The sequence below is a fragment of the Enterobacter sp. HMSC16D10 genome (assembly GCF_001807145.1).
In the GTDB taxonomy this organism is placed as follows: domain Bacteria; phylum Pseudomonadota; class Gammaproteobacteria; order Enterobacterales; family Enterobacteriaceae; genus Enterobacter; species Enterobacter roggenkampii.
Window position 1 is genome coordinate 127,341 of the sequence record NZ_KV787878.1, and the last position, 57,671, is coordinate 185,011.

The window sequence follows — 57,671 nt, forward strand, 5'->3', positions numbered from 1 at the left end:
TAGGCCGGGTAAGGCGCAGCCGCCACCCGGCGACAGAAACCTACATCGGAGGCAAGCGACGCCTGACCGGCGAACTCTTCACAATCGACGTATTACACTGGGCATGTTCCGCCAGGCCGTCCAGCAGCGCATCAAGCTGTTCGATTGACCGCACCACCAGCCTGATGACGAAGCAGTCCTCCCCGGTGACTTTGTCGCTCTCAATACACTCCGGCATCGCCTGAATATACTTATCCACCTTATGCAACAGCCCTGGCAACGGCCGTACGCGCACCAGCGCCTGCAGCGTATACCCCAGCGCCGCCAGATTCACCCGTGCACCATAACCCTGAATCACACCGCGCTCTTCCAGCCGCTTCAGGCGCTCTGCCGTACTGGGGGACGTCAGACCGATGCGGCCGCTGAGCACCTTCAACGACATGCGCGCATCCTCAACCAGGCAGGCTAAAATTTGTCGGTCGATATCATCGATAAGGCATTCCATTCTTTTCACCTAATTTTAAAAAGTCATTTACCTTTTCAACCTTATCTCACCCCTGTAAAACCCGACAGCGATTTTCGACAATAGCGTCATTAATCAGGAGGTGGATGATGCGTGATTTCCATAAAGGCGTCTGGCAAATGAGTCTGGCGATGTTAATTTCCGGCTCTATCGGCGCGTTTGTTTTGCTCTCCGGTCTGCCGGTGACGGAAGTGGTGTTCTGGCGCTGTCTTATCGGGGCTATGGCGCTTTTTATTTTTATCCGGGTCAGTCAAAAGCCCTTCAGCCCCCTCACCCGCAACACGCTGCTGCTGGCTATTCTTGGCGGCGTGGCGCTCGTGGTGAACTGGCTGCTGCTCTTCGCGGCCTATGAGCGCATCTCAATTGGTCTTTCAACCGTGGTCTATAACACCCAGCCTTTTATGCTGGTCTTGATGGGGATGTTTCTGGGCGAACGCGTCAGCCTGGTGAAATGGGGCTGGCTATTCCTCGCCTTTGGCGGCGTGGTGATCCTGCTCTCCAGCGAGCTGACCGGCGCGCATGGCAGCGAATGGCTCACCGGAATAGGTTTGGCCATGGCCGCGGCCTTCTTCTACGCGCTGACGGCAATCATTGCGCGCAAACTGAAAACAATCGCACCGCAGCATATTGCCTTTATCCAGGTGCTGACCGGCGTCGTGATGCTTTTGCCGTTTGCCAGCCTGCCGTCATTTTCCGGTGATTTCCCCTGGCCGATGCTGCTGACGCTCGGCATTGTCCATACCGGCATTATGTACCAGCTGCTCTACAGCGCAATTCAGAAGCTGCCTACGCCCATCACCGGCTCCCTGTCGTTTATCTATCCGGTGGTGGCAATTGTTGTCGATAATCTGGTGTTCGGACACGCGCTTAACCTGACGCAGCTGGCGGGCGGCGCGCTGATCCTGTTTGCTGCCGCAGGCAACAACCTGGGCTGGGGCGAAAAAAAACCCCGCGAGTGCGGGGTTAGTATCAAAACGGCGAATTAGCGACGGGCGCGTACAATCTGGTATTTGCGCGTCAGGTACTCCACCGGCGCGCTCCAGATGTGGACCAGGCGGGAGAACGGGAACAGCACAAACAGCGTCATCCCCAGCACCAGGTGAACGCGGAAGATAAACGCCACGCCGTCCAGGTGCTCAGATGCTCCGCCGTGGAAGGTCACCACGGACTGCGCCCAGCCGACCAGCTTCATCATTTCGCTTCCGTCCATATGCTGCGCCGAGAACGGAATGGTCAGCAGACCCAGCGCGCACTGTACCATCAGCAGGGAGAGGATCAGGATATCCGCTGCGGTTGTGGTGGCACGCACGCGCGGGCTGAACAGACGACGCTTGAGCAGCAGCAGGCCGCCAACAAGGGTCATCACGCCGCAGGCACCGCCCGCGATCATCGCCATCTTCTGCTTCACCTCAATCGGCAGCCACGCTTCATACATCCAGTGCGGCGTCAGCATCCCGAGGAAGTGACCGGCAAAAATGCCCAGAATCCCGATGTGGAACAGGTTAGACGCGACGTGCATCCCCTTGCGGTCCAGCATCTGGCTGGAGGCGGCACGCCAGGTATACTGGCCATAATCGTAACGCAGCCAGCTTCCCACCAGGAACACGGTGCCCGCGATGTACGGGTAAATGTCAAAGAAGAACATATTCAGGAAGTGCATTAGTGCCGTCCTCCGTTAGAGATATTCAAATATTGCGGGGCAACCGCGCCGGCAAAACGGCGCTGGTGAGCAGCGATTTCAGACTCGCCGCAGTTCTGGTCAGCAAAGAATTTGACCTGCTCTTCTTCCCAGACTGCATCCAGCGCCTGTGGCGTATCGTCACGGGCCTCATCGGCGATTTTCTCCGCCACTTTTTCACTGTCGACAGAGGCGTTGGCGAGCTTCACCAGCAGATCGAACAGCACCGCGTAGCGGCTCTCACGCTGCTGAAGACGCGCGCCGAGCAGCGCCAGGATCGGCGCGATGTCCTGCAGACCGCCCAGCGCCTCTTCTTTTGGCAGCTGCGCCAGATATTCCAGATAGAGCGGCAGGTGATCCGGCAGCTCGCGGCTGTCGAGCTGCAGGCCGTGCTGCTCGTACTGTGCCATCAGGTCAACCATCGCCTGACCGCGGTCGCGGGATTCACCGTGAACGTGTTCGAACAGCAGCAGCGAGGTCGCACGCCCCCGATCAAACAGCTGACTGTAGTCCGCCTGCGCATCAAGAAGATCGCGCGCCAGCAGGTCACGGAGGAAAACGCCCAGCTTCTGGGCATCTTCTTTATCCAGGTTTTCAGATGCCGCAAGCGCATCAAAAAGTTCCTGCTGGTGCTGCGCCAGCGCAGCATCCGGGTACTCGAGCAGACGCGAAATAATGACGAGTTCAATCATGAGTGCGGCTCCGTTTTACTGGTCACATCCATGGCGTCGATGCGGCGGCTGTTGAACAGGTTGAATTTGCTGTCTGACCCGTGGCAGCCGTCGCCAAAGGTAAAGCCACAGCCGTTTTTCTCCGGGAAGGCCTCGCGGGCCAGCTCACGGTGGCTGCTCGGCACCACGAAACGGTCTTCGTAGTTGGCAATCGCCAGATAGCGGTACATTTCCTGCGCCTGCGCTTCGGTCAGACCGACCTCTTCCAGCGCGCGGGTGTCGGTTACGCCGTCCACGGTTTCGGCACGCTTGAAGTGGCGCATCGCCAGCATACGCTTCAGCGCCAGCAGTACGGGCTGGGTATCCCCTGCGGTCAGCAGGTTGGCCAGGTACTGTACCGGGATACGCAGACTCTCCACGTCCGGCAGAATGCCGTTGCTGCCCAGCTCACCCGCGTCAGCGGCAGACTGAATCGGCGACAGCGGCGGCACGTACCAGACCATCGGCAGCGTGCGGTATTCCGGATGCAGCGGCAGGGCCAGCTTCCAGTCCATCGCCATTTTGTACACCGGAGACTGCTGCGCGGCGTCAATCACGCTCTGCGGAATGCCGTCCTTCAGCGCCTGCTCAATCACCTTCGGATCGTTCGGGTCGAGGAAGACATCCAGCTGACGCTGATACAGATCCTTCTCGTTCTCGGTGCTCGCGGCGTTTTCAATCGCGTCCGCGTCGTACAGCAGCACGCCGAGGTAGCGAATACGGCCTACGCAGCTTTCGGAACAGACGGTCGGCATACCGGCTTCGATACGCGGGTAGCAGAAGATGCACTTCTCGGACTTGCCGCTCTTCCAGTTGAAGTAGATCTTTTTGTACGGGCAGCCGGTGATGCACATGCGCCAGCCGCGGCACTTGTCCTGGTCGATCAGCACGATGCCGTCTTCTTCACGCTTGTAGATGGCGCCGCTCGGGCAGGTCGCCACGCACGCCGGGTTAAGGCAGTGCTCGCACAGGCGCGGCAGATACATCATGAAGGTGTTTTCGAACTGGCCGTACATCGCCTTCTGCATGTTCTCAAAGTTCTGGTCTTTGGCGCGTTTTTCGAACTCGCCGCCCAGAATCTCCTCCCAGTTTGGACCGCTGGTAATTTTGTCCATGCGCTGACCGGTGATCAGCGAGCGGGGACGGGCGATCGGCTGGTGTTTACCTTCCGGCGCGTTGTGCAGATTCTGGTAGTCGTAGTCAAACGGCTCGTAGTAATCCTCGATGCCCGGCAGGTGCGGGTTAGCAAAGATTTTTCCCAGAAGCCAAGCGCGGTTACCCATGCGCGGCTGCAGCTTGCCGTTGATTTTGCGGATCCAGCCGCCCTTCCACTTCTCCTGGTTTTCCCAGTCGGTCGGGAAGCCGGTGCCCGGCTTGCTTTCCACGTTGTTGAACCAGGCGTATTCCATACCTTCGCGGCTGGTCCAGACGTTTTTACAGGTGACCGAGCAGGTATGGCAGCCGATGCATTTATCCAGATTCAGCACCATGCCGACTTGTGAACGAATTTTCATTTTACGCTCTCCTGTACCTGGTCATTACCTTCGCCGTCTAACCAGTTAATATTCTTCATCTTACGTACCACCACGAACTCATCGCGGTTCGATCCTACGGTGCCGTAGTAGTTAAAGCCATAGGCCAGCTGCGCATAGCCACCGATCATGTGGGTCGGCTTCGGCGTAATGCGGGTCACGGAGTTGTGGATCCCGCCGCGCTGCTCGGTGATCTCTGAACCGGGCAGGTTAACGATACGTTCCTGCGCGTGGTACATCATGGTCATCCCGGCCGGTACGCGCTGGCTCACCACCGCACGCGCCGTCAGGGCGCCGTTGCTGTTGAACACTTCAATCCAGTCGTTATCTTCTATACCCAGATCTTTGGCATCCGTTTCGCTCATCCAGACAATCGGACCGCCGCGCGACAGGGTCAGCATCAGCAGGTTGTCGCTGTAGGTGGAGTGGATCCCCCACTTCTGGTGCGGCGTCAGGAAGTTCAGCGCCTTCTCCGGGTTACCGTTCGATTTCGCGCCCATCACCGCTTTCACGGAGCGGGTGTCGATAGGCGGACGGTACACCAGCAGGCTTTCACCGAAGTCGCGCATCCACTGGTGATCCTGATACAGCGACTGGCGGCCGGACAGGGTGCGCCATGGGATCAGCTCGTGAACGTTGGTGTAGCCCGCGTTATAGGACACATGCTCGTCTTCCAGACCTGACCAGGTCGGGCTGGAGATAATCTTGCGCGGCTGGGCCTGAATATCGCGGAAGCGGATTTTCTCTTCCTCTTTATTCGTCGCCAGATGCGTATGGTCGCGACCGGTGAACGCGCTCAGCGCCGCCCAGGCCTTCACCGCGACGTGGCCGTTGGTTTCCGGGGCCAGGGTCAGGATCATCTCTGCCGCATCAATCGCCGTGTTCAGCATGGGCTGGCCTTTCGCCGGGCCGTCCGCTTTGGTGTAGTTGAGCTTGCGCAGCAGATCCATTTCGCTCTGGGTGTTCCAGGCGATCCCTTTCCCGCCGTTGCCGATTTTCTCCATCAGCGGGCCGATAGAGGTAAAGCGCTCGTAGGTTGCCGGGTAGTCACGTTCAACCGGAATGATGTGCGGTGCGGTCACGCCCGGGATCAGGTCACATTCACCTTTTTTCCAGTCCTTCACGTCCAGCGGCTGCGCCAGTTCGGCAGCGGAGTCGTGCTGGATGGGCAGCGTTACCACGTCGGTCTCTTTGCCGAGGTGCCCCACGCAGACTTCGGAGAAGGTCTTCGCGATGTCTTTGTAGATTTCCCAGTCGCTTTTCGATTCCCACGCCGGGTCAACGGCCGCAGACAGCGGATGAATAAACGGATGCATATCCGAGGTATTCATGTCGTCTTTTTCGTACCAGGTGGCGGTAGGCAGCACGATGTCGGAGTACAGGCAGGTGCTGGACAGACGGAAGTCGAGGGTCACCACCAGATCCAGCTTGCCGTCGAGACCGTTGTCTTTCCACTCCACCTCTTCCGGCTTCACGCCGCCCTGCTTGCCGAGATCTTTCCCCTGGATACCGTTTTCGGTACCGAGCAGGTACTTCAGCATGTACTCGTGGCCTTTACCGGACGAGCCCAGCAGGTTGGAGCGCCAGATGAACAGGTTGCGCGGGTGGTTTTTACCGTTTTCCGGCTGTTCTGCCGCGAAGCGGATTGAGCCATCCTTCAGGGATTGCACGGTGTAATCCACCGGTGACATGCCCGCTTTCTTCGCCTCTTGTGCAATGCGCAGCGGGTTCGTGCCCAGCTGCGGCGCAGACGGCAGCCAGCCCATACGCTCGGCGCGCACGTTGAAGTCAATCAGATGGCCGCTGTAGCGGGATTTATCCGCCATCGGCGACAGCAGCTCCTGCGCGGTGACCGTCTCGTAGCGCCACTGGCTGGAGTGGTTATAGAAGTAGGAGGTGCTGTTCATGTGGCGTGCCGGACGCTGCCAGTCAAGGGCAAACGCCAGCGGCTGCCAGCCGGTCTGCGGACGCAGTTTTTCCTGACCCACGTAGTGCGCCCAGCCGCCGCCGCTCTGGCCGACGCAGCCGCAGAAGATCAGCATGTTGATCAGACCACGGTAGTTCATATCGAGGTGATACCAGTGGTTAAGACCCGCACCGACGATGATCATGGAACGACCGTGGGTCTTATCGGCGTTTTCCGCAAACTCTCGGGCGATACGCACGATCTGCGCGCGTGGAACGCCGGTGATCTGCTCCGCCCATGCCGGGGTATAAGCCTTCACGTCGTCATAGCCGGTTGCGCAGTTTTCATCACCCAGACCGCGTTCCAGGCCGTAGTTCGCCATGGTCAGGTCATAGACGGTGGTGACCAGCGCGGTAGTCCCGTCGGCCAGCTGCAGGCGTTTCACCGGCAGCTTGTGCATCAGCACGTTTTTCAGCTCAACCTTGTTGAAGTGCTCGGAACCTTCGCCGCCAAAGTACGGGAAGCCCACATCAGCAATCTCGTCCTGGCTACCCAGCATGCTCAGACGCAGTTCCGTCTCTTCGCCGGTCGTGCCGTTACGCTGCTCAAGGTTCCACTTGCCCTTCTCGCCCCAGCGGAAGCCGATAGAGCCGTTTGGCGCCACCAGCTCGCCGTTGCTGTTATACGCGACGGTTTTCCACTCAGGATTATTTTCCTGACCCAAGGCATCTACCAGATCGGCAGCGCGCAGCGTGCGGCCAGCGGCATAGTAACCGTCACGTTCTTCGAGCATAACCAGCATCGGCATGTCGGTGTAGCGACGGACGTAGTCGGTGAAGTACTGGCTTGGTTTATCCAGGTGGAACTCGCGCAGCATGACGTGGCCCATCGCCATCGCCATCGCGGCATCGGTCCCCTGTTTCGGTGCCAGCCACAGGTCACACAGCTTGGCGATTTCGGCGTAGTCCGGGGTCACCGCCACGGTTTTGGTGCCTTTGTAACGGACTTCGGTAAAGAAGTGCGCGTCCGGCGTACGGGTCTGCGGCACGTTTGAGCCCCAGGCGATAATGTAGCTGGAGTTGTACCAGTCGGCGGACTCCGGCACGTCGGTCTGTTCGCCCCAGGTCTGTGGAGACGCCGGCGGCAGGTCGCAGTACCAGTCGTAGAAGCTCAGGCAGGTACCGCCGATTAAGGAGAGATAGCGCGCGCCGGAAGCGTAAGAGACCATCGACATCGCCGGGATTGGCGAGAAGCCTGCCACGCGGTCAGGACCGTAGGTTTTCACGGTGTAGACGTTGGAGGCCGCAATCAGCTCGTTCACCTCTTTCCAGGAAGAGCGAACGAAACCACCGCGACCGCGCGCCTGCTTGAAGCTTTTCGCTTTGTCGGCGTCCTCGATGATGGATGCCCACGCATCAACCGGATCGCTGTGCTGCACTTTCGCTTCACGCCACATTTTCATCAGGCGTTTACGCATCAGCGGGTATTTGAGACGGTTGGCGCTGTAGAGATACCAGGAGTAGCTGGCGCCGCGCGGGCAGCCGCGCGGTTCATGGTTCGGCATATCCGGACGGGTGCGCGGATAGTCGGTCTGCTGCATTTCCCAGGTCACCAGACCGTTTTTAACGAAAATCTTCCAGCTACATGAGCCAGTGCAGTTTACGCCGTGGGTAGAACGGACGACTTTGTCATGCTGCCAGCGCTGGCGGTAACCGTCTTCCCAGTCCCGGTTGGTATCCAGAACCTGGCCGTGCCCATCGGCAAACGTTTCGCCCTTCTGCTTGAAGTAGCGAAACCGGTCCAAAAACTTGCTCATCGGGTATCTCCTGTATGGAGCCTGTGGCTCTCTAAATCGACATTGCTGATTTGCAGCGAAGGTAACGCCCTGAAAGAGAGGGAGAATTGATAACGATCAAGACGACGAGGGACTTTCAGGCGAGGGATTACACCGAATACCACCAAAGCGGTATCTTTATAAATTTCATATCTATATGAAATATAAAGTCATTTCAATTTCATCCTACAAAAGACCAGGCAAAATTTAACATCTCAGGTATTAAGGGGTAGGGCGTCCTGGAAAGCGATGGCAATCACAGTGTTGCCTGCGGATTTCCTCAGCAGGGTTTTCAGTATGTTGTAACTATTTTGGCCAAAAAAAACGCGGCCCGAAGGCCGCGTAAACGGATAATCACACTTACTTATTTTTTTTGGTATTACGGCCATATACCAGCCACGTAATCACAACGCAGGCGATATAGAAGATGAGGAAGACCTTCATTGCACCCGCCGGAGAGCCGGTCAGATCCAGTGAGATGCCGAACGCTTTCGGAATAAAGAAGCCGCCAATTGCGCCAATCGCAGAGATAAAGCCCAGTGCTGCAGCTGTATCCGTTGCCGCTTCACGCATCGCCTGCTCTTCGCTTCCGCCCTGCGCCTTCACGCGGTCCATCGTCAGCTTACGGAAGATCACGGAGATCATCTGGAAGGTAGACGCACTCCCCAGCCCGGCCGTCAGGAACAGCACCATAAACACGCCGAAGAAGGCGATGAAGCTCCCGCCCTGTCCGTCAGCAGGCAGCGTCAGGAACAGCAGCGCACAGAAGACTGCCATCACGACGAAGTTAACCAGCGTCACGCGGGTCCCGCCCAGACGGTCGGAGATCATGCCGCCCAGCGAACGCGCCAGGGCGCCAATAAACGGGCCGAAGAAGGCGAATTGCAGGATCTGCACGTCCGGGAACTGCGTTTTCGACAGCATCGCGAAGCCCGCCGAGAAGCCGATAAACGAACCGAAGGTCGCCAGATACAGCAGCGCCATCACCCAGAGGTGTCCACGCTTCAGCACCGGCAGCTGTTCGCTCAGCGACGCCTTCGACGCGGACAGGTCATTCATAAAGAACCAGGCTGCAAGGGTAAAGACCACGAGGAACGGCACCCAGATCCAGGCTGCGTTTTGCAGATAGAGGGAAGAACCATCCGCCTGCTCAACGCCACCGCCGCCAAAGGCTGCAAAAATGGAGACCGAGATCGCCAGGGGAGCGATCAGCTGCATCACGCTCACGCCCATATTGCCCAGACCGCCGTTAATCCCCAGCGCGCCGCCCTGCTTTGCTTTCGGGAAGAAGAAGCTGATGTTCGCCATGCTGGAGGCGAAGTTCGCCCCGGCAAAGCCGCACAGCAGGGAGATAATCACGAACACGCTGAACGGCGTGGAGGTATCCTGCACCGCAAAGCCGAGCCACACGCAAGGGACGATCATGATGCCCGTACTGAACGCCGTCCAGCGACGGCCGCCGAAGACCGGCACCATAAACGCGTAAGGGACGCGCAGCAGCGCGCCTGACAGCGACGGCAGCGCGGTCAGCATAAACAGCTGATCGGTTGTGAACGTAAACCCGACTTTGGGCAGGTTTACCGCCACCGCGCTAAACAACATCCACACGCAAAACGCTAACAACAAGCACGGCACGGAAATCCACAGATTCCGGCTTGCTACACGATGGCCGCGCTGTTGCCAGAACGCCGGATCCTCTGGACGCCAGTCAGTAATAACGGCACCATTTTCCCTTTCGGGAGCGGATGAGTGACTCATAGACACCTCTGATTCTCGAATGATGCTGCAAACATTAGGGTTTTAGGGCGGCGGTAAGTTGATATAAATCAAAGGAAAAGTGGGAGGATTTGCGGTGTAAAATAAGGCCTCATCCTTAGTGAGTAGGCTAATTCGGTAAAAAAGACGTGGTTTTTCACGGCACTGACGGTTCCCTGCAGCGCCCACCTCTTTCCCCCTACTCCGTTGGCAATTTAGGGGTAATCCTTTATTGGTATGGGTATACTCCAGGGTATGCACCAGAATAGCGCCATTCCTGCAAGCAGGCCACGTCAGGAGCACGCCCACTCTATGTTAAAAAGATGCTTATCTCCGCTAACGCTCGTGAATCAGCTCGCCCTGATTGTTTTGCTGTCCACCGCCATCGGCGTGACCGGCATGGCGATCTCCGGCTGGCTGGTACAAGGGGTACAGGGTAATGCGCATGCCATCAACGAGGCAGGCTCGCTACGCATGCAGAGTTACCGTCTGCTGGCGGCGGTTCCGCTGACGCAGGACGATCGGCCTTTAATCGATGAAATGGAGCGCACGGCGTTCAGCCCCGAGCTGGAAAATGCCGCCATCCGTGCCGGTCAGCAATCCCAGTTGAACGCCCTTCAGGGGTACTGGCACACCCAGCTGCAGCCGGGCCTGAAACAGGCGCGCAGTACAGAAGCCGTTGCCCAGGACGTGGCGGGGTTTGTCTCCCGCATTGACGCGCTGGTCTCCGCGTTCGACCAGACGACCGAATTACGCATCGACCGGGTGGTGATGGTGCACCGGGCCATGGCGCTGTTTATGGGGCTGCTGCTGATCTTCACCATCGTCTGGCTCCGCGCGCGTCTGCTGAATCCCTGGAAACAGCTGCTGGCGATGGCCCGCGCGGTCACCGCACGCGATTTTACCCAGCGCACGCACATTAGCGGGCGCAACGAGATGGCCATGCTCGGCCAGGCACTCAATACCATGTCGGCAGAGCTCTCCGAGAGCTACGCGGTACTGGAACAGCGCGTACAGGAAAAAACGGCCGGGCTGGAGCAGAAAAACGAGATCCTCTCTTTCCTCTGGCAGGCCAACCGTCGCTTGCACATGCAGGTGCCGCTATGTGAACGTCTCTCACCGGTGCTGAACGGCCTGCAAAAGCTGACCCTGCTGCGCGATCTGGAGCTGCGGGTCTACGATGTGGAAGACGAAGAGAACCACCAGGAATTTACCTGTCAGTCCGATATGTCCTGCGATGACAAAGGCTGCCATCTTTGCCCTCGCGGCCTGCCGCCGCTGACCTCCGGCGGCACGACCCTGAAGTGGCGCCTGACGGACAGCCACACTCAGTACGGCATTCTGCTGGCCACCCTGCCAACCGGACGCCACCTGAGCCACGACCAGCAGCAGCTGGTGGATACGCTGGTTGAACAGCTGACGGCCACGCTGGCGCTCGACAGGCATCAGGAAAAACAGCAGCAGCTGATCGTCATGGAAGAGCGCGCGACCATCGCCCGCGAGCTGCACGACTCCATCGCCCAGTCGCTTTCCTGTATGAAAATGCAGGTGAGCTGCCTGCAGATGCAGGATGCGGAGATGCCCGACAGCAACAAGCAGCTGCTCAGCCAGATCCGCAACGAGCTGAACACCTCCTGGGTGCAGCTGCGCGAGCTGCTGACCACCTTCCGTCTGCAGCTAACCGAGCCGGGCCTGCGCCCGGCGCTGGAATCCAGCTGTCACGAATTTAGCGCCCGGCTGGGGTTCCCGGTGAAGCTGGATTACCAGCTGCCGCCGCGCTTTGTCCCCTCCCATCAGGCCATACATTTACTGCAGATCGCCCGCGAAGCGCTGAGCAACGTGCTTAAACACGCTGAAGCAACGGCGGTCACGGTCACCGTCAGCCAGCACGACAATCAGGTGAAACTGACGGTTCACGATAACGGCCGCGGCGTGCCGGAAAATGCCGAACGCACTAACCACTATGGTTTAATCATTATGCGAGACCGCGCCCAAAGCCTGCGCGGTGATTGCCAGGTTCGCCGGAGAGAGACGGGCGGCACGGAAGTTGTCGTCACCTTTATTCCCGAGAAACCGCTTACAACTGCTCAAGGAGATACCCATGACTAATCAGGAACCGGCATCCATCCTGTTGATCGACGACCATCCGATGCTGCGTACTGGCGTGAAACAGCTGGTCAGCATGGCGCCCGATATCACCGTGGTGGGCGAAGCCAGCAACGGCGAACAGGGCATTGAGCTTGCCGAATCCCTCGATCCCGATCTGATCCTGCTCGATCTGAATATGCCGGGCATGAACGGACTGGAGACCCTCGACAAGCTGCGGGAAAAATCGCTTTCCGGACGCATCGTCGTCTTTAGCGTGTCGAACCATGAAGAGGATGTGGTCACGGCGCTGAAGCGCGGGGCGGATGGCTATCTGCTGAAAGACATGGAGCCGGAAGATCTGCTTAAGGCGCTGCAGCAGGCGGCGGCGGGCGAGATGGTATTGAGCGAAGCCTTAACGCCGGTGCTGGCCGCCAGCCTGCGCGCCAACCGCGCCACCTCTGACCGTGACGTCAGCCAGCTCACGCCGCGCGAGCGCGACATTCTCAAGCTCATTGCCCAGGGCCTGCCGAACAAAATGATCGCTCGCCGCCTGGACATCACCGAAAGCACGGTCAAAGTGCACGTGAAGCATATGCTGAAGAAAATGAAGTTAAAATCTCGCGTTGAAGCCGCCGTGTGGGTGCATCAGGAACGCATTTTCTAAGGATTACTCCTCCGGCAGCAGCTTCCAGCGCGGGTCGTCATCAGGCAATGCGACCAGCGGCTGCACCACAGCAAGCGTGATCTCATTGGACGAGACGCGCTGGCCTTTCTCATCTTCTACCACCGCCGAGAGGTGCCAGCGGTTTGTCGCACCTTCCTGTTCATTCCAGGCAGGTATAATCACGCTCCAGCCGTCTGCGCTGTTACTTTTGGCCGGCGACGTCAGGCTCAATGCCTGCGTATCCCCCTGCCAGTGGATCTGACGGATGCCGTGCGTGCTGCGAACCTGCAGCTTCAGCATAACGGTCTCGCCCCCTTTCAGATCCCACGGCGGCGTGGCCAGCCAGACGGACAGCGTTTTACGCTGGCGGAATTCCATCACCGGCAGGCTAGTGCGCTCCGGTGAATCGTAGCGGCTGCCGCGCAGGGATCGCGTCGCGGCGACCTCATCGGCGGAAAGCTGCTTAGCCAGCGGCACGCCAAAGCGGTAGTTGAGCTTCAGCCCAAGGTTATTCTGGCTCTCGCCGCTTTCGCCCTGCTTGTGCCCGGCGGTCAACGTGACCAGCGGAACGGGGGTATAGTTAAGCCCCAGATTGACCGCAACCGGATTGTGGTACCCGGTTCCACTGTTGAAAAGGTCAACGTTATCGCCAAAGTACTGCTCAACGCTGACGCTGGTGTTCAGGTGATGAAACCACGGCAACCAGGCTTTAGCGGTCACGTCATATCCGCGCGCCATGCGCTGCTCCTGAACGTCAGATCGCGCGCGCCATCCGGCAAAGGGCTGATAGTAGTTCGCTGAGAGGCGCAGATTTTCCCCCCACGCTTCCGCGCCCAGCCCGGCACGCTGCAGGTTTTCATCGAGAAGATTATCGTAAAAGGTGTTGTAGCCCAGCAGCCATTTCCCCGCGACCCAGCGCTGACCGATTCCGGCGTTACTGACCAGGCCATCCGTCTGCTGCGTCAGGCCAAGCTGGCTCCAGCTGAGGTAACGGTTAGTATCATTCCACGGGATAAACCAGCTCCCGCTGCTGCCGTTAAATTTGCCGTCGTTATCCACCAGCACGTTCACGCTGGCGTTTCCCCAGGGCGACAGCCAGGACTCAATCTGCTGGTTCACTTCCCCGCTTACCGCGTCGCGCACCTGACCAAAGGCAAACTGACGCGCCTGCTCGCCGGTCGTCAGCCCGTTGTCGGTCATGCTGGCTTCACCGAAGGCTTTCGCCATTTCGGCGAGGTGTTTCTCCCCTTCGCCCGTTGGCGCCGCCAGGCCGAGATCGGGCAGACTATCCCCATTATTATCAAAGGGGTGCTGCGCCTGATGCATAAAGGAATTCGGCGCACCGTGAACGGCTCCGGCCGTAAGAAGGGGGAGTAAAAACAGCAAACGAATGCGGGACGATACAGCCATCAACGTCGTCAATAAGAACCTGTGTTTATGAATAAACTCTTATTATGTTAACGCGATAAGCCCTGAAATGCAGGTATGGCGGACATTTCAGGATTATCCTGAAACAGCCCTTTCAGCTCCGGCACGCAGGAACCACAGTTCGTACCACAGCGCAGCTTCGCCCCCAGCGCGGTGACGGAATCACACCCTCCGGCAATCGCCTCCCGTATCGCCTCTTCCCCGACGCTGAAACAGCTGCAGATAATGCGTCCCGGATCCATCGCCTTCCCGACGCTCTGCCCGTTCAACAGGGCGTGGCGTTCTGCGGGCAGCACGGGGGGTGAATGAAAAGCGGCTTCAATCACCGTATGCGCCAGCGCCGGTAACGCGGTACCTTCCCAGAAACCCAGCATAAGCTGGCCTTCATGCCAGGCCAGCACGCTGCTGCGTTCACCGGTCTGCGCAACCTGCAGCTGCCAGCCCCGGCCGCTGGCGTGTTCCATTACCCACGACAGCAGCGGTTTATCGCACGCCACCGTCAGGCGTGAAGCTTTACGCCACCAGTAAACCGAAGAGGGCATTTCCAGCCCTTCGCGGGCATAGAGTTCTCCCTGCCAGACGGGCTGCCAGGGCTGGATTCTGACGGCGGTTTGTTTACTCTCCGGCTGGCCCGAAACCGGATCGCAGCGCCCTTCCACCAGCGCATTCACCTTTCCCTGGCGGGCAAACGCAGCGTTCCAGTGCATCGGGGCAAAAGCGTTCCCTTCACGCTGGGCGTCGCTGATGCGCACTCTTGCTACCATGACGCCGCGCGGCGAACTGATGCGCGCCAGCTGGCCGTCGCACAGGGAAAACCGAACGGCGTCTGCGGGGCAAACCTCAACAAAGGGTTCGGCGATATGCTGCATCAGTCTGGCCACATATCCTGTTCGCGTCATGGTATGCCACTGATCGCGGATGCGCCCCGAGTTGAGAATCAGCGGGTATAACGCGCTGACCGTCGCACCGTGCGACAGAGGGTTAACGGGAACAATGTTGCGGCACGGGAAATCCCCCCCAGGCCACTGCCAGGGCTCAAGCCGCTCCCACTCCTCACGGGTAAGCGTAGCCAGGTCATGAAGGTTTAACGCCCGCGCGCCGTCATTTTCAAAGGCCGTCAGCGCCGCATGCTCGCAAAAAATCTCGTGCGGATGTTGCCAGGCAAAGGCCTCGCCGTAGCCCAGCTGCTTTGCCACCTGCGCGACGATCCACCAGTCCGGCTTTGCCTCACCGGGCGCGGGCAGAAACGCGCGCTGGCGCGAAATGCGTCGCTCGGAATTGGTTACCGTGCCGTCCTTCTCTCCCCAGGCCAGCGCCGGAAAGCGAATATGGGCAAACCGGCTGGTGTCGGTATCATTCATCACCTCAGAGACAATGACCAGCGGGCAGCGCCCCAGCGCCTGACACACCGCGTGGCTGTCCGGCAGCGACACGGCAGGATTGGTGCCCATGATCCACACCGCCTTCACCTCGCCGCGGGCAATGGCGTCAAACAGCTCCACCGCCATCAAGCCCGGCGTCTGCGCCAGCCGTTCCGTTCCCCAGAAACGCGCCACCCGCGAGATATCGTCCGGCTCAAAGTTCATGTGCGCCGCCAGCTGATTTGCCAGCCCACCCACCTCTCTTCCGCCCATCGCGTTTGGCTGTCCGGTCAGCGAAAACGGGCCGCAGCCCGGACGGTTAAATTTCCCGCTGGCAAGGTGCACGTTAATGATGGCGCTGCACTTGTCGCTGCCGCTGGAGGACTGGTTGATTCCCATGGTGTAGAGCGTGATGGCCCGGGGCACCGTCATAAACCAGTCGTAAAACGTACCAATATCCTGCGGCGAGAGGCCGCAAAACGCCGCCACGCGGGATATCGGCCACGCGTCCGTTCCCTGAATGACATTAAGCAGACCGACGAACAGCCCGGCGTCGCTGCCGGGAGTGAGCGCCAGATGCAGGTCAGCAATATCACAGGAGGCGGTTCTGCGCGGGTCGATGACCACCACTTTCATCTCCGGATTGTTGTGCTTTGCCTGTACCAGGCGCTGATACAGCACCGGATGCGTCCAGGCCGCGTTTGAGCCCACCAGCACCACCAGATCGCTGTTTTCCACATCCTCGTAGCTGCACGGCACGACATCTTCACCAAAGGCGCGCTTGTAGCCAACGACCGCCGATGACATGCAGAGCCGGGAGTTGGTATCAATGTTCGCCGCGCCGATAAACCCTTTCATCAGCTTATTGGCGGCGTAATAATCCTCGGTAAGCAATTGCCCAGACGCGTAAAACGCCACCGCCTGCGGCCCCCATTTGTCGATAATGTCCTGGAGGCGCTCGCTTGCCGCTCCCAGCGCCTGCGCCCAGGCCACCTCAGCACCGTCAACAACGGGGCGCAGCAATCGCCCCTGTAACCCCATTGTTTCCCCCAGGGCCGATCCTTTCACGCACAAGCGGCCAAAGTTCGCAGGATGGGTTTCATCCCCACGAACGCTGACCGTTTCACCGTCCACGCGGGCGACCACGCCGCAGCCGACCCCGCAGTAGGGACACGTTGTCCGGATTTCCGTCATGAGGCCTCCGCGCGCATTACCAGGGCATCATTACCGACCCACACCTTGCCGTTCTCAATTTTGACCGGCCAGGCGCGCACCGCGGGTTCGCCGTTCTCCACCTGACAGCCGTCGCGCAGGCGGATACGCTGCTTGTAGAGCGGGGAGATCACCACCGGCTCCCCCGCCGCATCGCCAAGAATGCCGCGGGAAAGCACGTTCGCGCTGCTGCCAGGCTCCCGATCGTCGAGGGCGTAAACGGTTTTGCCAAAGCGGAACAGCGCGATCGGCTTACGCCCAAGCCGCGCGCCAATGCCCGCCTGCTCGGGGATATCGTCGATGCCGCAGATTTCCTGCCAGCGTTTACCTTGATCCGCTGCGGTGTCGTTCACCGCCGTGCGGAACAGCGCCAGACGGTTCGGATCGTTAAGCGTGGTTTGCCATTCGCACTGATACGTCTCTACCACCCGCGCCATCTCCAGCTCCAGCTCGTGGGCGATGCCCAGGCTGTCGTTGAGGATGACCTCCCGCAGGTAGTCGAGACCGCCTTCCAGGTTGTCCATCCAGGTGCTGGTGCGCTGCAGGCGATCCGCCGTGCGGATGTAGAACATCAGGAAACGGTCTACGGTGCGGATCAGCGTGTCATCATCAAGATCGCTGGCGAAGAGATCCGCATGGCGCGGCTTCATGCCGCCGTTGCCGCACAGGTAGAGGTTCCACCCCTTATCGGTGGCAATCACCCCCACGTCTTTACTCTGCGCCTCGGCGCATTCGCGGGTACACCCAGAGACCGCCATTTTGATTTTGTGCGGTGCGCGCAGGCCTTTGTAGCGGTGCTCAAGCCTGACCGCGAGGCCGGTGGAGTCCTGCACGCCGTAGCGACACCAGGTCGACCCGACGCAGGATTTCACCGTTCGCAGGGATTTGCCGTAGGCGTGCCCGGTTTCAAATCCGGCTTCCACCAGCGCCTGCCAGATCTCCGGCAGCTGTTCCAGCGTGGCGCCAAACAGGTCGATACGCTGGCCGCCGGTGATTTTGCTGTACAGGCTGTAGCGTTTCGCAATCTGGCCGATGGCGATCAGCCCGTCTGCGGTCACTTCCCCCGCAGGCATGCGCGGCACGATGGAGTAAGTACCGTCCTTCTGGATATTGGCGAAGTAGCGGTCGTTGGTGTCCTGCAGCGGCAGGTGTGACGGTTTCAGCAGATACTCGTTCCAGCAGGAGGCGAGCACTGACCCCACCAGTGGCTTACAAATTTCGCACCCGTGTCCCTGACCGTAGCGGCTAATGAGCTGGTCAAAGGTGCGGATATGGTTGACGCGCACGAGGTGGTAAATCTCCTGACGCGAGTACGGGAAGTGTTCGCAGATGTCCTTTTTCACCTCCACGCCCTGCGCCGCCAGCTGGAACTCCATCACCTGCTTCACCAGTGCGCTACATCCTCCGCAGCCGGTCGCCGCTTTGGTGCACTGCTTAATCGCGCCGATATCCGTTGCGCCCGCCCTTACTGCCTGACAGATATCGCCTTTGCTGACGTTATGACACGAACAGATTTGTGCGCTTTCCGGCAGCGCTGCCACGCCGAGCGCTTTTGGCGCACTGCCTGACGACGCGGGTAATATCAGCGTTTCCGGCTCTTTTGGCAGGGCTATCCCGTTGAGCATCATCTGTACCAGCGCGGCGTATTCGCTGGCATCACCCACCAGCACGCCGCCGAGCAGCGTTTTGCCGTCGTGGCTGACCACGATTTTCTTGTAGATTTGCTGCGGGCCGTGCGTCCACTGGTAGCTCAGCGCCCCCGGCGTGCGGCCGTGAGCGTCGCCGAACGAGGCCACGTCCACGCCCAGCAGCTTGAGTTTGGTGCTCATATCCGCGCCGGCGAAGGTTTTCTCCTCTCCCGCCAGCGCGGCGGCGGCCACCCGCGCCATCTGGTAGCCGGGCGCGACCAGCCCGAAGATTTTCCCTTCCCACAGGGCGCATTCACCAATGGCCAGCACGTCCGGATCGGAGGTCTGACAGCGGTCGTCAATGCCGATCCCGCCGCGTTCGCCGATAGCCAGCCCGCTGCTGCGCGCCAGCGCGTCCTGCGGACGAATGCCGGCAGAAAAGACCACCATGTCTGTTTCAAGCTGTTCTCCATCCGCAAAGCGCAGCACCAGCCCGCCGTCCGCGGCGGCGATCTCCGTCGTTGCTTTACTGGTATGCACACCGACGCCAAGCGCCTCGATTTTCTTGCGCAGCATCGCCGCGCCGTCGCTGTCGAGCTGGACCGCCATCAGATTGGGCGCAAACTCCACCACGTGAGTTTCCAGCCCGAGCTGCTTCAGGGCATTCGCCGCCTCCAGCCCCAGCAGCCCGCCGCCAATCACGACACCGCGGCGTGAGCCCGCCGCGTGCGCCGCAATCTTGTCCAGGTCGTCAAGGGTGCGGTAGACAAAACAGCCCGGCAGATCGTTTCCCGGCACGGGCGGCACGAACGGGTATGAGCCGGTCGCCAGCACCAGCTTGTCCCAGTGGGTTTCATGCCCGCTGGCGCTACGCACCACGCGCGCGTCGCGATCGATAGCGACAATCTGCTGCGACAGGCGCAGCTCAATGCCGTTGTCGGCAAAGAAATCCCCCTCCACCAGCGAAAGCGACGCCGCGCTGCGGCCGCCAAAATATTCCGACAGATGCACGCGGTCATAGGCGGCATAGCGCTCCTCGCCAAAGACAACGATCTGATACTGCTGATGCAGATTGCGGTTAACGCAGTCTTCGAGGAAATGATGGCCGACCATACCGTGCCCAACCACCACCAGAGTAGGTTTTGTCATAGCGTTCTGTCCTGCAACCTGCGGTTGCGTAGTGAAACGATCGAACAGCCAGTCCGCGTGCGCGGGCGCAGCCGTTGCCAGTAAATCGGTAAATGTTGCCGCGCTGCGGCAGTCCCCCATCAGCAGCACGCCAGCCAGCGCCCCCTGATGGATCAGTAAGCGACGATAGTGACGGGTCAGCGGATCCCATGCGCTCCAGACCACATCGGCCTCCTGCTCTGCCGCGCGACCGAGGCTGAACAGCTCCACGCCGGTCACCTTGAGGCGCATGCCGTTGTCGGTCAGAACAAACGGCGCGGTGACGTCTCCGGCCAGCCGGGCGGCGAGGATATCCGCCTGCGCCAGACAGGGGGCGACCAGGCCAAACGTCTGGCCGTCAATTTCACAGCACTCGCCAATGGCGTAGACGTCCGGCACGGAGGTTTGCATCTGGTGATCCACCACGATGCCGCGCGCGCAGCGAATGCCGCTGGCCTGCGCCAGCACGACGTTGGGCTGCACGCCCGTCGCCAGCACCACGCGCGCGGCGGTGACGCTGCGTCCGTTCAGCAGCGTCACGCTATTCCCGTCAATCGCCGCGATGCCAGAGGCGAGCTCACAGCGCACGCCCCGCGCCGCCAGCGCCTCTTCCAGCAGCACGCCCGCCTTCTCATCCAGCTGCTGCTCCATCAGCCACGGACCGCGATGAACAAGGGTGACGTTGTCCCCTGAGCGCGCCAGCGCTGCCGCCGTCTCAACCCCGAGCACGCCGCCGCCCAGCACTACCGTCGGACCGGCGATCGCCCGAATGGCCCGGATATCCTCCAGGGTACGGAACGTGAAGACATGCGGCGCATCGCAGCCGGGGATCGGCGGAACAAAGGGCGTTGATCCGGTGGCAAACACCAGCGCATCCCAGCCCAGCGGGCGGGCGGTGGTTTGCACTTCCCGCGTGTCCACATTCACGGCGAGCGCCTTTTCGCCCCGCAGCACCGTCACGCCCCGTTCCTGGTACCAGTCGTCATTCTGAAGACAGATCCCCGCCGCCGTTTTTTCACCGCCCAGCACCGGCGAAAGCTGGATGCGGTTATAGGCATGCTCCGGCTCGTCACCGATGACGGTAATAGTGAAACGATCGGCAGCACGCCCGGTGAGCGAGGCAATCAGCCGCGTGGCCGCCATGCCATTTCCGATAATGACCAGTCGCATCAAAGCCCCCTCGCTACGCCGCTTTCGGCTGCTTTTCATAGAGGAAATGCAGGATCTGCTGGCGCATGTGGTGATAGCGGCTGTCGTCGGCCAGCTGCACCCGGTTACGCGGGCGCGGCAGGTCAACGTGCAGGATCTCCCCGACGGTCGCCGCCGGGCCGTTGGTCATCATCAGCACGCGATCGGAGAGCAGCACCGCTTCGTCCACGTCGTGGGTAATCAGCACGATGGTGGTATTCAGCGCCTGCTGGATCTGCATCACCGAGTCCTGCAGATGGGCGCGCGTCAGCGCATCCAGCGCACCGAAGGGTTCATCCATCAGCAGGACTTTCGGCTTCATCGCCAGCGCGCGGGCAATCCCGACGCGCTGCTTCATGCCGCCGGAGATCTCCCCCGGGCGCTTGTGCAGGGCGTGCCCCATCTGCACGCGGTCGAGGTTGTGCTCAATCCACTCCCGGCGCTCCGCCTTGCTCATGCTGTGGCGAAACACGTGATCTACCGCCAGGGCCACGTTGTCGAAGCAGGTGAGCCACGGCAGCAGCGAATGGTTCTGGAATACCACCGCGCGCTCCGGACCCGGCCCGGCAATTTCGCGGTTGTCGCAAATCAGCCCGCCTTCCGTCGGCAGCGTGATCCCAGCGATAAGGTTAAGCAGCGTCGATTTACCGCAGCCGGAGTGCCCAATCAGGCTGACGGTTTCGCCCTCATGGATATCAAAGGAGACGTTCTGCAGCGCCAGAAATTCGCCGCTGGCGGTGGAAAAACGCTGGCTCACGGCCTGGACCTGGATTAATGGTTTCATGTTCGCTCCTTATTTTTCCTGCCAGCTAAAGCGACGGGCGATCAGCATCAGCCCCTGCTCCAGCAGCAGCCCGACCACGCCAATGATGACGATGGCGATGAGAATGTTTTCGACGTTGAGGTTGTTCCACTCGTTCCAGATCCAGAAACCGATCCCTAAACCGCCGGTCAGCATCTCGGCGGCGACAATCACCAGCCAGGCGATGCCGATGGAGAGGCGCACCCCGGTCAGCACCGCGGGCAGCACCGCCGGGAAGAGAATGCGGCGCATGATGGTCCACTCGGAAAGCTGCAGCACCCGGGCCACGTTGAGGTAGTCCTGCGGAATGCGGCGCACGCCTTCGGCGGTGTTGATCACCATCGGCCAGATGGAGCAGATAAAAATGGTCCAGCTCGACGCGGGCTCCGCTTTCTGGAACAGCAGCAGGCCGATGGGCAGCCAGGCCAGCGGGCTAACCGGGCGTAACAGCGCGATCAGTGGGCCGAACATGCGCGAAAAAAAGGTGAAGCGGCCAATCAGGAAACCGAGCGGGATCCCGGCGAACGCGGCCAGGCCAAAGCCCACCGCCACGCGCTGTAATGAGGCGAGCACGTTCCAGCCGATGCCCATGTCGTTTGGCCCGTCGCGATAAAACGGATCGGCAAACAGGGTAATAGCGGAATCGAGCGTGCTGAGCGGCGTCGGGAAACCTTTGCTGTTAATCGCCGCCAGCTGCCAGAGCACCACCAGCAGTCCCAGCCCCAGAAAAGCCGGAATGATGCACTGAAGGATCGCGTTAATCCGACGCGCAAACGTCGGCGTACGGCGGCGAACCTGCACCGGAGGCAGGACAATCACCTCTCCACTCTCCGGCGTCTCGTGTGATTTTGTCTTTTGCAGATGCTGCATAATCAGGCCCCTTTACGGTGAATGGCGAAACGGCTGGCGTATCCTTCCGGGTCGGTACCGTTCCAGACGGTGCCGTCCATCAATGTGCTGCTGCGTAGTGGTGAAGTCGGTGTGGTAATGCCCCCCACCGCCGTGGCGGCATCCTGCCAGACCGCCGTCTGGTTAATGCGTTGTGCGATGCCCGCATAGTCCGGGGCGGCTTCGAGCAAGCCCCAGCGGCGGAACTGGGTTAAGAACCACATGCCGTCGGAGAGATACGGGTAGCTGACGGCCCCCTCGTTGAAGAAGCGGATCGGGTGCGCGTCCTGCCAGCGCTGGCCCAGGCCGTTGTCGTACTCGCCGAGCATGCGTCCGGTGAGATACTGCTCTTTGCAGTTGAGCCACGCCCGGCGGGAGAGGATCTGCGCGGTTTCGCGTTTGTTTTCCGGGGAGGCCTCAATCCAGCGCGCCGCCTCCAGCACTGCGCTCACCAGCGCCCGGGCGGTGTGCGGGTTTTTCTCCACCCAGTCGCGACGCGTCCCGAGGATTTTTTCCGGATGGTCGGCCCAGACAGACTGCGACGTGGCGGCGGTAAAACCGATGCGGTCGTTGATGGCACGCGCGTTCCACGGCTCGCCGACGCAAAAGCCGACCATGTTGCCAATGCGCATGTTCATCACCATCTGCGGCGGCGGCACCACCACCGTGCGCACGTCGTCAAAGGGGTGAATGCCCGCGCTGGCCAGCCAGTAGTAGAGCCACATGGCGTGCGTCCCGGTCGGGAAGGTGTGCGCGAAGGTATAGGTGCCAGGCGCCTGCTGCCCAATCCGCTTTTTCAGCCCGTCAAGGTCATGAACGCCCTTCTCTGCCAGATCGCTGGAGAGCGTAATCGCCTGACCGTTCTGGTTGAGGGTCATCAGGTTAGCCATCTGCTGTGGCTTGCCGGCGATGCCCAGCTCCAGTCCGTACAGCAGGCCGTAAAGAATGTGCGCGGCATCGAGTTCGCCGGCCACCAGCTTGTCGCGCACCGCCGCCCAGCTCGCCTCTTTGGTGGGCACGATGGTAATACCGTATTTTTTATCAAACCCTTTCAGCGCCGCGATAACCACCGGGGCACAGTCTGTCAGCGGGATAAACCCGATGCGTACTGTTTCCTGCTCCGGTTTATCCGAGCCTGCCGCCCATGCGGCCTGCATGACACCCGGCAACAGCATTGCACCACTCGCCAGCATGCTGGCCTGCAAAAAACGCCGTCTCGACAAATCCGCCATGACCACTCCTGAAAAAAAACCAAAAAAAAAGCGCCCACGGTGCCGAAGCACCAGTGGACGCCTTTATCCCGAAGACGGATGCACCGCCGTTGGCGCATCGTCAAAAATGGTTAATCTGATAATGCAAAGTGAATGCCAGGTTTTAACACACCGTTTCTTGCGGCGCTTACCGTTATTCCCTCGCCTTTACGCACCGCAAACAGGCATAAAATGCCCGCTGACCGTGCAGCTACTCCTTTGGTGTTACCTGCCATACATTCTTCACCATGAGCAGCGCGCGGGCGATATCCACCATCCTTTGGTTCTTGTCCATCGCCATTTTGCGCAGCGCCGTCCAGGCCTGTTCCTCACTCATATTCTGGTGGGTCATCAGCACGCTCTTCGCTTTATCAATGATTTTGCGCTCTTCTAGCGTATCGCGCAGCGACGCAAGCTGACGTGAGAGCTTCTCTATCTCGCGCGCCTGCTGGCGAACCAGGGTAAGCAACGGTTTTTCCGGATAGCGGATCGGCGGGTCATCCTGTTCATCGCCGGGGGGCGCGTACTCATCGTCACGGTGAATGCATTCGTCCACCGCGACCATCAGATCGGCGATGATCGTCTCCTCCAGCGTGCGCAGATGCTCAAGGCGCGCGGTTTGCAGAGCAAACCAAGCCAGCGCGGTAAGGCCGTTATCGGCGGCGGGCTGGCGGGTACAGGCCACGCGCCGGAGCTGCTCCGTTTCACGATCGGGCTGACAGTGCATTGAAAAGGTGGTCTGAACGTCAGCGGAGCTGTGTGACAGAAAGATCTCAAAGCAGGCCTGCTGCCCGTCAATGCGGTCAACCAGCCTCTGACGAGTCACATCATCGAAAAAACCCTGCGTGAAGCCAATCGCCCCCAGCGCCCGCTCCTGTCCCGCCAGCTCTTTGCCCTGCATCAGGCTATAAAGCGCGACAAAACGTCCTGCGATTTGCGGATCGTCAATGCTGTCATTAAGCTGCGGCACGATACTGAGCAGATGGCGAAGCATGCGGGAGTAGTGTTCCATCGCCTGGGGTGCCGTTACCGTCTGCTGAATCACACCGTCACGCAGCGCGGGAAGCGTCTCCAGGCTCACGAGCGCGCCGCCGATGCGTTCACAGACGGCACTTCCCGGAATCGGCGACTGTGTTTCAAGAATGGCGTAAAGGGCTGCGAGGTTTTCATCCACCAGCGCCCGGCTGGCTTTGCATTCGGGAGCGTACAGCTTGCCCTGTGAGCAGAGCCAGACGTTGGACGCCCCGCGCTCGCACTGTAACATGTGCACCAGTTGGCTAATGCCGTGCACAAGCACGCCCAGCTGTGCCAGCTTGCTGAACTGCTCCTGGCGCATCATTTTTGCGCGCGTGAGCCATTCGGCAGCGCCTGGCGAAATGCCTGCCATTAATGTCATGCTTACTCTCCCGGACAGCGAAACTCCGGGTAATTAAGCAATATTCGTGCCTTTATAAGAACAGGAGTCAACATGCAGAAGATTGTGATCGTCGCCAACGGTGCGGCCTACGGCAGCGAATCCCTTTTCAACAGCCTGCGCCTGGCGATCGCGCTACGTGAAAAAGAGAGCGACCTGACGTTACGCCTTTTTTTAATGTCGGACGCCGTCACCGCCGGGCTGAAGGGACAAAAGCCGGCCGAGGGCTATAACATTCAGCAGATGCTGGAGATCCTGACCGCGCAAAACGTGCCGGTGAAGCTGTGCAAAACCTGCACCGACGGGCGCGGTATCACCGGACTGCCGCTGATTGATGGCGTAGAAATTGGTACGCTGGTTGAACTGGCCGAGTGGACGCTGTCCGCTGATAAAGTATTAACTTTTTAATAATAAACCCGTAAAAATATTATTTTCTTATGGACGCGGTTTCAGCATCAAGTTTACCTGCGGGGTTGCCGATAGGCATGGAAACAACACAGCAGGTATTTCACTTATGTTCAGATCGATTCGTGCACGCATCATCGCGGCGACGGCAGGCTGTCTGGTCGTCGCCCTTCTCCTCAACACCGTTATTAACTTCCAGGTCACACGCCAGGATAACCAGCAGTCACAGCGCGATATCCTGACCAGCACCAGCGCCAGCCATAACATGGCGATTGCCGACTGGGTAAAAAGCAAGATGACGGTTATCGCCTCTGCCCAGACCGTTGCGCTGAGTGACGACCCGGTTCCGGTGTTTAAACAGCTTGCGCAGGCGGGTGGATTCACCAACGTTTATGTCGGCTACGCCAGCAAAACGGCGAAATTCTCTGAGCCCGCGGGCGTACCTGCGGATTATGACCCGACCATTCGCCCGTGGTATCAGCAGGTGGTCAGCACGGACGGCCCGGTCGTCACCGCGCCTTACGTTGATGCCGGTACCGGTAAACTGGTGGTGACCTTCGCCGTGCCGGTGAAAGAGAATGGCGCCCTGAAAGCGGTGGTGGCGGGCGATGTGGCCATGGACAGCGTGGTGGCGAACGTGCGCGGGATCCATCCAACTCCGTCCAGCAGCGGCTTGCTTCTGAACAGTGACGGCAGCGTGATTGCGGCTAACGATCCAGCTCTGACGCTTAAACCGTTTGCTGAGACCATCAAAGGCATCAATTTTGCTGCGCTGAAAAGCGGTAACCTTGTCGACGGTACGCTGAACGACGTCGAAAAAACCTTCGTGGCAACCGCCGTGCCGGGCACAAACTGGCTGCTGGTCGTCGCCCTCGACAACGGTGATGCCACCTCCGGCATGCGTTCCCTGCTTAAAGCCTCGGCGATTTCGCTGGTGATCCTGGCGCTGCTGAGCGCGGCCATTGTTCACCTCCTGATTGCCCGTCTGCTGAAGCGCCTGTCGGACATTCGCGACGCGATGCACAACATTGCCAACGGGACTAACGACCTGTCGCAGCGTCTGCCTGACAGCGGTGAGGACGAGGTGGCGCAGATTGCCCAGGCCTTTAACGCCTTCAGCGATAAGCTGTCGGTGGTGATGGTGCAGCTCCGTGATGCCAGCGAGTCGGTGAAAAACGCCGCTCAGGAGATTGCGGCGGGTAACCAGGATCTCTCCGGACGTACCGAGCAGGCGGCGTCCAGCCTGCGCGAGACGGCCAGCGCCGTGGAGCAGATCACCGCCTCCGTGACGCAGTCGAACGAGTCGGCGGCAGAAGCGAACGACCAGGCGAGCAAGGCCTCCGCGGCCGCGGCGCGCGGCGGCGAGGTGGTATCCCAGGCGATCAGCACCATGCAGTCCATCGAAGTCGCGTCGGCTAAAATTGGCGATATCACCAGCGTGATTGACGGCATCGCATTCCAGACCAACATTCTGGCGCTGAACGCCTCCGTCGAGGCGGCCCGTGCCGGCGAGCAGGGGCGCGGGTTTGCCGTGGTGGCGGGCGAAGTGCGTAACCTGGCGAGCCGCAGCGCCCAGGCGGCGAAAGAGATTAAATCGCTGATTGATTCCACCACCGACAGCGTGGCCACCGGCTCCCGCTACGTGCATCTGGCCGGGGAAAGCATGGACGAGATCCGCTCCAGCATCGGCAGCGTCTCCGGCATCATGCGCGAAATCTCCATCGCCACCAGCGAGCAGATGAAGGGTATTCACGAGATCAACCACGCGGTGACCCATCTCGACCGCATGGTCCAGCAGAACGCCGAGCTGGTCGTGCAATCCGCCGCTGCCGCGGGCGCCCTGCAGAGCCAGGCAGGCGACCTTGCTGAAACCGCCGGCCATTTCCGCATTTAATTTTCTACTGGCGCGCGTTTAGCGGGTAAAACGCGCGTCAGCTGAAATTTTGAGGAATTTTGTCATTTTTGTTTAATCGTTATGCCATTTTTTGATCAAAATCAGCATCCCTCCCCCTCCCCTTTGGTGTTATGCCATGAGTGAATTGTGAACAACATCACGCTCGGATATGGCAGCAGGGAGAGCGTTGTTTAAGACTACGGGGTAAAAAATGGCACTGGTAAAAACAAGTTTGAAACTGTTTGGCGGGGATACGGTAGTGGTGCGTTGCTCAGAGCGCTGCCGTATTCATCTGATGAGTGCGAAAGCACAAAAACAATCCCAGGCGGATATTCTCACCGTGCAGGATGATAACGCCTGGCTTACCGTGCCGTATACCGGCACCTGGGATGTGCTGATCGATAGCCACAGCCAGTCTCTGGAGCATTCTGTCAGTTACGTAGCAGCTTAAATTATGCGCCCGGCGAGCCGGGCGTATTATCAGGCAAAACCCGGTCGCAGCGTGCCGTTGAGCGGGTTTCCTTCCAGCAGCGCCTTCACCTTCACCACCAGCTCATTCAGACAATCGTCCTTCATGCCGAGGCGGGTAAGCTCCTGATCGAGAGAGAAGAGATACTGCGCGTTGGTACCCAGCGGCCCGCTGGCGGCGGCAATTAACGGGGCAATCACCTGCGTGCGGGTGTCCGCTTCATACAGCGGATGGCGCGGGTCCATGATAAACACCAGCGCATTGACGGTGCGACCGTCGTCCAGCTCCAGCTTACACCAGCTCGGCATGTAGCAGCCGGTGATCATCTCACGCTTCCAGAGCAGCGTAAGCTCCTCTTCCAGCGTGGCATCCGGGAGGCGATACGCCACGCCCGTGGTGCGTCCGCCCTCTTTCAGTGCAAGCATACGCCCGGGCTGGCACGCGCTGCCGCGTCCGGCCGTCAGGCGCAGGCAAAATGCGCGGTGCCAGCCGGGCAACGTGCCCGTTGCCGATTCGACAAATTCGAGCGCCGGGTTCCACATCAGGGAGCCGTAGCCAAAAATCCATACCGGGCCATCATCCGGGCGGCAGGCAAGCGTGGCAGCGAGCGACGCCGCACGTTGTTCAGCTGACCAGAGAAGCGATTCCTCAATAGCACCAAATGCCGTCTTACAATCTGCCTTCATTAAGAAATCACGCGTTAACACTTTCCACCTCCGCCACTGCATGCTTCCTTGCGACATCTGTAATTCGCCTTCCCGGCCTTAGGTGCTGGTCATTTTGCCAGCAGTTGAATAACGATAAGCAATTAGCGGACCAGTTGCAATACAACGGCAGTTCAACCGCCTGAAAAGTCAAAATGAAGGCAGCGAATTATTTCAGGGCTATTTCTTTTTATGCCATTTATCGTCGTCTCCTTTTTCATATTCATGTTTTACGGCGGCCCAGGCGACTTTGTGTGCCGTCTCTTCACGGCTGGCATCATCCCGGCGATCGTCCTTATCTTTGTACTGTTCCCAGGCACTGTTAAACGCCTCTTTGTAGATATCCTGCGCGTGAGCGGGCAGCACGTTTTGCACATTATCGGGTAATTCGCGTTTCGTTTTATAAGGCATCACTCACCTCTCTTTTGGTTAAAGAGATAAGTGTGGACGACGATATGGCAGCGTGCCACCCACACTTCATTTATGAATGAACGAAAACATTAAATCATTGTTATTTAACAAATATTCGGAGAATATGGTGAATTACAGGAATCAGGCATGATAATTATTAAAAAAGGTAAAATTAAGTAAAAAATAAAGGGCATTTAACAGAGATCTGTTAATTTAATGACCTCAAAAATCTATCTATAATTACAAGCACCTGCATTGATGGAGAAGCACATGACAGCAACACACGAGGCGGTAAAGACCCGCCACAAGGAGACGTCTCTCATTTTCCCGGTTCTGGCACTGGCTGTGCTGCTCTTCTGGGGAAGCAGTCAGTCACTGCCAGTGGTGGTTGGTATCAATATTCTTGCCCTGGTCGGTATCTTAACCAGCGCATTTAGCGTCGTTCGCCATGCGGACGTATTAGCCCACCGTCTGGGCGAACCCTACGGATCGTTAATTCTCAGCCTTTCCGTCGTTATTCTCGAAGTCAGCCTGATTTCCGCGCTCATGGCGACAGGCGATGCCGCGCCGACGCTGATGCGCGACACGCTCTACTCGATCATTATGATTGTGACGGGCGGCCTGGTAGGCTTCTCTCTGCTGCTGGGCGGGCGTAAATTCGCGACCCAGTATATGAACCTGTTCGGCATTAAACAGTATCTGATTGCCCTCTTCCCGCTGGCGATTATCGTGCTGGTCTTCCCGATGGCGCTGCCGGGTGCCAACTTCTCCACCGGTCAGGCGCTGCTGGTTGCGCTGATTTCCGCAGCCATGTACGGCGTGTTTCTGTTGATTCAGACCAAAACGCACCAGAGCCTGTTCGTGTATGAGCATGAAGACGACAGCGACGACGATGACCCGCACCACGGTAAGCCGTCGGCCCACAGCAGCGCGTGGCATACGGTTTGGCTGATCGTGCATCTGATTGCGGTGATTGCCGTCACCAAGATGAACGCCAATCCGCTGGAAACGCTGTTAACCGAACTGAACGCGCCGGTCGCGTTTACCGGTTTCCTGGTGGCGCTACTGATCCTGTCCCCGGAAGGGCTGGGGGCGCTGAAAGCCGTCTTAAACAATCAGGTGCAGCGCGCCATGAACCTGTTCTTCGGCTCCGTGCTGGCGACCATTTCACTCACCGTGCCGGTGGTGACGCTGATTGCCTTTATGACCGGTAACGAACTGCAGTTCGCGCTGGGCGCGCCAGAAATGATTGTGATGGTAGCCTCGTTGCTGCTGTGCCAGATTTCGTTCTCAACCGGACGCACCAACGTGCTGAACGGGGCGGCGCATATGGCGCTGTTTGTGGCTTACTTGATGACAATTTTTGCGTAGCCTTTTTGCCCAGCGGCGCTTCGCTTGCAGGGCCTACGGGTTTTGTAGGCCGGGTAAGCAAAGCGCCACCCGGCAATATGCCCCATAAGAAAACCCGCCGAAGCGGGTTTTTTTATTATTTGCTGGTATCCAGCTCATCGAAGCTCTTGACCAGATCGTCAATTGCTTTGATCTGTTTCAGGAACGGCTCCAGCTTATCCAGCGGCAGCGCAGATGGGCCGTCGCATTTTGCATTATCCGGATCCGGGTGCGCTTCAATGAACAGGCCAGCCAGGCCGGTTGCCATACCGGCGCGCGCCAGTTCGGTCACCTGAGCACGACGGCCGCCGGACGCAGCGCCAAACGGGTCGCGGCACTGCAGCGCGTGGGTCACGTCGAAAATCACCGGAGACTGATTAGAGACGTTTTTCATCACGCTGAAGCCCAGCATATCCACAACCAGATTGTCATAACCGAAGTTGGAACCACGGTCGCACAGGATAACCTTGTCGTTGCCACCTTCGATAAACTTATCGACGATGTTGCCCATCTGACCCGGGCTCACGAACTGTGGTTTTTTCACGTTGATCACGGCACCGGTTTTCGCCATCGCGGCAACCAGGTCGGTCTGGCGAGCCAGGAACGCCGGGAGCTGAATCACGTCAACCACGTCTGCCACCGGCTGCGCCTGAGCGGCTTCATGCACGTCGGTGATCACTTTCACGCCAAAGGTCTGCTTCAGCTCCTGGAAAATCTTCATCCCTTCTTCCAGGCCCGGGCCACGGTAAGAGTTGATGGAGGAGCGGTTGGCTTTGTCAAAAGAGGCTTTAAACACGTACGGGATGCCCAGCTTCTGGGTCACGGTCACGTAGTGCTCGCAGATACGCATGGCGAGGTCGCGGGATTCCAGCACGTTCATGCCGCCAAACAGCACGAACGGCAGGTCGTTTGCTACCTTGATATCACCAATGCTAACCACTTTTTGTTTCATAGGATCGCCTTATTCAGGTGTGAATCGGAATTAAGATTAATGCAGTGTAATTTGCTTGTGCGAGATCGCGTTGATCTGCGCACGAATCATTTCGCTAATAGGATCTTCCGGACACTGCTCGACGAAATAGCTCAGATCGTTCAGCGCCACGTGCTCACAATCGAGCTGGGCATAGATCAACCCACGGTCGCGAATTTCGTACGGGTCTTCCGGATTAAACTGCAGCAGCACTTCGCTGGCGCGCAGGGCCAGCTCCATCTGACGCTCTTCCATTAACGCAGACTTCAGCGTATCCAGCAGCTTGCTGATCACTTCTGCGTTATCCGCCTCGTCGAGATCTTCGTTGAAGAGCTCAGCCACCGGGCTGATATTGCCTTTCAGCCACACGTCCAGCGTATGTTCATCCAGCGTATCGCCGTTGAAGGGATTAATGAGCCACATCTCACCGTCCAGCCACTCCGCACGCAGGATCATCTGCGTCGGAAAAATGACCGGCACCAGTGGAATATCCAGGCGATGCGCAACCCAAAGCAAAATAGAACCCAGCGCAACGGCGCTCCCCTGACGATTTTTTAAGACCTGGTCCAGCCATAATGCGTCAGACAGGCGATACACGCCCCGCGTGTCGCAGAAACCCCATTCGCCGTAGAAAAGCTCAAGCAGCTTCTCTAATTGCCAGTCCTGCGGGCGCGCCTGATTGATCTCTTCACGCGCCAGGCAGACCAGATTCTCCAGCTCATCGTAGACGTACTGCGACGTAAAATCGTCGCGGATCATCTCAGAAATCAGGATCATGCCATCGCAAAGCGGCACTTTATTAAATTCGAAATCGGCTAAGGACTTCATGACTTACCCCAGTAACGACCGAGCGTACAGCGACGCCCGGGCGAGATAAAACTCAAAACGATGTAGATGATAACGCCAAACCGCCTTTCAGTCAGCCTTACGCCTTTATCAGTACCTGCGCTCATAACCACTGCCCCAGCGTCAGGCGTTCGTTGCCGCCGTAGTCGCGGCAGGTTTTGACATCGGCGTAGCCCGCCTGGGTAAAGAGCGCCCGCACGGCTTCCCCCTGCGTCCAGCCATGCTCCACCAGCAGCCAGCCGCCGGAAAGCAAATGTTGTCGTGACGTTGTCACAATGTGATCAAGGTCGGCTAAACCCTCCCTGGCGGCGACCAGCGCCGTCAGCGGTTCGAAGCGCACATCCCCCTGCGCAAGGTGCGGGTCACGCTCGTCAATATAGGGCGGGTTACTGACAATCACTCCGAACGTCTGCTTCTCCAGCGCGCTGAACCAGCTGCTTTGCAGCACCGTCACGTTGGTCAGGCCAAGACGTTCCACGTTACGCTGCGCCAGCGCCACCGCGTCGGGCATCACATCTACCGCCGTGATCGCGCAGTCGGGCCGTTCGGTAGCGAGCGCCAGGGCGATGGCCCCGGTCCCCGTTCCGAGATCGAGAATGTGGCAGGACGATGCGGGTAAGCGCGCCAGCGCTTGTTCAACCAGACACTCGGTGTCGGGGCGCGGGATCAGCGTCGCCGCCGAGACGTAAAGCGGTAACGACCAGAACTCGCGCTCGCCGACCAGGTGCGCCACCGGCTCGCCGGTTTTACGTCGGGCAAGCAGCGCGGCGAGCCGGGCTTCCTGTTCAGCAGTCAGTTCGGTTTCGCCGAAGGCCAGCAGGTACGTGCGGGCTTTACCCGTCACATGCTCAAGCAAAATTTCGGCATCGCGTTTCGGGCTTTCGCTTTCGGAAAGCTCACCGGCAGCCTCACGTAACCAGCGCTGAAAATCCATTATTCCTGCTCGGACAGTGCCGCCAGCTGGTCGGCCTGGTATTCCTGCACGATAGGCTCAATCAGCATATCCAGCTTGCCTTCCATTACTTCGTCCAGACGGTACAGCGTCAGGTTGATGCGGTGGTCAGTCACGCGCCCCTGCGGGAAGTTGTAGGTGCGGTTACGGTCGCTGCGATCGCCGCTGCCCAGCAGGTTACGACGCGTAGACGCTTCCGCCTGCTGGCGTTTCGCCATTTCGGCCGCGTGGATACGTGCGCCCAGCACGGAGAGCGCTTTGGCTTTGTTTTTGTGCTGGGAACGCTCGTCCTGACACTCCACCACGATGCCGGTCGGCAGGTGGGTAATACGGATGGCGGAGTCGGTGGTGTTAACGTGCTGACCCCCCGCCCCGGAGGAGCGGAAGGTATCAATACGCAGGTCAGCCGGGTTGATGTCCGGCAGCTCCGCTTCCGGCAGCTCCGGCATCACCGCCACCGTACAGGCGGAGGTGTGGATTCGGCCCTGAGATTCGGTAGCCGGTACGCGCTGCACGCGGTGACCGCCGGATTCAAACTTAAGACGGCCGTACACGCCGTCGCCGCTGATCTTGGCGATAACCTCTTTGTAGCCACCGTGTTCGCCTTCGTTGGCGCTCATGATCTCCACGCGCCAGCGACGCGATTCGGCGTAGCGGCTGTACATGCGGAACAGATCCCCGGCAAACAGCGCCGCTTCGTCCCCGCCGGTCCCGGCGCGGACTTCCACGAACGCGTTGCGTTCGTCGTCCGGATCTTTTGGCAGCAACAGCACCTGAAGCTGCTGCTCCATCTCCTCAGAACGCGCTTTCGCATCCTGCAACTCTTCCTGCGCCATCTCGCGCATTTCAGGATCGTCGAGCATCATCTGCGCGGTTTCGATATCTTCCTGAACCTGTCGCCAGTCGGTAAAGCATTTAGAAACATCACTTAACTGCGCGTATTCACGTGAAAGTGCGCGAAAACGTTCCTGGTCCGCAATGGTCCCGGCATCCCCGAGCAGCGCCTGGACTTCTTCATGGCGCTCGTGCAGAGCTTCCAGTTTAGCGACGATAGAAGGCTTCATAGGCGTAAGTGCACCTTGTCTTAGAAAATGGGTATAGGGCGCTATTCCAGCCCGAGGCTGTTGCGCAGAATAGTCAGGCGTTCATCATCCCCGTCACGGGCAGCCTGCTGAAGAGATTTGGTTGGGGCATGGATCAGGCGGTTGGTCAGTTTCCACGCCAGATCCTGCATAATCGCCTGCGCGTCGCCGCCCTGCTCCAGGGCCGCTAACGCTTTGGCAGTCAGGTCATCACGCACCTGCTCCGCCTGCCCGCGGTACTCGCGGATGGTCTCGCTGACGCTTTGCGCGCGCAGCCAGGCCATAAACTCACTGGTTTCCTGCTCGACAATGGTTTCCGCCTGCACCGCCGCCGCTTTACGCTGCGCGAGGTTGTGCGAAATGATGCTTTGCAGGTCATCTACGCTGTAAAGATAGGCGTTAGCCAGCTTGCCGACTTCTGGCTCAACGTCGCGCGGGACGGCGATATCCACCAGCAGCATCGGCTGATTGCGGCGGGACTTCAGCGCACGCTCCACCATCCCTTTGCCGATAATCGGCAGCGGGCTGGCGGTCGAACTGATAATAATGTCCGCCTCCTTCAGGCGTTCATCGATGTCGCTCAGGGCAACCACCTCTGCCCCCACTTCATCCGCCAGCACCTGCGCGCGTTCGCGGGTGCGGTTAGCGATAATCATCTTTTTCACTTTATGCTCGCGCAGATGGCGCGCCACAAGTTCGATGGTTTCGCCCGCGCCCACCAGCATCACGGTGACGGTAGAAAGGGATTCAAAGATTTGGCGTGCAAGGGTGCAGGCCGCGAAAGCAACAGAAACCGCACTGGCACCAATGTCGGTTTCGGTTCGCACACGCTTCGCCACGGAGAATGACTTCTGGAACATGCGCTCCAGCTCACTGGCCTTCAGATGCCCTTTTTGCGAATCCGCAAAGGCTTTTTTCACCTGACCGAGAATTTGCGGCTCGCCCAGCACCAGCGAATCCAGCCCGCTGGCCACGCGCATCAGATGGCTGACGGCATCGTTGTCCTGATGCCAGTACAGGCTGTTGCGCAGCTCGTCTTCATTGAGATTGTGGTAGTCGCATAGCCAGCGGATCAGCGCTTCGTGCAGGTTGTCCTGCTCTTCCACGCTTAAATAGAGCTCGGTACGGTTGCACGTCGAGAGCACCACGCCACCCTGCACCATCGGCTGTGCAAGCAGGCTGTCCAGCGCCAGGTCGAGCGTATCTGGCGAAAACGTTACGCGTTCTCGCAGCGAAACCGGGGCTGTTTTGTGGTTGATACCGAGTGCTAATAGGGTCATGTTGAGCGGGAGTAGTACCAGCGTTAATAAGGTTAGCAGAACGCATCATACAGGATGCGCGAGATCAATAAAAGAGACAGCCCCCTTTCGGAGTAATAGGTTACACAACGCTTTGAGATAATTTGAACGTAGACGGTAGCCCCCTTCGACGCTAGCATTAACAGTTATAACTGCAACGTATCTCAAGGATTTGTCCTCATTATGACCCGACTGATTCGCCTGCTGCCCCTGGCGGCACTGGTTCTGACCGCGTGTACCGTCACCCAACCAAAAGGCCCGGGCAAAAGCCCTGATTCACCCCAGTGGCGTCAGCACCAGCAGGACGTCCGTAATTTGAGCCAGTACCAGACCCGCGGCGCCTTCGCCTATCTCTCTGATGAGCAAAAAGTGTACGCCCGTTTCTTCTGGCAGCAGACGGGTCAGGACAACTATCGCCTGCTGCTGCTGAACCCGCTGGGCAGCACCGAGCTGGAGCTTATCGCCAAACCGGGCGAAGCGCAGATCACCGATAACAAAGGCCAGCACTACACCGCAACCGATGCCGAAGAGATGATTGGCAAGCTGACCGGAATGCCTATCCCGCTCAACAGCCTGCGCCAGTGGATCCTCGGCCTGCCGGGTGACGCCACCGACTACACGCTTGACGATCAGTACCGTCTGAGCCAGGTGAACTACACCCAGAACGGCAAGACCTGGAAAGTGGTGTACAGCGCCTATGACAGCAAGAGTAAACCGTCGCTGCCATCCAACATGGAACTGACCCAGGGCAGCCAGCGCATCAAGCTGAAAATGGACAACTGGATCGTTAAATGATGACCCACTGGCCCTCTCCGGCAAAACTGAATCTGTTTTTATACATTACCGGCCAGCGCGCTGACGGCTATCACACCCTGCAGACGCTGTTTCAGTTTATTGACTATGGCGACACAATTTCTATCGAACTGCGCCAGGACGGGCAGATTTGCCTCCTGACGCCGGTCGACGGCGTGGCGCATGAGGACAACCTGATTGTGCGCGCTGCGCGTCTGCTGATGAACGCCGCCGCGGAATCGGGGCGTCTGCCGGCGGGAAGCGGTGCGGACATCCGTATCGAGAAACGTCTGCCGATGGGCGGCGGCCTGGGCGGAGGCTCATCAAACGCCGCTACCGTGCTGGTTGCACTGAACCACCTTTGGGGCTGTGGGCTGTCGCAGGACGAACTGGCCGCCTTAGGCTTGAGGCTGGGTGCGGATGTCCCGGTGTTTGTGCGCGGTCATGCGGCCTTTGCTGAGGGCGTGGGCGAAATCCTCTCCCCGGTCAACCCGCCGGAAAAATGGTATCTGGTTGCTCACCCCGGCGTGAGCATTCCGACCCCGGTTATCTTTAAAGATCCTGACCTGAAAAGAAATACCCCGATTCGGTCAATAGAAACGTTATTAAATTGTGAATTCAGCAACGATTGCGAGGATATCGCAAGAAAACGTTTTCGCGAGGTTGATGCGGTGCTTTCCTGGCTGTTAGAATACGCGCCGTCGCGCCTGACTGGTACAGGGGCCTGTGTCTTTGCTGAATTTGACACCGAATCCGCCGCTCGTCAGGTGCTTGAGCAAGCGCCGGTTTGGCTGCATGGTTTTGTAGCGCGTGGGATGAACATTTCCCCCCTACAGCAGGCCATTCTGGCGCAGACTGAGTTTCGGTGACAACGTCACCCTGTTCCAGACGTTGCATCGCGCTCTTTAATACACCGCCTGGATAGCCTTTGCCTGGCCCGCACAGTTTACGGCGAACGCTATCCACCACTGGACGCATGCCTGAGGTTCTTCTCGTGCCTGATATGAAGCTTTTTGCTGGTAACGCCACCCCGGAACTAGCACAACGTATTGCCAACCGCCTGTACACTTCCCTCGGCGACGCCGCTGTAGGTCGCTTTAGCGACGGCGAAGTCAGCGTACAAATTAACGAAAATGTACGCGGTGGTGATATTTTCATCATCCAGTCCACCTGTGCTCCAACGAACGACAACCTGATGGAACTGGTTGTTATGGTCGACGCCCTGCGTCGCGCTTCCGCAGGCCGTATCACTGCTGTTATTCCTTACTTCGGCTATGCCCGCCAGGACCGTCGCGTCCGTTCCGCGCGTGTGCCAATTACCGCGAAAGTTGTCGCTGACTTCCTGTCCAGCGTTGGCGTTGACCGCGTACTGACCGTTGACCTGCACGCAGAGCAGATCCAGGGCTTCTTCGACGTCCCGGTTGATAACGTATTCGGCAGCCCAATCCTGCTGGAAGACATGCTGCAGCTGAACCTGGATAACCCCATCGTGGTTTCTCCGGACATCGGCGGCGTGGTACGTGCCCGTGCTATCGCTAAGCTGCTGAACGACACCGACATGGCGATCATCGACAAACGTCGTCCGCGCGCTAACGTTTCTCAGGTGATGCACATCATCGGTGACGTGGCTGGCCGCGACTGCGTGCTGGTTGACGACATGATCGATACCGGCGGTACGCTGTGTAAAGCGGCTGAAGCGCTGAAAGAGCGTGGTGCCAAGCGCGTATTCGCTTACGCGACCCACCCGATCTTCTCCGGCAATGCCGTAAACAACCTGCGCAACTCCGTCATTGACGAAGTTGTAGTATGCGATACCATCCCACTGAGCGACGAGATCAAGGCACTGCCAAACGTGCGTACCCTGACCCTGTCCGGGATGCTGGCCGAAGCGATTCGTCGTATCAGCAACGAAGAATCCATCTCTGCAATGTTCGAACACTAATCGAACACGGCCGAAAAACCCGCTGCGGCGGGTTTTTTTGTCTCTGGGTTTTATTTGTATGATTAATGCCTCCTTCACCTGCCATTCACATGACAGATGATGCGCATACGGATGATAGATAATTGTGAAAAACGTAACCTCCTCACATGTTCTGCCCTTTCGCGCCCTCATCGACGCCTGCTGGAAAGAGAAGTACACCTCGTCACGTTTTATCCGTGACCTGATTGCCGGGATCACCGTCGGCATTATCGCGATTCCGCTGGCGATGGCGCTGGCGATTGGCAGCGGCGTTGCGCCGCAGTATGGCCTGTACACCTCGGCCGTGGCCGGGATCGTCATTGCCCTGACCGGCGGCTCACGCTTCAGCGTCTCCGGCCCGACCGCCGCCTTTGTGGTGATCCTCTACCCCGTTTCGCAGCAGTTTGGTCTGGCTGGCCTGCTGGTCGCCACCCTAATGTCCGGCGTCTTTTTGATTCTGTTTGGTATGGCCCGCTTTGGGCGGCTGATTGAGTACATCCCCCTTTCCGTCACGCTGGGGTTCACCTCGGGGATTGGGATCACCATCGGAACCATGCAGATCAAGGATTTCCTCGGTCTGCAAATGCCCCATGTTCCGGAGCACTATTTACAGAAAGTGGGTGCGCTGTTTATGGCGCTGCCGACGGCCAACCTGGGCGATGCCGCCATCGGGATTGTGACGCTGGGCACGCTGATCGTCTGGCCTCGTCTTGGCATTCGACTGCCGGGCCATCTGCCCGCGCTGCTGCTGGGCTGTGCGGTGATGGCCATCGTCAATATGTTCGGCGGCCATGTCGCCACTATCGGCTCGCAGTTCCACTATGTTCTGGCGGACGGTTCGCAGGGGAGCGGCATTCCGCAGCTGCTGCCGCAGCTGGTGCTGCCGTGGGATATGCCCGGATCCAGCTTTACCTTAAGCTGGGATTCCCTGCGCGCCCTGCTTCCCGCCGCGTTCTCGATGGCGATGCTGGGGGCGATTGAATCCCTGCTCTGCGCCGTCGTTCTGGACGGGATGACCGGCACCAAGCACAAAGCCAACAGCGAGCTGGTTGGTCAGGGGTTAGGGAACCTCATCGCACCGTTCTTTGGCGGTATTACCGCCACGGCAGCCATCGCCCGTTCTGCGGCCAACGTGCGCGCGGGTGCAACGTCACCCGTTTCGGCAGTTATCCACTCCCTGCTGGTGATCCTCGCCCTGCTGATCCTCGCCCCACTGCTCTCCTGGCTACCGCTTTCCGCCATGGCCGCCCTGCTGCTGATGGTGGCCTGGAACATGAGTGAGGCGCACAAGGTGGTAAACCTGCTGCGTCGGGCGCCGAAAGACGACATCATCGTGATGCTGATCTGCATGTCGCTGACCGTGCTGTTCGATATGGTTATCGCCATCAGCGTCGGGATCGTGCTGGCTTCCCTGCTGTTTATGCGCCGTATTGCGCAAATGACGCGCCTCTCCCCGGTTAACGTGGAGGTGCCTGACGATGTGCTGGTGCTGCGCGTGATTGGCCCGCTGTTCTTCGCCGCGGCGGAAGGTCTGTTCAGCGACCTAGAGTCTCGCATCGCGGGCAAACGGGTTGTGGTGCTGAAATGGGATGCCGTACCGGTGCTGGATGCGGGCGGCCTGGACGCCTTCCAGCGCTTTGTGAAACGTCTGCCTGAAGGCTGTGAGCTGCGGGTGAGTAACCTCGAATTCCAGCCCCTGCGCACCATGGCGCGTGCAGGCGTGCAGCCGATCCCTGGCCGCCTTGCTTTTTATCCTAACCGTGAAGCCGCGTTAGCGGATCTGTGAATTGCCTGATGCAGAGGAACGTCTCTGCATCATCACCCCGATGGCCTGCTGGAGCCATGCAAGCACTGCAGGCGTCATCCAGGTTCCCTTCATCAGATGCGGCTCCTGCTGCATGGCCGTGCGAAACTTTTGCTGGGTCTCCGGGTTGGTGCCCGCGTACGACTGGAACAGCGCCAGCCAGTTTTCGGCAAGCTTTTGGGCATCGTCAGAGGCGGGGTCGAGATTTTCCCGCTGCGCCTGATGCAGCTTCGCCACCAGCGGCGGCCACTCCATCATGCGATCAAAGTAATGCTTCCGCGTAAAGGCCATCTCTTCGGGAGTAAGGTACTTCTCCCATATGCTGAGCTTGGATTCCGCAAACGCGCGCGTAATGTAATCCGTCATCTCCGCCGTGATGCCGGTTTGCGCCTGCATCTGTGGCTCTACGCTGTGCATCTCGTTCAGCCGGGTAAGAAACTCCGGCTTGCCCGCCGTGTCCTGCTCCAGGCGCTCCATCCAGCGCGTCGCCAGGTTCTTCGCCCTCTCGTCCGTAACGGGTATATGGTGCTCCAGCAGCGCGCTGGCCTCCGCAACCAGCCCTGACCAGATAGCCGCCAGCGCATCCTTCTGCACCGCAAACGGCAGCTGCTGTAACTCTTCTTTGCTAAACCAGCGATCGTACATATTCATTAACTCCAGAGTCTGTAGCCAGGATTCCAGGTCCGGCGCCGCATCGTCGAGAAGCCCGGTACGCAGTTCGACCAGCCGGTCGCGCAGCGTATGTATGCTGCGCAGCTGTTTATCCAGCAGCGTGATTTGCGCATCGAGTAACTCGGTTAACGACAGCGACTCCTGTTCAAGGAAATCCCTGATTTCAGCAAGTTCCAGCCCCGCTTTTGCCAGCGCCTGGATCATGTGCAGACGCTGGACATCCGCCAGGTTGTAAAGCCGGTAACCTGCCGCGCTTCTGGCAGAAGGCAGCAACACTCCTGTTTGCTCATAGTGATGCAATGTGCGTACGGTGATACCGGCCCGTTTCGCCAGCTCACCCACCTGAATCAACATAACTGCTCCTTTTCTTTGCCAGTGCCGCCACTCTGGCGCCTTACGTTACGTGAGGGTCAACCCTTGATGCAAAAAAAAACGACTCCCAGGGAGTCGTTTCGGTATTCTTTCGTCTTGGCACTAGCTGTGCTTATGCTGATCTCGACGGCAGCGTTTATCGTAGTGGCGCACCCACCAGTATTTATCGCAGACTTCTTCATGTCCGCTCACGCGCGCCCCGGCGAGCCACAATACCGCACCGAGGAAGATGCTCAGTACCGCGCCATGCGCGAAGTATTGCGGAAGATCAAGCTGCGGCAGCTGGTTTAATATGGAATAACCTACGCCGACGACCATCACAAACAGCCCCAAACCCATCAGCACGTTACCGAGTAGCGAAGCGTTTTTGCGTTTCATGTGTCACCTCCGGAACTTTGGGTTGTCAGGGGAAAAGCCCCTAATCCTTGTGTGTAAAGTATAGACAACGCTCCTTTTATGAGTTGCGTGAATGATCACAATTACAGATAACTCCCACACAAAAGTTTACAAATAACACGTTGAACAGCTTGAAATTCTAATTGTTCAGGTAGGTAATTATTCGTATTTCGCTGCGACGATCGCAGAATTTTGTCAAGCGGCGCGCCAGACAGTAAACTACGCGCCAGCTCTGGAACCCATTAGGAATTGAATCGTGACGATTAAACTGATTGTCGGCCTCGCCAACCCGGGCGCAGAATATGCGGCTACCCGCCACAATGCCGGGGCATGGTACGTCGATCTGCTGGCCGAGCGGTTACGTGCTCCCCTGCGTGAAGAACCTAAATTCTTCGGGTATACCTCACGTATCAACCTTGCTGGCGCGGATGTTCGCCTGCTGGTCCCCACCACGTTTATGAACCTGAGCGGTAAAGCCGTGGCGGCGATGGCAACGTTTTATCGCATCAATCCGGATGAAATTCTGGTCGCCCACGATGAGCTTGATCTTCCCCCTGGCGTGGCAAAATTCAAGCTGGGCGGCGGGCACGGTGGTCACAACGGTCTTAAAGACATCATCAGCAAGCTGGGCAATAACCCGAATTTCCACCGTTTGCGCGTGGGAATCGGCCATCCGGGCGATAAAAACAAAGTTGTCGGTTTCGTGCTCGGTAAGCCCCCGGTTTCCGAACAGAAACTGATTGACGAGGCGGTAGACGAAGCGGCGCGCTGCACGGAAATCTGGCTGAAAGACGGCTTAACCAAAGCGACAAACCGCTTACACGCTTTCAAAGCGCAATAATCCGCCCAATACGGCTTTTTTACCGCGCGTCATGCGGGTTACGTGTATAATAGGCGTAGTTATTTACTTTTCATCAATCGGTTATCGTTAACGGATTGATTATCAAGATATTAAGGTGATTTAGAAATGGGATTCAAATGCGGTATCGTCGGTCTGCCAAACGTGGGCAAATCCACCCTGTTTAACGCGCTTACCAAAGCGGGTATCGAAGCGGCGAACTTCCCGTTCTGTACCATCGAACCTAACACCGGCGTTGTGCCAATGCCGGATCCGCGTCTGGACCAGCTCGCGGAAATCGTGAAGCCGCAGCGCATTCTGCCAACCACCATGGAATTCGTTGACATCGCGGGCCTGGTAAAAGGCGCATCCAAAGGTGAAGGTCTGGGTAACCAGTTCCTGACCAACATTCGTGAAACCGAAGCGATCGGCCACGTTGTGCGCTGCTTCGAGAACGACAACATCATCCACGTTAACAACAAAGTGGATCCGGCTGACGACATCGACGTTATCAACACCGAGCTGGCGCTCTCTGACCTCGACACCTGCGAACGCGCGATTCACCGCGTGCAGAAGAAAGCCAAAGGCGGCGACAAGGACGCGAAAGCGGAACTGGCTGCGCTGGAAAAATGCCTGCCACAGCTGGAAAACGCCGGCATGCTGCGCGCGCTGAAAAACCTGACTGACGAAGACAAAGCGGCGATCAAATACCTGAGCTTCCTGACCCTGAAGCCAACCATGTACATCGCCAACGTTAACGAAGACGGTTTCGAGAACAACCCGTACCTGGACAAAGTGCGTGAAATCGCCGCGGCGGAAGGTTCTGTGGTTGTTGCGGTTTGCGCGGCCGTTGAATCCGACATCGCCGAGCTGGACGACGCCGACCGTGAAGAGTTCATGGCCGAGCTGGGTCTGGAAGAGCCGGGCCTGAACCGCGTAATTCGTGCGGGCTATGAGCTGCTGAACCTGCAGACCTACTTCACTGCTGGCGTGAAGGAAGTGCGTGCGTGGACCATCCCTGTGGGTGCGACTGCGCCTCAGGCGGCCGGTAAGATCCACACCGACTTCGAGAAAGGCTTTATTCGTGCGCAGACTATCGCGTTTGAAGACTTCATCACCTACAAGGGTGAGCAAGGCGCGAAAGAAGCAGGCAAGATGCGTGCTGAAGGGAAAGATTACATCGTTAAAGATGGCGATGTGATGAACTTCCTGTTTAACGTTTGATTGGTTTTGAATGAAAAAAATCCACGCTTTGCCGTGGATTTTTTTATTGGGGGGTCAAAACACATTGTCTAAAAGTTCTGCCTTCATACTGGGTTCGAAGGGAATGATTTCGGCAGTCGCAAGCTTCAACGCCTGAAAGGGATCCTCGCGCAAGCGCTCTTCAAGAGAGACCAGACTCTCGCATTTAGCGAGTATGACTCCACCGGTTCTTGGGATCCGTCTACCCGATGCCAGAAATATCCCCTCTGCATACCCCTTTTTTAGCCACTCCACATGAGCAGGTATCGCTGCGTCAACCTCTTCAAGGGGTTTGATATAGGTCAATATGACAATGTAAACCGTACTCATCGTTTGCCTCTTAGCTCTGTTTTAAACCGCTTGTTGGAACTGCTTATTCGGCCCTCTTTGGCTACCGGTTATTGTTATCGTTTTTTGGCGCTTTTGATGTTAATACGCTGGGCCCAATTGAGACAAAGCATTACGCTTCATATCCCAGGAATAAAACCACTCATGCCAGCCGTTTTGCTTTTCCGCATAGCTACAGACCACAACCACTTCCTTTGACAGGTTGAAAGTTAAGTAATAGAAAAATGCGCCTTCAGGAGGTGCAGACCAAAATAGTTTTTCGCCCTGCGCATTGAAGATGGTCAAAACGGTTGGTAATGGCTTTGGCTCGCTTAACGTAAAGACTAACTGGCGAGTTGAGTCGACCATTGCATAGTCTAAAAACGGCATACTAACCAGTATGTTACTTGCACCACATACCCATTGAACCAGGTCATTTTCTTTAATAAAAATGAGATTTTCAATCATTGGTAAACCTCAACGTTTAAAGTTTGATCTGTTTCAAATCACCTTCAAAAAGCCCCACAAGATATACCCGGTATCGGGCTGGCTGCACTTCTTTATACGTTAATACAGTAGAAAATTCTTTTAAACAATTTGAACATGCTTTTTTCGAAACATGTAATTGGCTTTCATCATAGCTAAATTCATTATGATCGCTAACAAGCTTCACTCCTCTCATTTTCTTAACCAAAAAGTATTTTACCTCTTCAGAGAGCGAGTCAAACTCATATGAGTTTACGATGGAATAGACTATTACACCCTCGCATTCAGGGCATGCTATTTTTGCGCCATAATCTATAAAGTCATTATCAATGCCATCCAGGACTAATATCTTCTTTTTCAGTCGATTAGTTATTTTCATTTTTTTAGATTTTAACTTTATTAATAAAAAAGTAAGGCGAGAAGAAAATGAGGGGTTTTATTAATTAATAACATTGTTTAATCAAACATTCCATTCGATATAAATACCACAATCGAAGCTTTTTTCATTAGACTGTACAACAATACTTCCCCATTCATGCTCCCATTGAATTCCATATGGGGGGGTTGTAATTTTAAGTTTAGGCTTTGAGGTTATTTCACTCTCAACCCAGGCTGTCAAGCGTTGCTGCTCATCCGATAAATTACTCAGACTAGCCCTTTTATCCCAATCCTCTAGCGTTTTATAAAAACTTCCATCCTTACTAGTAAGGAATAATGATGGAGTAAAAGAAAATGCTGAGGGCCTCAGTTCCAAAATGAAAATTTGATCTTTCCATTTAATATTATCGATAGCGAAATAATAAGGACCTATTTTAGCCAATGGCGAGAAGAATTTGTAAAATGCGGAATTTTTAAAAGTATCAACATCTTTTAATTCGATTGGGTAGTTGTTAATTGCTACTAATCCAGTATGAACATCAAGTTTCATTTCTAACATATCTAAACAACCTTGTCTGGAAGTGACTACGTTATATTCCAAACTATATATATCCCATGATTAAACGACTTTGTCTCATATGAGACTGAAACCCGCCCCCACGCAAAGTTCCACCTAATGATGTCTGTTTCCATGGTATCAGGCGTGTCTAGGTTTAGTGATTCTTTCAGCCAATCAGACAAACTTTTTACTGATTCATTTAGTATGTGAATATTAGTTCGAGCATTCCAATCATTTAATGCTTTATAGTATTGACTGTTTTTATCAACAAGATGAAGCATAAAAGGAAAACCATAGCACACTGGGCGTATAGTAACTTGAAATTCTTTATCGGAAAACACTGCTGAGTCAACAAGGTAGTGATTTGGCATGGTTTTCTTAACGGCTTTGTGCTTTACTAATTCGCGGTATAAATCACACTTACAAAAGCCTTCTTCAGTATCAATTTCCAAAGGCAGATCATCAAGATTTAGTTCACCTGTAATCGGTTTAAATTTTAATTCAATCATTTTGTCCTGATTTACTTTTTATTGCCTGACAAGATCTTAATAATATAATCGACTCAACATGAGAACATCCATATGAGGAGCATTTTCCGCGTACAAATTATATTTATTATAACCATTTACAATGACACCCGCATAACAATAAAGTCTTATTGCCAATGGTGCAATAAGTCAATCCACATTTCTTTTTCCTCAGCGTTAATTTTTATGCCATCTCTACTTTGTTTTACATACTGCATGTACGTTTCATAAATTGCTCTTATTATCACCGTTTTTTCAGTGCGAGATCCTTCAATCAAAGTCATTAGTTTTTCTAAATAAATTGATGAATCCACTCTTTCGTTGAAAAAAAACCTGAGATAATCGAGTACTTCATTATATGAATCGTAATTCATGATAGGCATCCCTGATTTCATACACTGGTTTGTTTGGCACATCCAATTCTGGAGATACTCGGATATCTGCGTCTCGCTTTCCAGCAGTAGCTTACGCAGGCTCCGTTCGCCCCTTCCCAGCGCTTCTGCCCTTCGATATCCATTATCCGCTCTGGCGTGCCGTTGGGCTGGCAGTGGAACCAGAAGATCTCTGGGGCATTAACGTCGTCAGCATGTGCCAACGGGTCATCACTGTCTGGTCGCAGTATACTTAGGTCATCGGCACGTCCCCGTGCACCTCCTGCAGCAGGCGGTTATGGGTAATTTTTTCAATCGCCCTTCGAACGGATTATCATCAGCGGCGAACAGGTTTTGAATAAAGTTAAAAGAAGGAAATCAGCATAATGCGTGATATATAAAATAAAATCTGTAATTAATATTTTTCTAATGTCCCTCATAGGGGAGGGTAAGGATTGGGACGAGTCAAGAGTCATTTACCCTTCCCCATGCATCAACCTACTCACCTCCCATAAAAAAAACAAACATAATAAACAACCTGAAAAAATCAATTCCCCGTATAACTATTAGTTAGCAAAAATAAAAGTAAATATCACGTATCAAATCTCCATCCGCTTCATCAACGGTTCTTGTTTTGACTTTATTAAAGTCAGCTAAAATACCTTTCACTGGCACATCAGGCTTTGATATGTCATCATAAAATGCTTCCTGTTGACTTTCCCGAACATATTTTTTTATTAAAAAAACAAGATTCTTTCGTAACTTTTCCACTGTCATTCATTTTACTCCTGAATTTTAATAACACATTCGAAAAAAAAGATTACCTCCTGACACCGATGGTAATAGCATAACCTTAGCAAAATAATACGGGATATTAAGTAAAAACCCATCCAGCCATTTTTATTTAATATTTTACTGCCATATATTGAACAACTGTTTCCATATCTCCTGTTCCTCATGAGTAGGGACTCTATAATCTTGAGTCTTTCGCCTATATTCCATAAAACATGAGTCTATAGCTCGAATAGCCACCATTTTTTCTTTTCGACAATCATCTAAAATAGATTGCATATCCTGCAAACAATTAGAATCAAGAGTATATTTATGAAAAAAACAGCTCCAGGAAATCTAACACTTCATTATAAGATTGTAAATTTATCATGGTTCCTCTGGCAGAATATCAATCTTGTCGCTTTCAAACACTTTGAACAAATGTTTTTCGAAGCGTCTAATTGGCTTTCATCGTAGTTATATTTATTATATTCACTAACAAGCTTCACGCATCTCATTTTCTTAACCAAAAAGCATTTTACCTCTTCAGAGAGCGTGTCAAACTCATATGAGTTTACCATGGAATAGACTATTATGCCTTCGCATTCAGGGCATGCTATTTCTGCGCCATAATTTATAAAGTCATTATCTATACCATCCAGGACCAATAACTTCCTCTTCAGCTGATTAGTTATTTTCATTTTTCATCAAAACCTTAATTAAAACGCAACAAATCAGAATTAATTATAGATATAATGAATAGAGGTGATGTTTTAATTGGATAGATAATTCAAAGATGAATGCGAGCACAAATACATGCCAGAATGCTATGCATGCACACGCCGGGGAAATTGTATGCAATCAAAATTAAAACTGACTAATCATCTTCTATATCAGGGGGTGGTGTCGTAATACCAAGTATTTCTCGGCCAAATCGAATTTCCTCTGCAGTTTTCTTTTTAAGTTTAAGGATAATAACACCCAGTAAAGTATTATTATTTTCATCTGAATAAATCTTGAACGAGTACAACTTACTTCGGATATTAATTACGAATACATTTTCCTTTTCAAAATTTTCAAGGGCAATGATTAAATCATCAAGACCATTAACTTTCAACCCTGAAAATTTAGTATTTTCTTTATGCGCTTTCATTATTCTCAATTCATTTTGAGTACTACTTATAAATGATGCACATTGAAGATTATTCTTTTCATTTAGATAAGAACGAAACTCATCCGGTATTTTTTCTCGTGCATACTCAATAAGTTTATCATTTATCATGGTAGGAATACCTCCACATCGCCACTTCGAATTCCTTTAAGTAAGATTTCGCGTTCCATCCATTCATCAAAAGAATACTCCCACGACCAAGAATCGCCAGGCTTAGGAGCACCAACTTTGACTCTCAATATGACCCCATCAGGCCCTGCGAAGCCTCTAGCTACATCTGGACTATCTGTCCACGAAGTATAGGGGCTGATGCTGGATACCCCTCCGAAGTTATGTTGCTCCGGAGTTATTGATGAATGAACATCCCCAGGAATTACCTTACCATTAAGTGCATTTTCCCATTCGGGATGGTCTTTATGTATACCCCTGTAATTATATTGCCCAGGTTCCGCATCAGGTAGATGTTTATCGGGCTTACAAGGCGACAACCCCCACGGATCCACCCACCCCAGCGCATTCGGCGCATACTGGTAAAGGTTTATTCCCCCCGCCAGCCCTATCGGGTCCTGCTGCGTAAACCTTCCGCAGTCCGGGTCGTAATACCGGAACAGATTGTAGTGCAGGCCTGTCTCACGGTCCAGGTATTGCCCCTGCATGCGCAGGTTCTGAGAATATCCTGATACCTGCGTCTCGCTTTCCCGCAGCAGCTTGCCCCAGGCGCTGTTCACGCCTTCCCAGCGCACCTGCCCTTCGATATCCGTCATCCGCTCCGGCGTGCCGTTCGGCTGGCAGTGGAACCAGAAGATTTCATGGTCATCAACGCCGTCAATACGCGCCAGCGGATCGTAGCTGTCCTGATCGCTGTAAACGTAGGTGAGCGGCACATCTCCGTGCACCTCCTGCAGCAGGCGGAACCCTTCCCAGACAAACCGGGTGGTGACCGGCTTGCCGGTTGGCTGTCCGCCCAGCATCTGGCGGCGCGTTTTGCTGATGCGGCGACCGAGCGGATCGTAGCGGAAGCTGACCTGCGTCTGCGGCCTGTTGCGGTCCCTTGGCTGGCTGATGACCTCTGTCAGGCGATGCTCGCCGTCATAGCGGTAGTGCCAGCGGGTCTGGCCGTTATCCTTCTCCACGGTACGGCCGTGGATGTCATAGCGCCAGCGAATGCCGTTCAGCTGCGTCAGGCGGTTGTGCGTGACCTTCTCAACAGATCCTTCGAGCGGGTTACCGGCTGCATCCCAGCGCCACTGCTCCTGGCCAGGCAGCGTGCCGTCCTGAACGAGCAGGCGCCCGGCGCTGTCGTACTGCCAGCGGTACCAGCTGAACGGGTTATCGTCCCGCTCTTCGCGCACCAGGTTATTGCGGTAGTCGTAATCCCAGCGGCGGGACCAGCGGCGCGGCGACGGGCGCTGCGCATTGCCGGTAAAGACGTCCCGGCGGTGCAGGCGCCCAAGACGATCGTACTCGCTGCGGGTGGTCAGCAGCCCCTGGGTGCGGCTGGTCTCCCGGTGGAGTTCGTCGCGGGTAAAGTCGGAGACCGACAGCTTATCGAGCGCAATGCTGAGCAGATGCCCGCTGCCGTAGTAGAACTGCTTCAGCTCGTGGCCATCGGGCAGCGTGACGGAGGTGCGGTTGCCCAGCGCGTCATACTCCCACGCCAGCTCACCGTGCTCGCCCGCTTCGCGCGTCACGCGACCAAGCGCGTCATACTCAAAGGCAAGTTCCTGCTCTGCCTCGGTGGTCCACGCGTCGGCTGAAAGCGCAGGATGCAGACCAATCCGGCTTAATAGCCCGGACGGCGTGTAATGGTAGCGGGTCTGCCCTTCCGGCGTGGTGCGGGCGATCAGCTGGCCGCTCGCGCTCCAGGCGAAGGCGTGGGTGATAGCCTCCGGATGACCGGCGGCAAAGGTGCGCGCAATCGTGCGCCCGCAGGCATCATAGCGATACTGCGAGGCCACGCCATCAAGCCCCACCTCTTCCAGCAGCAGCGAGTCTGGCCCCCAGCGGAACTGATACGCTTCGCCGTTCTCGTTTTCCAGGGCAATCAGACGCCCGCGGCTGTCCCAGCTGCGGCGCACCTCTTCACCCTGCGTATTTCGGGTGGCGGTTAAGCGCCCCGCCTCGTCGTATCTGAACTCACTTTCTTTCCCGTCGGCGCCCGCATGCTTCACCGGCAGGCCACGTTCGTTCCATTTGAGCGATTCCGTCCAGCCTTCCGGGCGGTCGAGCTGTACCGGACGCCCTGCGGCGTCGTAGCGGTAGCGCGTCTCTTCACCGTCGGCGGCTGTCTCAGCCACCAGCCAGCCCAGCGGATGATAGCGATAGCGGGTAATACGCCCGGAACAGTCCGTCGAACGGACAATCTGCCCGGCCTCGTTGTACTCCTGGTAGCGGCTGTTGCCAGCGGCATCGACCTCTTCCACGACCTGGCCGAACGCGTCCCGGCGCAGCTGCGTCGTCTGCCCCATCGGGTTCACCACGCGCTTGAGCCCGTGATGTTCGTCGTACCAGAACCGGGTGGCGCTGCCGTCGGCTTCGATAATGGCCGCGGGAAGCGCGCGGTGCTCCAGCCAGGTGGTGGTGCGGGTATTGCCGTCGGCATCGGTCTCCTGCACCCGGTTGCCCATCTCGTCGTAGACGAAGGTGACGGCGTTGCCGAGCGGATCGATGCGACGCGTGAGAAGCTCGTTATCATCCCACTCGTAGCGCCAGTTTTCACCGCGCTCGTCTACGTAGCGGACAATCAGATTCTGCGCGTTCCAGTAGTGGCGGCGCGTCTGACCGTCGTAGTGTTCGACGGTCGTCAGCCCGGCGGCTAAATCATAGCTAAAGCGGCAGCCGTCGCCGGTGCTGGTGCGGTTTTCCACCACGCGCCAGTGGTCGAATTTTTGCCAGCGGTATTCGCTCTCCAGCCCACCCGGCATCCGGTGCCAGACCATCAGGCCGTGGTCGTTGTAACGGTATTCACGCGTCACCACGCCGGAGGCATCCGTCGCGCTCGCCAGCTGGCCGCGCGCATCGTAGCCCCACTGCATCAGCGGCCAGGTTTGGTTGCCGTCGAAATGGCTGGCTGCGGTAACGCGCAGCGGGAAGCGCTCATCTTCATAGCGCAGGGTGACGTCGATGGCCCGCGGCTCATCATGGATACCAATCAGCCTGCCGTGCTCGTCCCACGCAGTCAGCAGCGCGTTGCCGTATTCATCGCTAAGGGAGGCCAGACGCAGGATAGAAGGATTCATACGGGTCGGTTTGTACAGACGCCACACCGCACCGTCATCGTCGGCAATCGCCACGTCGCCGTTCTCATTGCGGCGGATAATGATGCCTTCGCTGATGCTGTAAAACGCGCGGTCGACAGGCGGCAGTTCAAAGCTCAGCTCGCGCCCGGTTTCGTCGAACCAGGTCGCATGGTTATCTTCCAGCGTCAGATAGCTGTCAAAAGTCGTTGCCCAGCCCAGGCCGAACAGCCCTTCGCGGGTAGTCAGGCTGTTGTAGCTACGCTGCCAGCGAAGCGGAAAGCGCCCCGGCAGCGAGAAGTCGAGCTCATCGTCGTCGTTCAGCACCTTCACGCCAGTGGCGGCGTGGACCGGGTGCGAGGAGCCAAACACGGCGTTGACCGCCATATCCGCCAGCATCCCGCCGCCGGCCGCGGCCAGCGCGCATGGCATGTTTTTCAGGATCTTGCCCGGACGCCCGCGCAGCAGGGAGAGCGCAATCATCCCCAGCGCCAGACCCGGTGTTTTACCGCTTTTGATATCGCGGATCGTGAGCGTGTCCCCGCCGATGATCACGTTCGGGGAGACGTCGTCGGAAACGGTGCCTTCGCAGGTGGTGCGATCTTTCGCACGCACCGCGGGCTGCCCGTTGATAAAGACGCTTTTGGAGCCTTCCGCCAGATACTGCGGCCCGGAGTGTTTTTCACACGCCACCTTATCTTCTTCCAGCGGCGAGGTTCCCGCGGCGGCTGAGGCCACGCTCGGCTGCCACATTTCGCTGCCAAACTGTCCGGCGGCGGAAAGCAGCATGCCCGCGTAATCGGCAAAGCTGCCCGGCGACTGCGGCTCAGGGGACGGGGTATCGGCGGGCGTGAGCGTGCCCGCCGCGCGGGCGGCAGGGATTGCGTTGGTCAGAACGTTGTTCGAACCGGTGGTGATTTTACCCGCAGGTGACGGCGGGAAAAGCGCATTGCCTAACCCTTCCGCGGCGTTGCTGATATCGTCGGTGATCCCCGCCACGTTCGCCAGCACGCCACCGATAATCCCGCTTAACAGACAGCTGGACCCAATCGCCGCCACGCCCGCTGCGGCGGCTCCGGCACCGAGGAGTGGCGCGGCGGCCGTAGCCGCCAGCCCCACTGCCGCACCGATCACCGCATAGGCGGCACCTTCCGCCACGATGCTGGTGATGTCAGCAAAAATGCTGGAGTGAATAATCTCGTCGCCCTTACGGGCCGCGTTGTTATCGCTCATGCCTTACACATTCCGGTTGTCGTTTAGCGTCAGACTCTGCTTAAGCGCGCTCCAGCGCACCTCGTCCTCTTCGGTAAAGGCTCTTAATGCCGAGAGGGTAAAAATCATCAATACCGGTTTGCCCGGCGTCTGCACGGCCAGCTGTTTTTGCCACAGGCGCTGTCCGTTACGGTCAAAGGTGGTCTCGACTTCCAGTCCGCTAATTTTTCCGTCAGGCCCGGCGTTTACGTTCCGGAATTCGCTCTGGGCGATCTCACCCATCTGAGGACGCAACACATCCCACTGGCGGTGAAACTCTTGTTCGTAGTCGCTGCCATCGGGAATCACGCCGCGGCTGACCACCACGGACAGCCCGCTTTCGTCATCGCGAATAATGTTCATGCTGTTATCCTGCCAGGCAGTAGGAAAAAGGGAAAATGAACCTTCCTGGAGGGTGTATTTCATAAGTGAACTCGGGATGATTAATATTGAGAGAAACAAAAAGGCCAATCCATGTTGGCCCTTTGGCTGGCTGTTTTATTATTTACGCCATTGACCTGATTGTTCGACTAAAACATGGCTGCCTTTGCTGACAACCAATTTCACGGGTGCATACGTCACGGTATAAGCGATCTCGCCATTCTTGTAGGTTGAGCCGATTATTTTACCTGCGGAGTCGTGCAACGTTTTTCCCCTTAAGGAGATCGTACTGTTATCGCTTTTGCGCACGCCGAGATAGACCATCTGATCACATTCGCTATCAAAATGACCGCACTTATTTATAAGAGAAATAGCGAACCTTTCGGTGTCCAGTTTTCTGGTTTCAGCGTTTTGAACCGAAGCGGCTTTACGTAACGTATAACGCTGCGGAGCATAATAATTTCCTTTTTGAGGAAGAGTAACTAAACGCCATTCCATCTCACTCCCCTTTATTTCCAGAACAGCCCGTCCGCCTGCGCCGCCAAACGATGAGTTGAACTCAACGTTCGCACGGTTTCCCGCGATCGTACCGCTAAGATTTCGCTCATCATCTTCCGGGCAGTCGATGCGGTTTCCTCTCTGGGAGATATAGCAATAAGACCCGGTGATACGGTTGCCTGATTCAGCTAACTGCAGGGTTAACGCCGAGTCGTTGCCAACCCCGCCTGCCCAAACCCCGTCAAACGCAGGTCTCGATTGGCTGTTCGCTGCAAACTGCATCGTATTGAACCTGGCGGCCCATTGCTGAATATCGGCATTAATCGGCTGACTATTATCAGATGACTGGTAATGGATAACGTTTGATTCTGGAACCACCCAGGCCGCGAAAATTCTGCCGTCAGGATTGATAACCAGCGCTGAGGCATTCTCCTGGTAGAGATCCTCTAGCCAGCCCTCAACAAACAATCCTCCACCTGGAGTGGTATGCGGTTCGCCAAAGACATCAAAGTTATCAATAAAGGCCTGGTAATGATTTCCCAGCGTTTTCCTGAGAATGTCCGTCACTTCGCTATCATTAACGATGCGACTTACCGTATCGAGCTTATTGTACTGCGATAATTCAAGTGCCGTAGAGGTTTCAACGACGCCAGCCAATAAAGCCGCGCACAATGCGAATGCTAAAAGTTTATTGGACATAATTTACTCTGAAGAACCATTATCGTAATTCATTGTTATTTTCACAACGTTGCCGCCCTTCATCTCAAAAGAGAGTACTTTTTTACCCAACGCATAGGAAACCCACTGGGTCCCTGAATCATTTTCAACAAGGCCATTGCCGTATGCGTTGTTCAGCTCTCTGGTTGTTGAACCCACATGGACACCCCGCGGCGTTGCGAAGTCTTCGGCAGTCAGCGTAACCTGCGACACGATATAATCATCAACGCTTCGTTCAGCTTTATCCCACCAGAGATTGGAACTGAATATTTCTAACCCAGCCCTTTGATGCTGGTAGAATTTATAGTTCGTTCCGTCAAAAGAAACCTCACCGACAAAGTTGCCTTCCAACGGCACATCAATTTTACCGGCACTATCAGGAGACCATCGGTCGCCCAATGCGACAGGCTGGTCTTTGATCTGCACAGAAAAGTCCCGTTTTGTCAGAACGGGAGGCATTACCTGAGCCAAAACCACATTGCTGCCGAGACAGGTAAACATCAGGATGGAACAAAGAAATATCGGCGTGTGTTTTTTCACGTTAATCGTCATTTATTGAATGTGTATTGCAGTTATCACCCTGAAGAAACCGCCAGGACATGAGTGCAGTATTTCTTAGTCTGCGCTAATGACGACTGAACCCAGACAGTGAGGATTTTTCACGGTGAAACTGAAGCTCACCTTTTGTCCATTCATATCTTTTCGGGCTGTATAGCTGGTCACTTCGTCCTCCGAACGGCCGCGCGGATAATCAGTTAACCTCAACTGCGGATAGCGCTTTTTAACGGTATCAAGCGTTATGCATTGACCTGAGGAGGGTGAAAAATTCAGTAAAGGCGCCATGCCGTCGTTATCTTTGCTTAAACGTAACTCAATTGCGGTTATGTTCGTCCCATCAGCGAGTTTGATATCGTCGGCATTGTAGAAATTGATATATTCATTTTGCCTGGTCATCTTAAACGATAACGGCGCATTACTAAGGGTTGTAACGGATAACGTCTTAAGCGATGCGCTCATCCCGGAAATGAACATCCAAAGATCCTTTTTCTGCGCGTCTCCTCCAGCCATTCCCGTCGTTAGTAACGCGATAAGCACCGCACCTGCTTTACTAATCTTTGGCCGTAAATTTCGCCTGCACCGCCGCATCAATATCCCCCTTATGCCCCGATCCCGGTGCCGTCGTGCCCGGCTTGGTTCCCGAGGTATTCAGATGCAGCTTACCGCCCGTGGTGATATACCCATCCCCTTCCACGAAGAAGTTAAACTCTTTGCCGATGAGGTTAATCTTGCCGTTAGCATTCAGCTCAATGGCACTCTCACCAGAGACCAACCGCAGCTTCGTCCCGGAAGCGATAACATACTGCTCCACCGCCGCATCCAGCTTACCTTTCCCCGTCAGGATCTCGGTGCCACCTTTCACGGCCTGGGTCTGATTCGCTTCCACGCGATGCAGTTCATTTTTCTTCACGTAATGGCTGCGCGCTCCGCCGACGCTGTGCGTTTCATCATTTTTAACGCTGGTGTCCATGTTACGCTCGGCCTGGATCCACACCTGCTCTGCACCCGCTTTATCCTCAAACCGCAGGGCGTTGGCATTGTCCACGGAACCGTCTTTTGTGCGGCTCATAAAGCCCATCTGCGTCGCCGCAGCCGGCAGCGCCCACGGCGGCATGCTCGCGTCGTTGTACACCCGACCGGTAATGATCGGACGGTCCGGGTCGCCGTTGATAAAGTCCACCACCACCTCATCGCCCACGCGCGGGATCTGCACCCCGCCGTAGCCCTGGCCCGCCCACGCGCTCGACACGCGCACCCAGCAGGAGCTGGTGTCATCGCCCTTCGCCAGACGGTCCCAGTGGAACTTCACCTTCACCCGGCCGTATTTGTCCGTCCAGATACTCTCGCCCTTTGGCCCCACCACTTTCGCCGTCTGCGGGCCGTAGGTGCGCGGCCACGCCGTGCTCTGCGCCGGACGGTAGACCACCGCCGACGGAATGACCGTGAAATCGGTACGGTGAATAGTTTCACCCTCGCCGCTGGCGTAGCGGTTCTCTTCGAGGTGGTAACCCGCCGCCGTGACCAGATACTCGCCGTTGTCGCTGAAGAACGGCGCGTTGGTTAACGTGAAGGTGTGCCCGGGCGCAATCCCCGCCGCCGTGGCGGTGGCCTGAATCTGCTGATGCTCAACCTGCCAGCGCTCCTGACGAATGCGGGCATAGAACTCCCCGTGCCCTTTGTCCACAAAGCGCCCCGGCCAGTCGTACACGTCGATGCTGCCCGGCTTCGGCGATGCCGGGTTCTGCTGGGCCTGGAACAGCCACGCGTTCGGCTTGCGGAAGTCATAGTCGTCGAGGCTGTAAATCCCCGGCGTCACGCTGTCCTCCAGCGCCCACTGGCTGATGCCCTCTTCGTCCGTACTGCCGCCGGACGGCGTCTGGTGGTAAGGAATAACCTCATAGCCGCTGAACGGCTGGTACTGCGTGGCGGCGTCGGTGAGCACCAGGGTGTGCTTGTCCGCCTCATGGCGGAAGTGATACGCAATCCCCTCCAGCTCCATCAGACGGCTGATGAAGTCCAGGCTCGACTCCTGATACTGCACGCAGTAGTCCCACACCCGGTAGCTGCCGGTGAGTTTGTCCTCAACGTTGACCTGATGCTCGCCCAGCAGGGTTTTCACAATCTGCGGCACCGTCTGCCCCTGGAAGATACGCAGGTTGCGGTCGCGCTTCATCGGCCACAGGTCCGGCTCCACCGTCAGCTGGTACACCGCATAGCGGGTCCCCGTCAGCTCAACGGCGCTGACCGCCACCCGGGTAATCTTGCCGTTTATATAGCGGGGCGTCAGCAGGCTCTGCGTCGGGATGGTCACCGTGACCGGCTGGCCCAGCAGCTTACTGCGGTCAATGCGCGCGTCCGTGCCGAGCACGGTCAGCGTCAGCGCGAACGACTCGGACATCGCCTCGCGGCCCGTCAGTTTCCAGAACAGAAGCCCCTCCACCGGGAGCTGAACGGTAATTCGGTTGAGCATAATCTTTATTCCATCTAGCTTATGCGATGCAGATAAGAGGTTCTGCATCTGTGATAAAGCGTCATTCAAGAAAGGGGCTTTTCCCTCTTGATCATCCAAAAAACAAGAGAGTAGATTTTCAGTGACTCTGATGTGACAAATAAACCTACATTCAACCAGATGTTTGAAAAATCAAACATACTTACTAAAAGAGGGAACAATGAGACCGAACATCTGAATGAAATCAAGCGAAATAATTCCTGAGCGAGGGCAAGTTTAACCGCTCCGATCTTTCGCTTGAAGAATAAACAGGCCGAAGTACACAAAGAGAGTAATAAAAGTAAGTCAAGCACAAAAAAAAGCATGACCAAAATGCTGAAACCATCACCTGCATAATAATGCAACGAATCACTAAACACTTTTGCGTCAGAAATGAATGGAATTCTGTGCTGGCGAACTGAATTCACGCAATAAAGCAATATTGCGAG

At 56.7% G+C, this 57,671-nt stretch carries 51 protein-coding genes (1 of these 51 only partly in view); 13 read left to right on the forward strand and 38 right to left on the reverse strand.

Annotated elements, in window-relative coordinates; all coding sequences use genetic code 11:
* Positions 1 to 40 precede the first annotated feature (40 nt).
* Positions 41 to 484 (reverse strand): Lrp/AsnC family transcriptional regulator, encoded by a 444-nt coding sequence (locus tag HMPREF3143_RS11535; RefSeq protein WP_021240337.1) that lies wholly within the window; start codon positions 482 to 484, stop codon positions 41 to 43.
* 107 nt (positions 485 to 591) lie between these two features.
* Between HMPREF3143_RS11535 and HMPREF3143_RS11540 the strand changes: the two genes are divergently transcribed.
* Positions 592 to 1,488 (forward strand): DMT family transporter, encoded by an 897-nt coding sequence (locus tag HMPREF3143_RS11540; protein WP_070533099.1) that lies wholly within the window; start codon positions 592 to 594, stop codon positions 1,486 to 1,488.
* Here the strand turns inward: HMPREF3143_RS11540 and narI are convergent.
* The 5 genes from narI to HMPREF3143_RS11565 form a co-directional block, all read right to left on the reverse strand.
* Complete coding sequence (gene narI, locus HMPREF3143_RS11545) at positions 1,485 to 2,162, reverse strand: respiratory nitrate reductase subunit gamma (RefSeq protein ID WP_021240339.1); 678 nt, start codon at positions 2,160 to 2,162, stop codon at positions 1,485 to 1,487. The two genes, HMPREF3143_RS11540 and narI, sit on opposite strands and share 4 nt — an antisense overlap.
* On the reverse strand, positions 2,162 to 2,872 hold the full coding sequence (gene narJ, locus HMPREF3143_RS11550; RefSeq protein WP_070533101.1) for a nitrate reductase molybdenum cofactor assembly chaperone: 711 nt from the start codon (positions 2,870 to 2,872) through the stop codon (positions 2,162 to 2,164). The genes narI and narJ overlap by 1 nt, the downstream gene beginning before the upstream one ends.
* Positions 2,869 to 4,404: a nitrate reductase subunit beta gene (gene narH, locus HMPREF3143_RS11555; protein WP_021240341.1), complete on the reverse strand. Its 1,536-nt coding sequence runs from the start codon at positions 4,402 to 4,404 to the stop codon at positions 2,869 to 2,871. Before narH ends, narJ begins: the two co-directional genes overlap by 4 nt.
* Positions 4,401 to 8,144 (reverse strand): nitrate reductase subunit alpha, encoded by a 3,744-nt coding sequence (locus tag HMPREF3143_RS11560; protein ID WP_032652253.1) that lies wholly within the window; start codon positions 8,142 to 8,144, stop codon positions 4,401 to 4,403. The genes narH and HMPREF3143_RS11560 overlap by 4 nt, the downstream gene beginning before the upstream one ends.
* A 378-nt stretch (positions 8,145 to 8,522) precedes the next feature.
* On the reverse strand, positions 8,523 to 9,920 hold the full coding sequence (locus HMPREF3143_RS11565; RefSeq protein WP_032652255.1) for a NarK family nitrate/nitrite MFS transporter: 1,398 nt from the start codon (positions 9,918 to 9,920) through the stop codon (positions 8,523 to 8,525).
* A 309-nt stretch (positions 9,921 to 10,229) separates the two neighbouring features.
* Between HMPREF3143_RS11565 and narX the strand changes: the two genes are divergently transcribed.
* The gene (gene narX / locus HMPREF3143_RS11570) at positions 10,230 to 12,026 is read left to right on the forward strand and encodes a nitrate/nitrite two-component system sensor histidine kinase NarX (RefSeq protein ID WP_021240344.1); all 1,797 of its coding nucleotides are present in this window, start codon (positions 10,230 to 10,232) and stop codon (positions 12,024 to 12,026) included.
* The gene (narL, locus tag HMPREF3143_RS11575) at positions 12,019 to 12,669 is read left to right on the forward strand and encodes a two-component system response regulator NarL (RefSeq protein WP_008499531.1); all 651 of its coding nucleotides are present in this window, start codon (positions 12,019 to 12,021) and stop codon (positions 12,667 to 12,669) included. The genes narX and narL overlap by 8 nt, the downstream gene beginning before the upstream one ends.
* Positions 12,670 to 12,672: 3 nt before the next feature.
* On the opposite strand, the gene HMPREF3143_RS11580 is transcribed toward narL, so the two are convergent.
* The 7 genes from HMPREF3143_RS11580 to nasR form a co-directional block, all read right to left on the reverse strand.
* A complete protein-coding gene (locus HMPREF3143_RS11580; protein WP_021240345.1) occupies positions 12,673 to 14,079 on the reverse strand; it encodes a YchO/YchP family invasin in 1,407 nt (468 codons plus the stop codon).
* Between the two features lie 47 nt (positions 14,080 to 14,126).
* A complete protein-coding gene (locus HMPREF3143_RS11585) occupies positions 14,127 to 16,652 on the reverse strand; it encodes a nitrate reductase (protein ID WP_070533103.1) in 2,526 nt (841 codons plus the stop codon).
* Positions 16,649 to 20,635: a nitrite reductase large subunit NirB gene (gene nirB / locus HMPREF3143_RS11590; protein WP_084832174.1), complete on the reverse strand. Its 3,987-nt coding sequence runs from the start codon at positions 20,633 to 20,635 to the stop codon at positions 16,649 to 16,651. The genes HMPREF3143_RS11585 and nirB overlap by 4 nt, the downstream gene beginning before the upstream one ends.
* Positions 20,636 to 20,648: 13 nt before the next feature.
* On the reverse strand, positions 20,649 to 21,437 hold the full coding sequence (locus HMPREF3143_RS11595) for an ABC transporter ATP-binding protein (protein WP_021240347.1): 789 nt from the start codon (positions 21,435 to 21,437) through the stop codon (positions 20,649 to 20,651).
* 9 nt (positions 21,438 to 21,446) lie between these two features.
* Entirely contained in the window at positions 21,447 to 22,325 is an 879-nt protein-coding gene (ntrB, locus tag HMPREF3143_RS11600; protein WP_070533105.1) for a nitrate ABC transporter permease, read from the reverse strand.
* A 2-nt stretch (positions 22,326 to 22,327) separates the two neighbouring features.
* The gene (locus tag HMPREF3143_RS11605) at positions 22,328 to 23,575 is read right to left on the reverse strand and encodes a CmpA/NrtA family ABC transporter substrate-binding protein (RefSeq protein WP_070533107.1); all 1,248 of its coding nucleotides are present in this window, start codon (positions 23,573 to 23,575) and stop codon (positions 22,328 to 22,330) included.
* A 229-nt stretch (positions 23,576 to 23,804) separates the two neighbouring features.
* Positions 23,805 to 24,989 carry a nitrate regulatory protein NasR gene (nasR, locus tag HMPREF3143_RS11610; RefSeq protein WP_070533109.1) on the reverse strand — a complete coding sequence of 395 codons (1,185 nt, stop codon included), beginning with the start codon at positions 24,987 to 24,989 and terminating at the stop codon, positions 23,805 to 23,807.
* A gap of 72 nt (positions 24,990 to 25,061) precedes the next feature.
* On the opposite strand from nasR, the gene HMPREF3143_RS11615 reads away from it, so the two are divergent.
* From HMPREF3143_RS11615 to HMPREF3143_RS11625, 3 genes are all read left to right on the forward strand, one after another.
* The gene (locus HMPREF3143_RS11615) at positions 25,062 to 25,415 is read left to right on the forward strand and encodes a DsrE/DsrF/TusD sulfur relay family protein (RefSeq protein ID WP_070533111.1); all 354 of its coding nucleotides are present in this window, start codon (positions 25,062 to 25,064) and stop codon (positions 25,413 to 25,415) included.
* A gap of 106 nt (positions 25,416 to 25,521) precedes the next feature.
* Positions 25,522 to 27,306, forward strand: coding sequence for a methyl-accepting chemotaxis protein (locus tag HMPREF3143_RS11620; protein WP_070533113.1), 1,785 nt, complete (start codon positions 25,522 to 25,524; stop codon positions 27,304 to 27,306).
* 211 nt (positions 27,307 to 27,517) lie between these two features.
* Entirely contained in the window at positions 27,518 to 27,757 is a 240-nt protein-coding gene (locus HMPREF3143_RS11625) for a DUF1883 domain-containing protein (protein ID WP_008499520.1), read from the forward strand.
* A gap of 29 nt (positions 27,758 to 27,786) precedes the next feature.
* On the opposite strand, the gene HMPREF3143_RS11630 is transcribed toward HMPREF3143_RS11625, so the two are convergent.
* Positions 27,787 to 28,482, reverse strand: a complete 696-nt coding sequence (locus tag HMPREF3143_RS11630; RefSeq protein ID WP_023344362.1) for a gamma-glutamylcyclotransferase — start codon at positions 28,480 to 28,482, stop codon at positions 27,787 to 27,789.
* A 177-nt stretch (positions 28,483 to 28,659) separates the two neighbouring features.
* Complete coding sequence (gene chaB / locus HMPREF3143_RS11635; RefSeq protein WP_021240355.1) at positions 28,660 to 28,890, reverse strand: putative cation transport regulator ChaB; 231 nt, start codon at positions 28,888 to 28,890, stop codon at positions 28,660 to 28,662.
* Between the two features lie 270 nt (positions 28,891 to 29,160).
* On the opposite strand from chaB, the gene chaA reads away from it, so the two are divergent.
* Positions 29,161 to 30,261, forward strand: coding sequence for a sodium-potassium/proton antiporter ChaA (gene chaA / locus HMPREF3143_RS11640; RefSeq protein ID WP_008499517.1), 1,101 nt, complete (start codon positions 29,161 to 29,163; stop codon positions 30,259 to 30,261).
* Between the two features lie 115 nt (positions 30,262 to 30,376).
* On the opposite strand, the gene kdsA is transcribed toward chaA, so the two are convergent.
* From kdsA to hemA, 5 genes are all read right to left on the reverse strand, one after another.
* Complete coding sequence (kdsA, locus tag HMPREF3143_RS11645) at positions 30,377 to 31,231, reverse strand: 3-deoxy-8-phosphooctulonate synthase (RefSeq protein WP_008499516.1); 855 nt, start codon at positions 31,229 to 31,231, stop codon at positions 30,377 to 30,379.
* A 36-nt stretch (positions 31,232 to 31,267) separates the two neighbouring features.
* Entirely contained in the window at positions 31,268 to 32,077 is an 810-nt protein-coding gene (gene sirB1, locus HMPREF3143_RS11650; RefSeq protein ID WP_070533115.1) for an invasion regulator SirB1, read from the reverse strand.
* A 121-nt stretch (positions 32,078 to 32,198) separates the two neighbouring features.
* Positions 32,199 to 33,029: a peptide chain release factor N(5)-glutamine methyltransferase gene (gene prmC / locus HMPREF3143_RS11655; protein ID WP_070533117.1), complete on the reverse strand. Its 831-nt coding sequence runs from the start codon at positions 33,027 to 33,029 to the stop codon at positions 32,199 to 32,201.
* Positions 33,029 to 34,111, reverse strand: a complete 1,083-nt coding sequence (gene prfA / locus HMPREF3143_RS11660) for a peptide chain release factor 1 (RefSeq protein ID WP_021240360.1) — start codon at positions 34,109 to 34,111, stop codon at positions 33,029 to 33,031. The genes prmC and prfA overlap by 1 nt, the downstream gene beginning before the upstream one ends.
* Before the next feature lie 41 nt (positions 34,112 to 34,152).
* Complete coding sequence (hemA, locus tag HMPREF3143_RS11665) at positions 34,153 to 35,409, reverse strand: glutamyl-tRNA reductase (RefSeq protein ID WP_008499512.1); 1,257 nt, start codon at positions 35,407 to 35,409, stop codon at positions 34,153 to 34,155.
* Positions 35,410 to 35,610: 201 nt separating this feature from the next.
* Between hemA and lolB the strand changes: the two genes are divergently transcribed.
* The 4 genes from lolB to dauA all read left to right on the forward strand — a co-directional run bounded on the left by lolB (position 35,611) and on the right by dauA (position 39,965).
* The gene (gene lolB, locus HMPREF3143_RS11670) at positions 35,611 to 36,222 is read left to right on the forward strand and encodes a lipoprotein insertase outer membrane protein LolB (protein WP_070533119.1); all 612 of its coding nucleotides are present in this window, start codon (positions 35,611 to 35,613) and stop codon (positions 36,220 to 36,222) included.
* Complete coding sequence (gene ispE / locus HMPREF3143_RS11675) at positions 36,219 to 37,088, forward strand: 4-(cytidine 5'-diphospho)-2-C-methyl-D-erythritol kinase (RefSeq protein WP_008499510.1); 870 nt, start codon at positions 36,219 to 36,221, stop codon at positions 37,086 to 37,088. The genes lolB and ispE overlap by 4 nt, the downstream gene beginning before the upstream one ends.
* Positions 37,089 to 37,213: 125 nt before the next feature.
* On the forward strand, positions 37,214 to 38,161 hold the full coding sequence (gene prs, locus HMPREF3143_RS11680) for a ribose-phosphate diphosphokinase (RefSeq protein WP_003856663.1): 948 nt from the start codon (positions 37,214 to 37,216) through the stop codon (positions 38,159 to 38,161).
* 124 nt (positions 38,162 to 38,285) lie between these two features.
* A complete protein-coding gene (dauA, locus tag HMPREF3143_RS11685) occupies positions 38,286 to 39,965 on the forward strand; it encodes a C4-dicarboxylic acid transporter DauA (protein WP_070533122.1) in 1,680 nt (559 codons plus the stop codon).
* On the opposite strand, the gene HMPREF3143_RS11690 is transcribed toward dauA, so the two are convergent.
* On the reverse strand, positions 39,951 to 41,009 hold the full coding sequence (locus HMPREF3143_RS11690) for a MerR family transcriptional regulator (RefSeq protein WP_070533124.1): 1,059 nt from the start codon (positions 41,007 to 41,009) through the stop codon (positions 39,951 to 39,953). The two genes, dauA and HMPREF3143_RS11690, sit on opposite strands and share 15 nt — an antisense overlap.
* A gap of 120 nt (positions 41,010 to 41,129) precedes the next feature.
* Positions 41,130 to 41,405: a stress-induced protein YchH gene (gene ychH / locus HMPREF3143_RS11695; protein WP_008499505.1), complete on the reverse strand. Its 276-nt coding sequence runs from the start codon at positions 41,403 to 41,405 to the stop codon at positions 41,130 to 41,132.
* A 274-nt stretch (positions 41,406 to 41,679) separates the two neighbouring features.
* Here ychH and pth point away from each other — a divergent pair, with 274 nt between their 5' ends.
* Complete coding sequence (pth, locus tag HMPREF3143_RS11700) at positions 41,680 to 42,264, forward strand: aminoacyl-tRNA hydrolase (protein ID WP_023336005.1); 585 nt, start codon at positions 41,680 to 41,682, stop codon at positions 42,262 to 42,264.
* Positions 42,265 to 42,390: 126 nt separating this feature from the next.
* Positions 42,391 to 43,485 carry a redox-regulated ATPase YchF gene (gene ychF, locus HMPREF3143_RS11705; RefSeq protein WP_003856650.1) on the forward strand — a complete coding sequence of 365 codons (1,095 nt, stop codon included), beginning with the start codon at positions 42,391 to 42,393 and terminating at the stop codon, positions 43,483 to 43,485.
* A 54-nt stretch (positions 43,486 to 43,539) separates the two neighbouring features.
* Here the strand turns inward: ychF and HMPREF3143_RS11710 are convergent, their stop codons facing one another.
* From HMPREF3143_RS11710 to HMPREF3143_RS11785, 16 genes are all read right to left on the reverse strand, one after another.
* Positions 43,540 to 43,833, reverse strand: a complete 294-nt coding sequence (locus HMPREF3143_RS11710) for a YciI family protein (protein WP_038416202.1) — start codon at positions 43,831 to 43,833, stop codon at positions 43,540 to 43,542.
* Between the two features lie 99 nt (positions 43,834 to 43,932).
* Positions 43,933 to 44,298, reverse strand: a complete 366-nt coding sequence (locus tag HMPREF3143_RS11715) for a hypothetical protein (RefSeq protein WP_038416203.1) — start codon at positions 44,296 to 44,298, stop codon at positions 43,933 to 43,935.
* A 16-nt stretch (positions 44,299 to 44,314) separates the two neighbouring features.
* Entirely contained in the window at positions 44,315 to 44,695 is a 381-nt protein-coding gene (locus tag HMPREF3143_RS11720; RefSeq protein WP_070533126.1) for a hypothetical protein, read from the reverse strand.
* Between the two features lie 81 nt (positions 44,696 to 44,776).
* Positions 44,777 to 45,253 carry a hypothetical protein gene (locus HMPREF3143_RS11725; protein WP_070533128.1) on the reverse strand — a complete coding sequence of 159 codons (477 nt, stop codon included), beginning with the start codon at positions 45,251 to 45,253 and terminating at the stop codon, positions 44,777 to 44,779.
* Between the two features lie 26 nt (positions 45,254 to 45,279).
* The gene (locus HMPREF3143_RS11730) at positions 45,280 to 45,762 is read right to left on the reverse strand and encodes a hypothetical protein (protein WP_070533130.1); all 483 of its coding nucleotides are present in this window, start codon (positions 45,760 to 45,762) and stop codon (positions 45,280 to 45,282) included.
* Between the two features lie 146 nt (positions 45,763 to 45,908).
* The gene (locus tag HMPREF3143_RS11735) at positions 45,909 to 46,154 is read right to left on the reverse strand and encodes a hypothetical protein (RefSeq protein ID WP_038416206.1); all 246 of its coding nucleotides are present in this window, start codon (positions 46,152 to 46,154) and stop codon (positions 45,909 to 45,911) included.
* A 17-nt stretch (positions 46,155 to 46,171) separates the two neighbouring features.
* Complete coding sequence (locus HMPREF3143_RS24825; RefSeq protein WP_071881494.1) at positions 46,172 to 46,375, reverse strand: RHS domain-containing protein; 204 nt, start codon at positions 46,373 to 46,375, stop codon at positions 46,172 to 46,174.
* Between the two features lie 346 nt (positions 46,376 to 46,721).
* Positions 46,722 to 46,928, reverse strand: coding sequence for a hypothetical protein (locus HMPREF3143_RS11740; RefSeq protein WP_045261114.1), 207 nt, complete (start codon positions 46,926 to 46,928; stop codon positions 46,722 to 46,724).
* An 871-nt stretch (positions 46,929 to 47,799) separates the two neighbouring features.
* Positions 47,800 to 48,204: a hypothetical protein gene (locus HMPREF3143_RS11750; protein ID WP_070533135.1), complete on the reverse strand. Its 405-nt coding sequence runs from the start codon at positions 48,202 to 48,204 to the stop codon at positions 47,800 to 47,802.
* Positions 48,201 to 52,562, reverse strand: coding sequence for an RHS repeat-associated core domain-containing protein (locus HMPREF3143_RS11755; RefSeq protein WP_175441121.1), 4,362 nt, complete (start codon positions 52,560 to 52,562; stop codon positions 48,201 to 48,203). Before HMPREF3143_RS11755 ends, HMPREF3143_RS11750 begins: the two co-directional genes overlap by 4 nt.
* A 3-nt stretch (positions 52,563 to 52,565) precedes the next feature.
* Positions 52,566 to 53,006: a DcrB-related protein gene (locus HMPREF3143_RS11760; RefSeq protein ID WP_070533137.1), complete on the reverse strand. Its 441-nt coding sequence runs from the start codon at positions 53,004 to 53,006 to the stop codon at positions 52,566 to 52,568.
* A gap of 75 nt (positions 53,007 to 53,081) precedes the next feature.
* Positions 53,082 to 54,158 carry a hypothetical protein gene (locus HMPREF3143_RS11765; protein ID WP_070533140.1) on the reverse strand — a complete coding sequence of 359 codons (1,077 nt, stop codon included), beginning with the start codon at positions 54,156 to 54,158 and terminating at the stop codon, positions 53,082 to 53,084.
* 3 nt (positions 54,159 to 54,161) lie between these two features.
* On the reverse strand, positions 54,162 to 54,716 hold the full coding sequence (locus tag HMPREF3143_RS11770; protein WP_252909148.1) for a hypothetical protein: 555 nt from the start codon (positions 54,714 to 54,716) through the stop codon (positions 54,162 to 54,164).
* Between the two features lie 75 nt (positions 54,717 to 54,791).
* Entirely contained in the window at positions 54,792 to 55,271 is a 480-nt protein-coding gene (locus HMPREF3143_RS11775) for a hypothetical protein (protein ID WP_252909149.1), read from the reverse strand.
* Between the two features lie 13 nt (positions 55,272 to 55,284).
* Positions 55,285 to 57,204 carry a type VI secretion system Vgr family protein gene (locus HMPREF3143_RS11780; protein ID WP_070533144.1) on the reverse strand — a complete coding sequence of 640 codons (1,920 nt, stop codon included), beginning with the start codon at positions 57,202 to 57,204 and terminating at the stop codon, positions 55,285 to 55,287.
* Between the two features lie 65 nt (positions 57,205 to 57,269).
* On the reverse strand, positions 57,270 to 57,671 hold the 3' portion of the coding sequence (locus HMPREF3143_RS11785; RefSeq protein WP_227463224.1) for a hypothetical protein. 9 nt of this gene lie beyond the right edge of the window; only the last 402 of its 411 coding nucleotides appear in the window; its start codon lies beyond the right edge, outside the window; it ends in the stop codon at positions 57,270 to 57,272.

Excerpts from the sequence above, each read along its gene's own strand:
- HMPREF3143_RS11535 (WP_021240337.1), bottom strand. The coding sequence starts at position 484 with ATGGAATGCCTTATCGATGATATCGACCGACAAATTTTAGCCTGCCTG.
- HMPREF3143_RS11540 (WP_070533099.1), top strand. The coding sequence starts at position 592 with ATGCGTGATTTCCATAAAGGCGTCTGGCAAATGAGTCTGGCGATGTTA.
- narI (WP_021240339.1), bottom strand. The coding sequence starts at position 2,162 with ATGCACTTCCTGAATATGTTCTTCTTTGACATTTACCCGTACATCGCG.
- narJ (WP_070533101.1), bottom strand. The coding sequence starts at position 2,872 with ATGATTGAACTCGTCATTATTTCGCGTCTGCTCGAGTACCCGGATGCT.
- narH (WP_021240341.1), bottom strand. The coding sequence starts at position 4,404 with ATGAAAATTCGTTCACAAGTCGGCATGGTGCTGAATCTGGATAAATGC.
- HMPREF3143_RS11560 (WP_032652253.1), bottom strand. The coding sequence starts at position 8,144 with ATGAGCAAGTTTTTGGACCGGTTTCGCTACTTCAAGCAGAAGGGCGAA.
- HMPREF3143_RS11565 (WP_032652255.1), bottom strand. The coding sequence starts at position 9,920 with ATGAGTCACTCATCCGCTCCCGAAAGGGAAAATGGTGCCGTTATTACT.
- narX (WP_021240344.1), top strand. The coding sequence starts at position 10,230 with ATGTTAAAAAGATGCTTATCTCCGCTAACGCTCGTGAATCAGCTCGCC.
- narL (WP_008499531.1), top strand. The coding sequence starts at position 12,019 with ATGACTAATCAGGAACCGGCATCCATCCTGTTGATCGACGACCATCCG.
- HMPREF3143_RS11580 (WP_021240345.1), bottom strand. The coding sequence starts at position 14,079 with ATGGCTGTATCGTCCCGCATTCGTTTGCTGTTTTTACTCCCCCTTCTT.
- HMPREF3143_RS11585 (WP_070533103.1), bottom strand. The coding sequence starts at position 16,652 with ATGACGGAAATCCGGACAACGTGTCCCTACTGCGGGGTCGGCTGCGGC.
- nirB (WP_084832174.1), bottom strand. The coding sequence starts at position 20,635 with ATGCGACTGGTCATTATCGGAAATGGCATGGCGGCCACGCGGCTGATT.
- HMPREF3143_RS11595 (WP_021240347.1), bottom strand. The coding sequence starts at position 21,437 with ATGAAACCATTAATCCAGGTCCAGGCCGTGAGCCAGCGTTTTTCCACC.
- ntrB (WP_070533105.1), bottom strand. The coding sequence starts at position 22,325 with ATGCAGCATCTGCAAAAGACAAAATCACACGAGACGCCGGAGAGTGGA.
- HMPREF3143_RS11605 (WP_070533107.1), bottom strand. The coding sequence starts at position 23,575 with ATGGCGGATTTGTCGAGACGGCGTTTTTTGCAGGCCAGCATGCTGGCG.
- nasR (WP_070533109.1), bottom strand. The coding sequence starts at position 24,989 with ATGACATTAATGGCAGGCATTTCGCCAGGCGCTGCCGAATGGCTCACG.
- HMPREF3143_RS11615 (WP_070533111.1), top strand. The coding sequence starts at position 25,062 with ATGCAGAAGATTGTGATCGTCGCCAACGGTGCGGCCTACGGCAGCGAA.
- HMPREF3143_RS11620 (WP_070533113.1), top strand. The coding sequence starts at position 25,522 with ATGTTCAGATCGATTCGTGCACGCATCATCGCGGCGACGGCAGGCTGT.
- HMPREF3143_RS11625 (WP_008499520.1), top strand. The coding sequence starts at position 27,518 with ATGGCACTGGTAAAAACAAGTTTGAAACTGTTTGGCGGGGATACGGTA.
- chaB (WP_021240355.1), bottom strand. The coding sequence starts at position 28,890 with ATGCCTTATAAAACGAAACGCGAATTACCCGATAATGTGCAAAACGTG.
- chaA (WP_008499517.1), top strand. The coding sequence starts at position 29,161 with ATGACAGCAACACACGAGGCGGTAAAGACCCGCCACAAGGAGACGTCT.
- kdsA (WP_008499516.1), bottom strand. The coding sequence starts at position 31,231 with ATGAAACAAAAAGTGGTTAGCATTGGTGATATCAAGGTAGCAAACGAC.
- sirB1 (WP_070533115.1), bottom strand. The coding sequence starts at position 32,077 with ATGAAGTCCTTAGCCGATTTCGAATTTAATAAAGTGCCGCTTTGCGAT.
- prmC (WP_070533117.1), bottom strand. The coding sequence starts at position 33,029 with ATGGATTTTCAGCGCTGGTTACGTGAGGCTGCCGGTGAGCTTTCCGAA.
- prfA (WP_021240360.1), bottom strand. The coding sequence starts at position 34,111 with ATGAAGCCTTCTATCGTCGCTAAACTGGAAGCTCTGCACGAGCGCCAT.
- hemA (WP_008499512.1), bottom strand. The coding sequence starts at position 35,409 with ATGACCCTATTAGCACTCGGTATCAACCACAAAACAGCCCCGGTTTCG.
- lolB (WP_070533119.1), top strand. The coding sequence starts at position 35,611 with ATGACCCGACTGATTCGCCTGCTGCCCCTGGCGGCACTGGTTCTGACC.
- ispE (WP_008499510.1), top strand. The coding sequence starts at position 36,219 with ATGATGACCCACTGGCCCTCTCCGGCAAAACTGAATCTGTTTTTATAC.
- HMPREF3143_RS11690 (WP_070533124.1), bottom strand. The coding sequence starts at position 41,009 with ATGTTGATTCAGGTGGGTGAGCTGGCGAAACGGGCCGGTATCACCGTA.
- ychH (WP_008499505.1), bottom strand. The coding sequence starts at position 41,405 with ATGAAACGCAAAAACGCTTCGCTACTCGGTAACGTGCTGATGGGTTTG.
- ychF (WP_003856650.1), top strand. The coding sequence starts at position 42,391 with ATGGGATTCAAATGCGGTATCGTCGGTCTGCCAAACGTGGGCAAATCC.
- HMPREF3143_RS11710 (WP_038416202.1), bottom strand. The coding sequence starts at position 43,833 with ATGAGTACGGTTTACATTGTCATATTGACCTATATCAAACCCCTTGAA.
- HMPREF3143_RS11715 (WP_038416203.1), bottom strand. The coding sequence starts at position 44,298 with ATGATTGAAAATCTCATTTTTATTAAAGAAAATGACCTGGTTCAATGG.
- HMPREF3143_RS11720 (WP_070533126.1), bottom strand. The coding sequence starts at position 44,695 with ATGAAAATAACTAATCGACTGAAAAAGAAGATATTAGTCCTGGATGGC.
- HMPREF3143_RS11725 (WP_070533128.1), bottom strand. The coding sequence starts at position 45,253 with ATGTTAGAAATGAAACTTGATGTTCATACTGGATTAGTAGCAATTAAC.
- HMPREF3143_RS11730 (WP_070533130.1), bottom strand. The coding sequence starts at position 45,762 with ATGATTGAATTAAAATTTAAACCGATTACAGGTGAACTAAATCTTGAT.
- HMPREF3143_RS11735 (WP_038416206.1), bottom strand. The coding sequence starts at position 46,154 with ATGAATTACGATTCATATAATGAAGTACTCGATTATCTCAGGTTTTTT.
- HMPREF3143_RS11740 (WP_045261114.1), bottom strand. The coding sequence starts at position 46,928 with ATGACAGTGGAAAAGTTACGAAAGAATCTTGTTTTTTTAATAAAAAAA.
- HMPREF3143_RS11750 (WP_070533135.1), bottom strand. The coding sequence starts at position 48,204 with ATGATAAATGATAAACTTATTGAGTATGCACGAGAAAAAATACCGGAT.
- HMPREF3143_RS11755 (WP_175441121.1), bottom strand. The coding sequence starts at position 52,562 with ATGAGCGATAACAACGCGGCCCGTAAGGGCGACGAGATTATTCACTCC.
- HMPREF3143_RS11760 (WP_070533137.1), bottom strand. The coding sequence starts at position 53,006 with ATGAAATACACCCTCCAGGAAGGTTCATTTTCCCTTTTTCCTACTGCC.
- HMPREF3143_RS11765 (WP_070533140.1), bottom strand. The coding sequence starts at position 54,158 with ATGTCCAATAAACTTTTAGCATTCGCATTGTGCGCGGCTTTATTGGCT.
- HMPREF3143_RS11780 (WP_070533144.1), bottom strand. The coding sequence starts at position 57,204 with ATGCTCAACCGAATTACCGTTCAGCTCCCGGTGGAGGGGCTTCTGTTC.